37 protein-coding genes, 1 tRNA gene and 3 pseudogenes are annotated in these 42,338 nt (G+C 68.4%); 18 read left to right on the forward strand and 23 right to left on the reverse strand.

Features of this window, described 5'->3' with window-relative positions:
* Positions 1–88: 88 nt before the first annotated feature.
* Positions 89–259, reverse strand: a complete 171-nt coding sequence (locus ACFY5C_RS07475; RefSeq protein ID WP_389441587.1) for a hypothetical protein — start codon at positions 257–259, stop codon at positions 89–91.
* A gap of 306 nt (positions 260–565) precedes the next feature.
* Here ACFY5C_RS07475 and ACFY5C_RS07480 point away from each other — a divergent pair, with 306 nt between their 5' ends.
* Together ACFY5C_RS07480 and ACFY5C_RS07485 are read left to right on the forward strand one after the other, a co-directional pair.
* Positions 566–1,063 (forward strand): lamin tail domain-containing protein, encoded by a 498-nt coding sequence (locus tag ACFY5C_RS07480; RefSeq protein ID WP_389441590.1) that lies wholly within the window; start codon positions 566–568, stop codon positions 1,061–1,063.
* Between the two features lie 395 nt (positions 1,064–1,458).
* Positions 1,459–2,745, forward strand: coding sequence for a peptidase (locus ACFY5C_RS07485; protein WP_389441592.1), 1,287 nt, complete (start codon positions 1,459–1,461; stop codon positions 2,743–2,745).
* A gap of 110 nt (positions 2,746–2,855) precedes the next feature.
* Here ACFY5C_RS07485 and ACFY5C_RS07490 read toward each other — a convergent pair.
* The 4 genes and pseudogenes from ACFY5C_RS07490 to ACFY5C_RS07505 form a co-directional block, all read right to left on the reverse strand.
* A pseudogene (locus ACFY5C_RS07490) lies at positions 2,856–3,011 on the reverse strand (LuxR C-terminal-related transcriptional regulator); the annotation flags it as partial.
* Between the two features lie 164 nt (positions 3,012–3,175).
* Entirely contained in the window at positions 3,176–3,889 is a 714-nt protein-coding gene (locus tag ACFY5C_RS07495) for a hypothetical protein (RefSeq protein WP_389441595.1), read from the reverse strand.
* Entirely contained in the window at positions 3,886–5,169 is a 1,284-nt protein-coding gene (locus tag ACFY5C_RS07500; RefSeq protein WP_389441597.1) for a putative T7SS-secreted protein, read from the reverse strand. The genes ACFY5C_RS07495 and ACFY5C_RS07500 overlap by 4 nt, the downstream gene beginning before the upstream one ends.
* The gene (locus tag ACFY5C_RS07505) at positions 5,169–5,726 is read right to left on the reverse strand and encodes a WXG100 family type VII secretion target (RefSeq protein ID WP_389441600.1); all 558 of its coding nucleotides are present in this window, start codon (positions 5,724–5,726) and stop codon (positions 5,169–5,171) included. Before ACFY5C_RS07505 ends, ACFY5C_RS07500 begins: the two co-directional genes overlap by 1 nt.
* 1,059 nt (positions 5,727–6,785) lie before the next feature.
* On the opposite strand from ACFY5C_RS07505, the gene ACFY5C_RS07510 reads away from it, so the two are divergent.
* Positions 6,786–7,127 carry a hypothetical protein gene (locus tag ACFY5C_RS07510; RefSeq protein WP_389441602.1) on the forward strand — a complete coding sequence of 114 codons (342 nt, stop codon included), beginning with the start codon at positions 6,786–6,788 and terminating at the stop codon, positions 7,125–7,127.
* An 80-nt stretch (positions 7,128–7,207) separates the two neighbouring features.
* On the opposite strand, the gene ACFY5C_RS07515 is transcribed toward ACFY5C_RS07510, so the two are convergent.
* Entirely contained in the window at positions 7,208–10,270 is a 3,063-nt protein-coding gene (locus ACFY5C_RS07515; RefSeq protein WP_389441604.1) for an FG-GAP repeat domain-containing protein, read from the reverse strand.
* Between the two features lie 509 nt (positions 10,271–10,779).
* Positions 10,780–11,133 (reverse strand): hypothetical protein, encoded by a 354-nt coding sequence (locus ACFY5C_RS07520; protein WP_389441607.1) that lies wholly within the window; start codon positions 11,131–11,133, stop codon positions 10,780–10,782.
* A gap of 267 nt (positions 11,134–11,400) precedes the next feature.
* On the opposite strand from ACFY5C_RS07520, the gene ACFY5C_RS07525 reads away from it, so the two are divergent.
* Positions 11,401–12,099: a hypothetical protein gene (locus ACFY5C_RS07525; RefSeq protein WP_389441609.1), complete on the forward strand. Its 699-nt coding sequence runs from the start codon at positions 11,401–11,403 to the stop codon at positions 12,097–12,099.
* Positions 12,100–12,453: 354 nt separating this feature from the next.
* Here the strand turns inward: ACFY5C_RS07525 and ACFY5C_RS07530 are convergent, their stop codons facing one another.
* Complete coding sequence (locus ACFY5C_RS07530; RefSeq protein ID WP_389441612.1) at positions 12,454–13,203, reverse strand: hypothetical protein; 750 nt, start codon at positions 13,201–13,203, stop codon at positions 12,454–12,456.
* A gap of 793 nt (positions 13,204–13,996) precedes the next feature.
* Here ACFY5C_RS07530 and ACFY5C_RS07535 point away from each other — a divergent pair.
* Positions 13,997–14,725, forward strand: coding sequence for a hypothetical protein (locus ACFY5C_RS07535; RefSeq protein ID WP_389441615.1), 729 nt, complete (start codon positions 13,997–13,999; stop codon positions 14,723–14,725).
* Between the two features lie 66 nt (positions 14,726–14,791).
* On the opposite strand, the gene ACFY5C_RS07540 is transcribed toward ACFY5C_RS07535, so the two are convergent.
* The 4 genes from ACFY5C_RS07540 to ACFY5C_RS07555 form a co-directional block, all read right to left on the reverse strand.
* Positions 14,792–15,394 (reverse strand): HEPN domain-containing protein, encoded by a 603-nt coding sequence (locus tag ACFY5C_RS07540; protein WP_389441618.1) that lies wholly within the window; start codon positions 15,392–15,394, stop codon positions 14,792–14,794.
* Positions 15,395–15,435: 41 nt separating this feature from the next.
* Positions 15,436–16,254 carry a hypothetical protein gene (locus ACFY5C_RS07545; protein ID WP_389441621.1) on the reverse strand — a complete coding sequence of 273 codons (819 nt, stop codon included), beginning with the start codon at positions 16,252–16,254 and terminating at the stop codon, positions 15,436–15,438.
* Between the two features lie 436 nt (positions 16,255–16,690).
* Entirely contained in the window at positions 16,691–17,284 is a 594-nt protein-coding gene (locus ACFY5C_RS07550) for a hypothetical protein (protein WP_389441623.1), read from the reverse strand.
* Positions 17,285–17,428: 144 nt separating this feature from the next.
* Positions 17,429–18,460: a DUF1152 domain-containing protein gene (locus ACFY5C_RS07555; protein WP_389442202.1), complete on the reverse strand. Its 1,032-nt coding sequence runs from the start codon at positions 18,458–18,460 to the stop codon at positions 17,429–17,431.
* A gap of 116 nt (positions 18,461–18,576) precedes the next feature.
* Between ACFY5C_RS07555 and ACFY5C_RS07560 the strand changes: the two are divergent.
* Positions 18,577–19,629, forward strand: a pseudogene (locus ACFY5C_RS07560) (tyrosine-type recombinase/integrase); the annotation flags it as partial.
* Positions 19,630–19,708: 79 nt separating this feature from the next.
* Here ACFY5C_RS07560 and ACFY5C_RS07565 read toward each other — a convergent pair.
* Positions 19,709–19,782: transfer RNA gene (locus ACFY5C_RS07565), tRNA-Gly, on the reverse strand.
* A gap of 585 nt (positions 19,783–20,367) precedes the next feature.
* Between ACFY5C_RS07565 and dcd the strand changes: the two genes are divergently transcribed.
* Together dcd and ACFY5C_RS07575 are read left to right on the forward strand one after the other, a co-directional pair.
* Positions 20,368–20,943, forward strand: coding sequence for a dCTP deaminase (dcd, locus tag ACFY5C_RS07570; RefSeq protein ID WP_328880338.1), 576 nt, complete (start codon positions 20,368–20,370; stop codon positions 20,941–20,943).
* A gap of 8 nt (positions 20,944–20,951) precedes the next feature.
* Positions 20,952–21,467, forward strand: a complete 516-nt coding sequence (locus tag ACFY5C_RS07575) for a phosphoribosyltransferase (protein WP_389441626.1) — start codon at positions 20,952–20,954, stop codon at positions 21,465–21,467.
* A gap of 170 nt (positions 21,468–21,637) precedes the next feature.
* Here ACFY5C_RS07575 and ACFY5C_RS07580 read toward each other — a convergent pair whose 3' ends face one another.
* The 7 genes from ACFY5C_RS07580 to ACFY5C_RS07610 all read right to left on the reverse strand — a co-directional run bounded on the left by ACFY5C_RS07580 (position 21,638) and on the right by ACFY5C_RS07610 (position 31,446).
* The gene (locus ACFY5C_RS07580; RefSeq protein WP_389441629.1) at positions 21,638–23,671 is read right to left on the reverse strand and encodes a cell wall-binding repeat-containing protein; all 2,034 of its coding nucleotides are present in this window, start codon (positions 23,669–23,671) and stop codon (positions 21,638–21,640) included.
* A gap of 259 nt (positions 23,672–23,930) precedes the next feature.
* Complete coding sequence (locus ACFY5C_RS07585; RefSeq protein ID WP_389441632.1) at positions 23,931–24,248, reverse strand: hypothetical protein; 318 nt, start codon at positions 24,246–24,248, stop codon at positions 23,931–23,933.
* Between the two features lie 91 nt (positions 24,249–24,339).
* The gene (locus ACFY5C_RS07590) at positions 24,340–25,278 is read right to left on the reverse strand and encodes a Yip1 family protein (RefSeq protein WP_389441635.1); all 939 of its coding nucleotides are present in this window, start codon (positions 25,276–25,278) and stop codon (positions 24,340–24,342) included.
* A 104-nt stretch (positions 25,279–25,382) separates the two neighbouring features.
* Positions 25,383–26,828, reverse strand: a complete 1,446-nt coding sequence (locus ACFY5C_RS07595; protein ID WP_389441638.1) for an FG-GAP repeat domain-containing protein — start codon at positions 26,826–26,828, stop codon at positions 25,383–25,385.
* Positions 26,829–26,959: 131 nt separating this feature from the next.
* The gene (locus ACFY5C_RS07600; protein ID WP_389441640.1) at positions 26,960–28,390 is read right to left on the reverse strand and encodes a hypothetical protein; all 1,431 of its coding nucleotides are present in this window, start codon (positions 28,388–28,390) and stop codon (positions 26,960–26,962) included.
* A gap of 35 nt (positions 28,391–28,425) precedes the next feature.
* Positions 28,426–29,838 carry an FG-GAP repeat protein gene (locus ACFY5C_RS07605; protein WP_389441642.1) on the reverse strand — a complete coding sequence of 471 codons (1,413 nt, stop codon included), beginning with the start codon at positions 29,836–29,838 and terminating at the stop codon, positions 28,426–28,428.
* A gap of 120 nt (positions 29,839–29,958) precedes the next feature.
* Positions 29,959–31,446, reverse strand: coding sequence for an FG-GAP and VCBS repeat-containing protein (locus ACFY5C_RS07610; RefSeq protein WP_389441644.1), 1,488 nt, complete (start codon positions 31,444–31,446; stop codon positions 29,959–29,961).
* Between the two features lie 350 nt (positions 31,447–31,796).
* Here ACFY5C_RS07610 and ACFY5C_RS07615 point away from each other — a divergent pair, with 350 nt between their 5' ends.
* The 4 genes from ACFY5C_RS07615 to ACFY5C_RS07630 are packed head-to-tail and all read left to right on the forward strand — an operon-like array spanning position 31,797 to position 34,791.
* Entirely contained in the window at positions 31,797–32,102 is a 306-nt protein-coding gene (locus ACFY5C_RS07615; protein ID WP_389441647.1) for a hypothetical protein, read from the forward strand.
* A gap of 9 nt (positions 32,103–32,111) precedes the next feature.
* On the forward strand, positions 32,112–33,419 hold the full coding sequence (locus ACFY5C_RS07620) for a hypothetical protein (protein ID WP_389441650.1): 1,308 nt from the start codon (positions 32,112–32,114) through the stop codon (positions 33,417–33,419).
* Positions 33,416–34,153 (forward strand): hypothetical protein, encoded by a 738-nt coding sequence (locus ACFY5C_RS07625; protein WP_389441654.1) that lies wholly within the window; start codon positions 33,416–33,418, stop codon positions 34,151–34,153. The genes ACFY5C_RS07620 and ACFY5C_RS07625 overlap by 4 nt, the downstream gene beginning before the upstream one ends.
* Before the next feature lie 5 nt (positions 34,154–34,158).
* Complete coding sequence (locus tag ACFY5C_RS07630) at positions 34,159–34,791, forward strand: hypothetical protein (protein WP_389441656.1); 633 nt, start codon at positions 34,159–34,161, stop codon at positions 34,789–34,791.
* Between the two features lie 13 nt (positions 34,792–34,804).
* Here ACFY5C_RS07630 and ACFY5C_RS07635 read toward each other — a convergent pair whose 3' ends face one another.
* Positions 34,805–36,091, reverse strand: coding sequence for an FG-GAP repeat domain-containing protein (locus ACFY5C_RS07635; RefSeq protein WP_389441659.1), 1,287 nt, complete (start codon positions 36,089–36,091; stop codon positions 34,805–34,807).
* A gap of 276 nt (positions 36,092–36,367) precedes the next feature.
* Between ACFY5C_RS07635 and ACFY5C_RS07640 the strand changes: the two genes are divergently transcribed.
* Positions 36,368–37,060 (forward strand): DUF5701 family protein, encoded by a 693-nt coding sequence (locus ACFY5C_RS07640; protein WP_389441662.1) that lies wholly within the window; start codon positions 36,368–36,370, stop codon positions 37,058–37,060.
* Positions 37,061–37,117: 57 nt separating this feature from the next.
* Positions 37,118–37,603 (forward strand): MarR family winged helix-turn-helix transcriptional regulator, encoded by a 486-nt coding sequence (locus tag ACFY5C_RS07645; RefSeq protein WP_389441664.1) that lies wholly within the window; start codon positions 37,118–37,120, stop codon positions 37,601–37,603.
* 207 nt (positions 37,604–37,810) lie between these two features.
* Here the strand turns inward: ACFY5C_RS07645 and ACFY5C_RS07650 are convergent, their stop codons facing one another.
* Positions 37,811–38,461: an FMN-dependent NADH-azoreductase gene (locus ACFY5C_RS07650; protein ID WP_389441667.1), complete on the reverse strand. Its 651-nt coding sequence runs from the start codon at positions 38,459–38,461 to the stop codon at positions 37,811–37,813.
* A 153-nt stretch (positions 38,462–38,614) separates the two neighbouring features.
* Between ACFY5C_RS07650 and ACFY5C_RS07655 the strand changes: the two genes are divergently transcribed.
* Complete coding sequence (locus ACFY5C_RS07655) at positions 38,615–39,280, forward strand: nitroreductase (RefSeq protein ID WP_389441670.1); 666 nt, start codon at positions 38,615–38,617, stop codon at positions 39,278–39,280.
* Positions 39,281–39,379: 99 nt separating this feature from the next.
* Positions 39,380–40,108 (forward strand): SDR family oxidoreductase, encoded by a 729-nt coding sequence (locus ACFY5C_RS07660; RefSeq protein WP_389441672.1) that lies wholly within the window; start codon positions 39,380–39,382, stop codon positions 40,106–40,108.
* On the opposite strand, the gene ACFY5C_RS07665 is transcribed toward ACFY5C_RS07660, so the two are convergent.
* The gene (locus tag ACFY5C_RS07665; protein WP_389441674.1) at positions 40,087–40,590 is read right to left on the reverse strand and encodes a GNAT family N-acetyltransferase; all 504 of its coding nucleotides are present in this window, start codon (positions 40,588–40,590) and stop codon (positions 40,087–40,089) included. The two genes, ACFY5C_RS07660 and ACFY5C_RS07665, sit on opposite strands and share 22 nt — an antisense overlap.
* Positions 40,591–40,655: 65 nt before the next feature.
* Between ACFY5C_RS07665 and ACFY5C_RS07670 the strand changes: the two are divergent.
* Positions 40,656–40,871, forward strand: a pseudogene (locus ACFY5C_RS07670) (Chromate resistance protein ChrB); the annotation flags it as partial.
* A 61-nt stretch (positions 40,872–40,932) separates the two neighbouring features.
* Positions 40,933–42,147 carry an MFS transporter gene (locus ACFY5C_RS07675; RefSeq protein ID WP_389441676.1) on the forward strand — a complete coding sequence of 405 codons (1,215 nt, stop codon included), beginning with the start codon at positions 40,933–40,935 and terminating at the stop codon, positions 42,145–42,147.
* Positions 42,148–42,338: the final 191 nt, after the last annotated feature.

Here is a 42,338-nt window from a genome sequence, read left to right on the forward strand (position 1 = left end):
CCCGCGCCTGCCTACCTCACGGGGATCAGCGTAGGGCCTGCCGCCGCGAAGGCGGAGTCGCGCCCTACCACGGCGCGGTGTCCCTGTGTCACTTCACCACGCGGTACTTCAGGTGGGTGGCGAGCAGCGTGGCGACCACCCTCACCGGCTCGATGGTCCGCCGCCCGGCGCCCTGGCCGCACATCATCCGGCCCATGACCACCGAAGAGCGGCTCGGCGCCGTCACCTCCACTGCCGGCAGGAACCTGCTGTTACTCACTTTCGGGTGATGACCCGATCCTTTGCGGGGCGGCGCACCGTGGCGGGGCGACGTCACAACCCAACGCCCGCAAGGCCTCCCGGCCTGTCAACACGTCAATAACCAGCCATAGACGGCATACATGGATGTTGCATCCGAGAGTCATAGAAATATGGGCAACAGGTAACAGAGGTGACGCCTTCTCCTGAAGTTCTCCACGACGTGGACAAAGTGTGCGTGCGGCCGGCCGGCCGCCAACACACCGCACCGACTCCCGGCAGCCCGTAACGGCCTCTCGGGGAAGGTGTCCGCACCCTGGGAGACCCCTTGTCCGCATCCGCTTCTGTCAGCGCCCGCCGTCTCGCCGCCGCCGCGCTCGCCGCCGGCGCTCTGGTCTCGGTCGTCACACTGCCGGCGTCCGCCGCCGACCACTCCCGTCACGAGCGGCCGAAGGTGAAGATCTCGGACGTCCAGTACGACTCACCGGGCCGTGACGACCGCTCCAACCGCTCCCTGAACCGGGAGTGGGTGGAGATCACCAACACCACCCGCCGCACCGTCAACCTCGAAGGCTGGACCCTCGAGGACGAGGACGGTCGCACCTACACCTTCGACCACTACCGCCTGGAAGGCCGCGCCACGGTCCGCATCCACACCGGAATCGGCCGCGACACCGACAGCGACCTGTACCAGGACCGCCGCCACTACGTCTGGGACAACCGCTCCGACACCGCCACCCTCCGCAACGACCGCGGACGCTTCATCGACAGCGCGTCCTGGGGCCACGACCGCCACCACGGCGGCCACGGCGGCTACCACCACTGACCCCCACACCACGTGCGTGAACTGAACAAGTTCCCCACGCAGCGGTAACCCACGGGTGCGCCCGGCCTTCCCACGGCCGGGCGCGCCTCGCGTACGGGACGGCGTTCAGGCATGTGCCGAGCCCGGCGGCGCCGGCACTCCTGCCCTCCTGGTGTCGCCGTCGGCCGGCCTCGGGCGCTGAGTGATGGATCACAGAAAAAGTGCGGCCTACGCAGGCAACTGTGCCCGTAAGCGCCATTTGTGCGTGCGCTGTGAAGGCTTTTCCGGCGGAGGCGTGAGAAACCGCCTGCGGCCTTGTTCAGGCAGGTCATACGATCGCGGCGACGTCGCCCCGCGTGAGCTGTCCGCAAGCGCGACGCCCACGCACCTTTTCGCCACCCGACCAGGGGTCCCTTGTGAAGATTCGCCGTGTTCTCGCGACCGCCGTCGCCGCCGCCGTGACCGCCCCGGTCGTCCTCCTCTCGACCGCACCCGCCTTCGCCGACGAGAAGCCTGCCGCGCAGACGCAGAAGGCGAAGCCGACGATCGAAGAGCTCGAGCAGGCCGTCGACCTCGCGCAGAAGGAGTACGACGCCGCCGTCATCGCGGTGAACGACGCCATCAAGTTCCTCGAGGAGGGTCTGGAGGCGGAGACCTACCCGACCAAGGCCGCGGTCATCGAGACCAAGAAGGCCGCTGAGGCCGCCGCCAAGGCCAAGACCGAGGCCGATCAGGCCGTCGTGGACGCCCAGGCCAAGCTGGACGCCGCCACCACCGACGAGGAGAAGGCCGCGGCGCAGACGGTGCTGGACGAGGCCGAGAAGGCCGCCCAGGACGCCGCGGCGGCCAAGACGGCCGCTGACACCAAAGCCACCGAGGCGAGGACCGCCCACGACGACGCCCGCGTCGCCCAGGCCCGGAAGATCAACCTCCTTCAGAAGACGAGGGACGAGGCCAAGAAGAAGCTGGACGACGCGAAGAAGGCGCTCGCGGACGCCGAGGCCGAGGAGGGTGAGGAGCCGGGCGGCGAGTGCGTCCCCGAGCCCAAGCTCACCGCTGTCGTCAGCGGGCTGCCGGACAAGGTCGTCGGCGGAACCACCAAGACGTTCACGCTGCGCGTCACCAACGGCACCGGCAGGACGATGGACGCGCTGTACCCGTACGCAGCCGTCCACGCCTTCGACGACAAGGGCCTCGAGGAACTCGACTCCTACCTCGACCTGGAGTGGTCCATCGCCGGGAACCCGAACTGGCGCGACGTCGACCTGCTGAACGGATCGTCCGTCGGCCCCCTCAAGGCGAAGGCCTCGGTCGACGTCAAGCTGCGCCTGAAGGCCGACGCGGACATCCCGGCCGGGCAGGGCGCCCTCTTCGTGTCGGCCGACTACGTCAACGCCGACGGTTCCTGCGGCGGTTACCCGGACCTCGACCACCACGAGTTCCAGATCCTGGCCAAGGCCGCCGACCCGGGCAAGGGTGAGGACACCGAGGGCAAGCCCGGCGGGAGCAGCAACACCACCGAGCAGGGCGGCTCCTCCACCACTCCGGTGAACGGAACCGGCGGCAGCGGCAGCGGCTCGCTCGCCGAGACCGGCTCGAGCGACGTTCTGCCGAAGGTCGCCCTGTCGGGCGGCGCGGCGCTGATGCTCGGCGCCGGCGCGGTGGTCGTCGCCCGTCGCCGCAAGGCGGGCGTCAACGCCTGACCGGCAGAGTGAGACGCGACCGGGCCCGCTCCCCGAGGGGAGACGGGCCCGGCCTGCACCTCGAGCGACTTGGTCTCACGCGAAGTGCGTGGCGCCGTCATCCCGGCGCATCACGGCGAGCCGTCCGTACCGGAAGCCCTCCGCAGCAGTCCTCTTTCCATCGCCACCACCACTGCTCGCGTCCCGTCGTTCACGTCGAACTTGGCGAACAGGCGCAGCAGGTGGGTCTTCACCGTCGCTTCGGCGATGACGAGTCGCCGCCCGATCCGATGTCCGCGTCGGTGTCGTACGTCGTCAGGATCAGCACGCGGGTACGGGGGAAACGCGCCACGAGGGGGGAGCAGATAGTCGGTGCGCGTCACGAAGATCTGCAACCACATGAGCCCGAAGACCGATGCCCGTCGGCGATCCTTTCCTGCCTTTTCCGTGATCACCCGAAGTCGGACTGCATGGCTTGCGCCGCGGAACCGGGAATCCCCTGCCGGGGCCCTTGGTCCGCTTCGGCCGTCGGATCCTTGAAGGTCAGCGTTCGGGCGGTGCCGAGCAGCACCGAGCGGTAGTCGTCGGCGAGTTCGACGGCCGAGGTCACCAGTTGCACGGTGATGATCGACGACGTGCGGGGCTCCGGTACCGCCACTGTTCCCTGCCAGACCGAACCCTCCAAGGGCCCCTCCTGCCCTTCGGGCGGGGCGCCCGGAGCCACCGTCCTACGCACCTGCTCCATCAGGAACCCGACGCCCACCGGCAGTTCGATGGGCTGCATGCCGTTGTTCGCGTTCCCTCCCGAATTGCCGCCCACCATGCCTGCGAGGACGCGCATGGGGTTCACCCCTCCGGAGGGAAAGGCCGAGATCGTGAGGACCGACAGCGAGGCCTGTCCGTTCCCGTCTGGGTGCATGCCGAGTGCGTAGACAGCCACCGGCTGTTTCTGCAGGAGCATCGCGGTCATGGCGTACAGACGGAATGCCTGATCGGCCCGGTCGCGGGCTTCCTCGGGAAGTCCGCTGATCTGTCGGGCCAGTTCCGCGACTCCCTCCTCCGTCGGGTTGAAGTCCAATTCGAGATACCCGTGGGGGAGCCCGTACCAGAAATTCGGCTTCGGCGTGGTGGCCGTTGCCGCCGTACTGCCGCGTTGGTCGTTCACAGCCGGATACTCCCCGCGAGTTCAACGATGTCCGTGCCGAAGGTCCCGAGCGTGCCCGCCGCGCCGGACAGAGCCACGCTCGCCTTGGTGGCCTCAGTGGAGTCATGGCCGATGCCGTCTTCCGGCAGCAGTCCGGCAGTCTCCGCCGAGGAGACCACGTTCGCGGTCGCGTTGACACCGTTGAGGGCCCAGTCGCGCAGCTTGCTGGGGGCGGTGGCGACATCAACGGCCCTGTCCCAGTTGACGGCCTTCACCTCGCTGGCGAAGGCAGTGGCCTTCGAACCCAGCGACATGGCCTCGCCGCCCTCCCTGGCGACCGCCGCCGCCAGCCCCACCTCGCTTCCCGCCCGCGCGAGGATACCGACCCCGGGTACGACGCCCAGGGTGTCGCCGACGACGGAACCCCATGCGGTCAGACCCGCTTTCCACCCGTGCTCACCCATAAGCGAGTCCCTGAAGTCCTCGCTCGCGAGATTCTTGCTCAGCGCGGCGGCGCTGGCCACGATGGCGATGGCGGCGAACGCGGGGGCGAGGGGGGTCGGGAAGAGCGCGAGGAGGCCGGCGATGGCGCCGATGGTTCCGGCGTGGTCCAGTAGGAACTGTCCCACCGCCTTGAGGGCCTCCCCGATGGCCTCAAGGGTCTTGCCGAACCACCCCGGTTCCTTGGGCGCCAGCTTGTCGTCCGCCTCGTCGAGTTTCTTGGCGACGGCTTCGGCCTTCTCCTTGTTATCGCTCTCGAGGGTGCGGGCCTTGGTGAGGACATCCTCGTACGCCTGGTTGGCGTTGTTGAGCTGGGTGGTCGCCTCGTTCAGCGAGCGCTCGGCCGCACGCAGGCGCGCTGTCGCGGCGTCGGCCTCCTGCTGACTGGGAAACTCCTTGCCGACCAGTTGGAGGTCGGGGTTCTTGGCGGCCTCGTCATGGTGCTGCTTCGCCTTCTCGGCGGCGGACTTTTTATCGCCGGCTTCCTCGTCGTACTTCTTCGCGAGGTCGCGGTGGGAAGAGAGGTCGCCGTTCCAGCCGTCCAGCGACGCCGCGGCCTTGTCGAGCGAACGCGCCGCGTCCTTCATGTACTTCGGCAGTTCGCCGTCGAGTGCATCCCGGAAGGCGTCCGCCGCGTCACCCTCCCAGTGCGCGCTCTCCCCCAGGAGTCTTTCGATCTGGCGGTGGGAACTGTCCAGCGCGTTCGCCGCGGCCTTCACCTTCTGCTGCAGCGCGGCGACCTCAGAAGGGATGCCGGGGACCGGATTCCAGCCGAGATTCGGATAGGGGTTCGTAGCCATCAGTTCTTTCCCCCGCCACCCGAAGTAGCCGAATCTGCCATCTGCTTCAGGGTTTTCTCGAGGTTTTCCTCGAATTCCTGATAGCTCAGCTTGTTGGATTTCACGCCCTCGCTGATGCTGCCGATGAGCTCGCTCAACTGCTCGGACCCGTACTTCCATCTCTCCTGGAACGTGTCGCAGGCCTCGTCCAGTCGGGCAGTGCCGATCTCGGCGCTGCGGACGTGCGAAAGCGCCTTACGAGCCTCGTCAAGCTCCTTCGTCGCCTGCTGAAGCGACTTGACGAATCGGTCCAACTGATCGATGTCGACCTTGAAGTGGTCCCCCACCTGACACCCCCATAGCGGCGGAAGAAGGGAATTGCGGGCAATATGGACAGACGGGCTTCCTTTGCGCCGCCCGCCCGGGCGGCAGCTTATATACCAGTAGAGTGGTGTGTCGATCGCGGTCTCCTGGGCTTTCGAATCCACATACGAGGAGAAATTGTGAAAGACAGCGGTGCGGGCCTTCCCTTCGACAAGCTCGGCACGCAGGCCGATGGAGGCCCTGCCGATGCGCACGCCTCTCTGCATAAATGTGCTTTCGACCACCCTGAGACCCGGGCGGCGTGGGAGCGAGCCCGGAAGAAAGCGAAGAGAGGGCGCTGGATTTGGCACTTCTTGTATGCCCTCTCCTGGGTCGCGTACTTCGTGCTCTTTGGGAATCTCTCAAGCGAAAATGGCAGGGAGCGGGCTGCGGGCGGCATCGTTCTGGTGTCATTCGTCTATCTGACTCTTCTCTACCTGCGCCGCGACGTAATGGGGTCCTTGAAGCGCATCCGGCGTGTGCTCGAGCAGCATCCGTGGCAGCCGATCTCCGCGGCGCACAGGCCTGACGGAGTCAAGGACGTCATGGGCGTGCCCGTCCAACTGCGATACCGCGAAGGCGAGGAGTTGACCGGTCTCATGTCCGCGCGGAATCCGCTTCGCCGACGTCACTGGCCCGAGGGACTTGAGCACGGTGCTTGGTACGCCGGTCAGGTCTGGCAGGCAGGAGGCGCCAGGACGCGTGGATTCGGTGTCCTCGCCGCCCCGGGTGGCGGGGAGCTCATGGAGGTGTCGCGAGAGACGGCGGTGCGCCGGTAAGCGTTCGCCGGTTTGGTCGCCCGTCCCGCCGACTGCCGCGCCGAGGGCGACAACAATCACGGTCGGTACAGCGCAGAAACGAGTACCTGACCAGTCAGTCTGTCGGCTCCGACCCACGCAGCCCGTTCTTTGATCCGGAATCGGACATTCCAGGATCCGGAATCCGCCACCAGGAACGCGACGTTCGAATGGACTCTCTTGATCTGCGGGCTGGCCCGCCCAGTCAGCCGTGATCAAGGGGGTTTCATGCGCATTGCGCATCACAGACGTGTCCTCGCCGGAGCCGCGCTCTCAGCCACAGCTGCGATGTTTGTGCTCACCAGCACTCCGGCAGGCGACCAAGCTGCCTCTCCGGCGGCGGTTTCGTCGGCGAACGTCGACACCGCCCGTCTTACTCAGCTGGCTGAGAGCTACCTGCAGCAGCGGGCCGAGATGCTGACGACGAGTCGACCGACCGCCAGAGCCGCGATCGCCCGCGTCCAAGCCACGCGTTCCATGACTGCGGAGGTGCAGGACGATCTCGCCGCCCTGGCGGAAAAGGGCAAGCGCTACAAGGAAGTCGACGGCGGCTACACCAAGGCGCAGGTCGACGTGGAGGTGACCGACACCTCCATCGCCGGCCAGTCGGCAAAGCTCCAGCTCACGGAGCGCACGCGCCTCTATCTGCCGTTCACCCCGCAGGAGGTAGCGGAGGGTGCCCCGGAGTACGAGGAACTGTCCGTCCCGCACACCGTGAAGTTCACCCAAGGCTCCGATGGCGCCTGGCTCCTGTCGTCCGACAAGGCCGACACGGAGGGTGGTCCCACGCCGACCACGCAGGTGGGTGGCCGCCGCTGACGGCCCGGCTGACGGGGGTGGCGCGCAGCACGGGCGCCGGGCAGGCTGGAGCGGGTCGCGCTCTCACCTGTCACGGGCGGTCAGTACAGGGCCTTGTAGCCCTGCCACCCAGTGGCGATCCCGGTGCGAGGACCGAAGGTGCCGTTGCCGTCGCCGTTGTTGCGCCACAGCTTGCCGGAGGTGTCGCGGGAGACGATGTCCGCCCGCCCGTCCCCCGTGATGTCGCCGGCGCCCACCACGACGTTGTAGGAGGCACCCCAGTTGTCGGCCACCTTGACCCGCGCCCTGAAGCCGCCGGTCGCCGTGCCCGCGTACCGCCACAACTCGTTCGACGTGTCCTGCGCCAACAGGTCTCCGTACCCGTCACCGTTGAGGTCGCCGACGCCGATGATCTTCTTGTAACCGGACCACTTGGAGAAGATCTTCACCCGTGCCGAGAGCGTTCCGCTGCTCGTGGCCTTGTACAGGTAGATGTCACCGGTGGACGCCTGGCGGGCGATCAGGTCCGCCCGGCCGTCACCGGTGATGTCGCCCGGTGAGGTCAGCACGTTGTACTGGGACCAGCCCGACGTGCCCAGTGTGGTGTACGACGTGGAGGTCGTCAGGGCCTTGCCGCACCCCGGGCGGTACGCCCGCAGCGCACCGCTGCCGAACCGCACGAGCACGTCATTGCAGCGGTCACCGTTCAGGTCGCCGAACGGCACCACCGTGATCGAGGCCGGCCATCCCGAAGCCGAGGTCCTCGTCGTGAACTTCCCGGCGCCGTCGCCCCGATGGAAGGAGAGCGTGCCTTGGGAGGTGAGCGTGAGCAGGTCACTGATGCCGTCGGATCCGACATAGTCGCGTCTCACCGCGGCACCGCCGGTCAGCTTCAGTGTGCCGGACGCCGTCGCCGACGCACCGTGCTTGTCGGCCGGGGCCACCGTCAGAGTCCAGCCGTACGTGCCGTTCGGCACATACGCGCCCGTCGACGTCCTGCCGTTCCAGGACGTACGGACCGCGTCGTGCGCGGCGCCACCGGACAGTGTGCGCACGGTGGCCCCGGTCGCCTTGTTCCTGAGCACCAGCGTCCACGACGCGGCCGGCTTCGACAGCCACCACGTGCCGTCCCACGAGGACGACGAGTCCACCAGACTGACCGACGGTTCCGTCCTCGCTCCCAGGACCGCGATGTCCGTGGTGGGGACGCCACTCCGGAGGACGTGGATGTCCTGGGAGGCCGGGTCCACGTAGCCGACCAGGCCGGTGTACGGATCGACGTCCCACTTTCCGGACTTGGCGGCCAGGGTCCGGTTCCTCGCGGAGCCGCTCGTGACGTCCGTGAGGGTCAGTGCTCCGGACGTGGGGTCACGCGTGATCAGGAAGCCGTCGCCCAGGTGCGTCTCTCCGTCGGTGGGCACCGCGATGAGCGTCTTCCTACGGGTGTCGTACACGAAGGCCTTCCACACGCTGCCCTGGGCAGACTCGCACGAGCCGGACCAGTACACCCAGCGTCCCACCGCCTGGAAGCCGCCCACCGTGCAGCCGCTGCCGACCACCCGGAACGACGTGATCGTGTTGCCCGAACGCACCTCCGTGGCCGTGACGGTGCCGTCCCCGGCCGCCGTCCACAGTGCCTCCCCCCACAGCGCGGAGGAGACCGCACCGGCCGCGCCCGTACGGGTGAGCACGACCTTCCGGGTGTCCAGATCCGCCACCGCCAGGCCCTCTCCCGCGGGCGTGGGCCCATACCAGGCCGCATACCGGTCCGCGACGTCCACGAGGCCATGGTGGTCCTGGAGGCCGGAGGTCACCACGGTGCCGGGAAGAGGCTGACCCCGGTCCAGGACGGACACGTCCCCGGCCGTGTTCCTCATGACCGCCCGGCCGTCGCCCGTTCCCATCAGGTCGGGACAGCTCCCGTAGTCCCCGGCCATGACCCCGCACCTCGGGGTGGCCCCCCGGTCCGTGCGCGTGCCCACCGTCAGAGCGTCCGCCGTGGTCAGCGAGCGGCTGTACAGGTGCGTCGCCCCGTCGCCGGACTCGTAGGTCATCAGCTCACCGCCGCTCAGATCGAGCGACTCGATCCCGCTGGGCACGGGCGGAAGGTCCACGATCCGCCGAACCAGGGGCAGACCTTCGGCCCCCGCCTGGACCTTGGCGATGCCGTAGTCCAGCGAGGACTCTCCGCCGGCGAGGACCAGGCCACCGTCGGGGGTCGTGACGGCAGCGGGATCGGCCCTCTTGAACAGGGGCAGCTCCGCGGAGCCGTCGAAGGGCAGCGCTGACACACTCCAGACGGAGGAGTCGCTGCGCCGCGCGACCACGAGTGCGTCACCGACGACGCCGAGGATCTTGTTGTCAGAGGTGCGGGGGAACGCAACCTCGTGAGTGGGCGCGTCGTAGGCACCCTGGGCGTACACCCGCACCCGGGACGTGCCGTACCAGCTGACCAGGTAGTCGGATCCCACCACGGTGTCCGTGCCCGCCACCAGCGGTGGCAGCATCGTGGCGGCACCGGTCTCCGCGTCCACCCAGGCGTACTGGAGAACCCGGTCCGGGCCGTAGTAGTTGACGAGGATGCCGGAGGCCGAACCCCTGGGAAAGAAGGGGAAGACCACCCCGTCCGGGAGTCCGGTGACAGGCTTCTGCACCGTGCTGCCGTTCTCGTCGCGCAGCAGGAACAGCCCAGTTCGTTCCCCACCTGTCGACATGCCGGTCAGGACAGTACGTCCGTACGTCTGCAGATAGCTCTGGCCCGCCGGGATGGCCACGGTCTCCGTCGTACCGGTTCCCATGTCCCGGAGCAGGACTTGCCCACCACTGCTCTGGGACGGGCGAAGGGCGACGACATCCGAACCGGTGCCGTACGCACCCGCGGTGCGCGGCCCGAGTCGCTCGCCACCTTCCACCGGCTTCCGACTGCCGTCGTAGCTGGTCCACCAGAGGCCGGACCCCTCGGCGGTGGAGCGGTACTCAAGGAAGCCGGAAGCCCCCGCGCTCTGCAGATACGCCGTACGCGGAGTCGTGCGCATGGTGGCCGGAACGATGATCTCCGGTGCGGTCTCCGCGTGCGCGGGCACCACCAGCGGGACGGCGGACACAGAGAGCGCCAACCCGATGAGCGTGACAAGGGAGCCACGCATGAAGGTACGACGAGCCACTTGCTTCCCCTCCCCGACGGAGGGCCCCATCCCCCCGAACAAGCGGGCGGATCTTAACATCGGTTCAAGACGAATGACCTTGCCGAGCCGGTTGGCCGGCCCGTGTACGGACGGCGCAGCGCCCACGCGTACCAGCCGCGGAAGATCCCCGCACGCAGACTCGGCGATCGCGGCGTGTCCGCACGTCGCACTCGCTGGGGACCTGACCGCTACGGGTCCGTGAGCGGTAGGTGGGCCGAGGCTGCGACAGAGAACCCGAGTTGCACGCTGGGGCGTTGCATGTACGGCTGCCGTCCGGAACCGGCGCCCTCCACGTGCCCGATCTTCGTGCGCCTGACGGGCCGGAACTTGCTGGACAACCTTCGGGAAAACACAAACCCCAGGCCATGGACCTGGGGTTTCACTCTGGAGCGGGTGACGAGAATCGAACTCGCGCTCTCAGCTTGGGAAGCTGCGGGCATTTGCGGCGGGTAGGGCTGCTGAACTGGGCGTTCACCTGGCACCGGGTCTCATCGCCCTCGGTCGCTTTCACCGTGGTTCCCCGCTGTTCCCCGCTCGATCTGGTGCGCTTGTGGTGCGTCGGTCATGTCCTGGCCCGGCGCCGTCGACTCGTCGGCTCCGCCGTACAGATCGGCGCGGAGACGCTCCTTGGCTGCTTCAAGGCGCGGGCCGTAGTCGGGCATGAAGATCTCGCTCAGCGTCTTGTCCAGCGTTCCGGAGATCGCGTAGATCGGCGACCAGACGGCTCGGTCGTGCACGATCCCCTCCAGGTCGTCGGACTGGAACATGACTTGGTAGAGCCAGTCCGACAGCACGAACGCTTGATCGCGCGTGAGCCTGATGGTGATCGCTTCCTCGTCCACGCCCTCAACCTAGCTGCCGCCACTGGCAGTGTCGTGGGCTGGCGCTGCCGTGAAGACCAACACGCTTTCCAACAGTGGTGGTGGGGTGGTGGGCGTCGTTCCCGGGCGTTCACCTGCGTTCATGGGCGGTCAGCCATCGGGGCGGGGACGGTTCTGGGTCTCGTCTGAACGACCGTGAACGGCGCTGAATGAGACGGGAACTGAGACGGAGCGGTCGCCGGGCCCTCATGCCCTGGTGGTGTCGGTCCCTCGTGCCATCATCCTCGCGTGTTGAAGATCCCCGGATATGAAGGTGGCCCTCTGGTCGAGGGTGGCGCCTACCTTGACGATCCGTTGTTCTGGCCTGTGCACCTCGGCACCTGTTTGCGCGGCGAGGACGCGCAGCGAGCCGCGTTCGGAGCTGACTGGGACGCGGCCATGGAGCTTTACCGCGTGCTCTCCGCCGAGCAGGAGTGGCCGATGTTCAGTGTGCCCCTCCGCTCCGGCCACATCATCTACGTCGTCTATCGCAACTTCGACGGAGAGCGAGGGGTGGACTATCTGATCCATCACCCGACTTGGCCGGCAGCGGAAACCCTCGCTGTGGATGACGGTCACTTCATGGGCCCCGGCATGGCCTGGCCGGAGTTGCTGTCCGCTGCCCGACAGTCGTCAACAAAGGGCGTTGACGACGCCGACGCCCGTCTCTTGCTGCTCTTCCCCACACTCGGCGACGCGCGACTTCCCGACGACGCAACCGTTGCCCTCACTACCGCGCTCAGCGCTCTCACCTTGATCGAGCAGCCCGCCGACGTGGCGAGCATGCTCCTTGAGAACCAGGGCCAATGGGCTCCCGTTTGCTGGGCGCTGGCAGACGGTGTCTGGATCAACGATGGTGGACACTCCTACCGAAACCCCAGCAACGCTTTCGCTCTGCCTGAGGGACGCCTTCTGGAGATCAGTAGCGCGCTGCACGACGGGAGCTGAGCACCGCTTTAGGAGTTCGATCCCGGCCAACTCCGGCTGCTGTTGTCGACTGATGCGACGGCCGGACAGAGACGCGGGGGTCTGTCCCCGTCCGGCGTCGTTGATGTCAGCCGTCGATGTCAGAAGCCTTCTGATCCGTAGCTCTAGAGAGATCGGTCAGCAGCGGCCATCCCGGCTGATACGAGACGCCGAAGGAGCGCTACCGGACAGGGACGGTCACCGTGGTTGCGGTACCGCGCTGCTGCCCGCCCGCCTCTGGGCGCTCCAGGGCTGCTTGGTTTCTTCGGTGCCACCGCACTGCTGCAACCATGGCGAGCGCTCCGACAATCAAGGCAGCAACAGGCACGTCCCAGGTCACGGAATTTCATCCACCCGAGCAGCTAACCGACTTCGCTGATCGGCAGGAATACGTTCGGCCTCAGGGTCGAGAAAATTGATCAAATCAATCAAGCTGGACTGTAATGCGATCAGCCGGGGACGCCCTGCCATTGCCTCGATATCCTCCGACAGACCTTTCGTCCACTTAATGAATTCGGGATTTGTTTCGAGTTGCCTGCAGAACTCGACGTAACCGAGGCATGAATCTGCATCCCCGCGACTGTCGATCATGATCTCCCCAATGGCTCGCTGTTCACTACGCCAAACGCGGTAGCGGCGATCCCGGTAGTAGCCTGTGTTGAACACTCTGGCAATCTCCGACAAGAGTCTGATCAGCTCGCGATTGTCCTCCCTGCTGCCGAGGTCCAAGAACCGGATCCTGCGCCGCAGTATCTCGACCCAGCCCAGATAGTCACAGAAGACAAACAAGGTGCTGGTTTTTGCATACTCCCTTTCTCGCGCCACTTTGGAATCCCGACAGCGACGAAGGAAGTGCTGCGCCACGATGTTATATAGCCGCGACTGTAGGTCGAAGGCGGCCCACAGTAAAGGGTCCCGAAAGCGGCTCATGACGTCATGTCGCTCTGCCTCTCGGGCGATCTTGGTCGATTGGCGCGCAAGCTCTGCCGACAGAATGGATTGCCGCCTGGTAGCTATGGAGCTGAATATCACGCTTATCAGGGCGACAGCGGCTGAAATTGCGGCTACCGTAAGCTCGATGCCCATGTCGCGATTCTGACCCATCGACTTGCCACCTGCATCTCGGGATGACGTGAGTGTCCAGTCGGCGATGAGCTGTTAGCTTCCATCGCAGAGATCAGGACGAGCCCCGAGCTTGGGAAGCTTGGGCTTCTTGGCGGCGGCTGCTGCGCTGACCTGGGCGGAGTGGGGTTGGATCCTTGGTCGCACCCAGGGCAAGTCACCGCTGTTCCCCGTGGTTCCCCGCAGGATCTGGCACGCGAATGGCACGGTCCCTGTGCCTCGCGGTCCCTGGGCGGAGTTCGGCCGCCCCGGGGTGTCTGAGTCTCAACCGACGACAGTCAGCCACAGTGGAGGGTCAGACGACCGTGCAGGCGCGCGTGTGCCTCGTTGTACCCCCGCCGGCCTGAGCCATGCTGTCGGCCGTCGACCAGAGCAAGTCCCGGTGGCGGAAGCGTATGGGTGGCACCTTGCGCGATGACTTCTTCGTCCCGAAGCAACTTGGGTGGGGGTGCTGCCTTGGACTGGTGTGCCGTCACCTGCGCTGATGGTCTGCAGACGTCCGCGCTTGTCCGCCGTTGTTCGTCGGCGTTGTCACGCAGATAGACACTTACTGCTGCTGAGTGCTTGTGGCGGAGCAGCATCTGATCCGTAGCTCTAGCCGGATTGGTCGAGAGCGGTCATTTCGGCCGCGCTGAGCTCCCGAAGGGACACTATCCGGACTCGGTCGATTGCCGAGGTTGCGGTACGCCGCTCCTGTGCTGCAACTGGTGGCCCACAGCTGCATACGAGGAAGTTGCGGCTCACTAGCATTACCCGCATGGGCTACGAATCAGGTGATGGGAAGGCAGGATCGTCAGCCGAGGCTGGCGTCAAGGCGTCAACTGGTGTGATCGTCGCGACAGTTGGGATATTCAATCCCGTAGCTGGCATGGCGCTTGGGGCCCTTAAGGAGTACGTCGACGCCCCGATCCTGCAACTCATCGAGAGAGAGCGCGCGCGTCGCGAGGAGCGAGCAGCACAAGCGCTCCAAGCAGGCTCAGAGGAGGCCCAGAGGCCTCTAGACCGGCTTGTTCAGACAATCGAGACCAGCCCAGACCTGCTGGCTTTGATGTCGGAGACCGTTCAGGCCGCTATGGAGACACCCCTCACAGAGAAGATCATTGCGCTCGGCAGATGCTTGGGACGAGGGGTGCGCGACGAGGCTTCAGTCGACGCGGAGCGTCTCCGCGTGCGTGGCCTCGCAGGAATCGAGGCCCCCGAGGTCAAGCTCCTCGAAGTCCTTGCCAAGGAGACGCACCCGACGCCGGAAGGTTGGTACCAAGAGCGGTTCCCCGGGTGGAGGCATCCAGAGATCCTCACCGAACTTCCTGGGTTCGCCAAGGTGCTGGACGCCTCGATCGCTCGTCTCGCCGCGGAGGGAATCGTCAGGGACGACGGCCTAGGCAGAGTGGCTATGAGTGATGACGATCCACGCGAGATGTGGGTCCTCACGGCCTTCGGAAGCGATTGCCTTTCCCTGCTCCGGGCGGTCTCCGAGGGAGAGTAGTACCCACTGGAGCGGTGCCAGAAGAGTCGATTTCAGGGCCCGGCATATTCTTCACCTTTCAAGTTGCTACTCTGTCACCCCTAGCTGAGCCTTGAAGCGTCGACTCACTCCATCTATGCGTTGATCCTGAACGGCCTTCCTCTGTGCTTCTTCGCTTATGCCGAGCTCGGCCATCAGAACGAGGCAAAGCAGGGCGTACGTGACTTCGAGAAGTAGATAGGCCGGTGAAGGGTCAGAGTCCTGAGAAGAGCGTTCATTGGCATGCGCCAAATCATTGCGTGCGTTCTTGAGCATTTTTGCCCACCCCTCCCTGTCGCCCAACAGGGTGTCCACTGCTTCAGTGTTGGGGATGGAAGCGAGCTCCAGCATTCGGTCGTTGTAAGACGGATTGTTTCGCAATCCCATCTTTACGAATTCTTGGAGCTCTTCAGGCTCGTCCGTTATGGCCGACATGATCTTTCGCTTGAGGTGCCTGTATTCCGCCTTAGCTAGAGGTGTACTCGTTGATCGCAGCGATCGATGGATGTTTTCTGCCGCAGTGGCAACGCCTAGCAATCGGGTGCCGACGTAGCCTTTTTCGATGTAGCGCAGACCGAACAAAATGTTGCACCCCAAGCGGGCCTTGCTTTTCAAAGAGAGCCATCTCGGGATGAGTTCGGTGAACTCCATGTCAGCGAGACTAAAGATGAACTCGTGAGGCCTCGGGCTTTTCATCCCCGTTTGCGAGCGATAAATTTGCCGCCCCATGACTTCGACCTCATTCGGGTGTCGATCAGATCCCGGGTGAGTATCAGATGTCTCAAAGACGATGGACCTTTCGAGAGCCCCACATGGCGCATAGGAGGATAGCGTAAGGAGATCCTGCAGATCCTTCTCGATTTCGTCAAATGCCTTACACGAAACTGGCATGGTGGACTAATCGTAAGAGTGGCCCATTCTCGGGATTCCAAGTTTCTACTGTTGTCGATGACCCTGTGTTTGTAGTCGAAAAGCGTCGATTGCAGTCGAAGTGAAACTTTCACATCTCCGCAATCTGCGACTACTGGTTCTACCGGTCTCGTGCCCACCTTCCCATCCCTCATTGACTTTCCTTCTTCGAGAATTCTTTCAAGTTCGAACGTTGATCGGGCAGACCAATGTAGAAGCCGTTCGAGCTGCAGGTGTGCTCGATTGAAGATCGGCTCGCTTAGATCTTGAACGTGGACGCCACGAAGAGCTCGTATAGAGGTCCAGTCTTGTTTGGCTATGGAACCTCGAAACATTCCGAAGCCGCTTGTATGAGTGGCATTGTTGTCGAGGAGAGTAAATTCCTCGTTGCTGCACAAGCCGTGAATGATCGACACTTCACGAGTTTCGTACTTGATGGAGTATCCGTTTCCCTCGGGGAGGGGTTCGCGGATCGTAATATCGAACCCGCCGATCAGCTCCAGTCGAAGGCGTCCGTCCTCCGCGTAGTGCAGAGTTCCTGGGCAGGAGTATTCCTGCTCTCCTGCCACCCACCATTCCCCACGCCATTGCCGCTCTGCCATGGCGGTATGGTAGTGCTCACTGATGCGACTCCACTGCCGGTTATGACGAGAGGTCGGCGGAGCGGCTTTGGGGTGGCGCTGCTTTGGCGCGAGTGATCATGGCCCCGTAAGCTTCCGGCGCGTCGGGCAGTCTGTGGACCTGCCCGTTAAAGCACGACGTTGGGGCCATGATCTTCGAGGCTCGCGCCAAAGTGGCTCCGTAAAGCCGTGGAGCCGACCGCCCCAGCCCCGACGTACCCCTTTCTTTGTCATCAGGCGGCTGCATGCTTTGAGCGCGGCACGGGCGTCGGCCGGGCTGGAGCGGGACGGAGGCAGGAGCGCAGGCCCGGCCGGGGGCCGGGCCGCGCGCGGCGAGCGTAGCGAGCCGACTTGAACCCGTGAAGAAGGTTGTAACTCAGTCAGGCGTGTGAGCTCAGTGGTGTTGGCGCACACCGCTTCAGGTGTTCGGCTCCGACGTGGAGTCTGGATCGTGGTCGCGGTGAGCACGCTGGAGTCTGGCGTCGAACTGCCTGAGCTCGACGGAGAATGGGCTCTCTCGTACGTTGGCAAGTCCCAGGTCACGCCGGGCTGAGTTGATGAAGGCGCGCTCCGCCATGAACAGGCTCTCGTTGAGATCTTCAGGGACTTGCCCCGCGCCATGTACGGCTCGTGCGACGGCGACACGGCGAGCAATGCTGGTCAGGAAGTACGCGTGGTCGATGGTCTCTTGGTCTCGCGCCATGAGCTGCACGTTCACGAAGGCAGCTTCCATCCCTTCCTGAAACCTGGCTCCGTCTGCGCCAATGCCGGGTATCAGGCGGTGGTTGGTGCGGTTGGTCCAAACTTCGATTTCGGCGTGAGGTCCCATCACGTAGGTTCTGTACTGCCGTACGGCGGCAACGAGGCCTCCGTAGGTGGCGCGTCGCGCCTCCCGCCAAATGCGAGCTTCTTCGCGTTGCCAGGCTCGATCTTGGGCGCGCGATGACAGCATGCCGCCGAACCAGACACCTGCCAGAGCAGTCAACCCAGTCAACCAGACTGCAACGTCCATGAGCACTCCAGAAGTGAGTGAGCTGTGGGCCCCGGACGCTTGGTGCAGTTTGCGGCGCTGGGCATCGTGCACCTGCCGCATCGCGGCACAGTCGGCGTCACTGAAGGTTGAGCTTGCTGGACAACCCGGGTGGGTCTCCATGACTCACGGGATCTTCCACAGAGGAGCTTCGTACTGATCCGGGAGGCTGTTGATGAGCAGCCGGCGCAGGGCATCGCGTTGAGAGCCGTTGAGGTTCAGCGCCTCGGTGATGTGGCGGAACGTTGTGTGGGTGACTCCGCGGCTTCGGGCCTCCGCCTCGAACCGGTCGAGACGGGGCAGCACACTCTCAGCGTCAAGCTCTGTGGGCGGCTGCTCCTTCAGCCATGCGGCCTTGTTGCGCTCGTAGTCGATCTCGGAGAATCCGCAGACTTCGCGGCTGTACGCCTCGGCCTCGTCCAACGTGGCGGTGGCCATGACGGCCCGAGCCAGCCTGCTGCGGCCCAGGGCATCGTCCAGGTCGACCTCATGGACCGTCGGCCCTTCGTCGGTGAGGGCGACAGGAAGTCCGGCGTCCCGAACTTCGCAAGCGCCCCGGGCTCCTAGGGCGGTTGCCGCGAGCATCGCGGTGGCCTCGGAGGGGTGCCACTCCAGGACCGTGCTGATTGGCTCTACGTCCTTAGCCGCGAGTGTGTGAGCGAGGCTGCCGAAAGTGGGCCGTAGGTCATCCGGCGAAAGTTCGCCGTCCAGGCCGGGGCCTGCGACCAACAGTCGGATAGGTGCGTTCACCTGGCAGGAGGCGGCGAGGGTGAGGGCATCTGCCAGAGGGCTCTTCAGCGTCGGCTCGTCGCCCTGCGCGAGGATGTCACCGCCCACGTCCAGGAGATCGATCGACTCCGGCTCCAAGTGGCTGACCAGCTCTTCCAGTTGGCGCGTGATGCCCTCGGCGCCGTGGTGCGGGTCGATCAGGGCGAAGGTGTGCGGCAGTTCTGCGGCGAGTCGGGGCAGTGTCGACCCTGCTGGAGCGATCGGACGCGCCGTGGCCGGCATTGACCAGACGGTGGGCGTGAGGGGTTCAAGGCCGGTGAAGTCGGCCACTCCTCTTGGGCCCGGCAGCGGGTCGACCAGGAGGCGATCCCACGCGTACGTGAAGATCACCGCCCGGTCATCGTCGCCGTACAGGGCGGCGTCAAGCATTGCGGCGGCGACTGCGTCGCCCCCTCCTCCTGCTGCGACGATCAACCGCGTCATGCGGGACAGCGTACGGGTTCGAATACTGGCCACTCACCCTATAGTGGCTAGAGGCCATAGCCACGTTCGAGACCAAGAAGGACGCGGAAGTCTGGCTGTCCCAGGTGGAAGCGGACCTCACCCGAGGGGACTGGCGCGCTCCCGACGCCGGGGCGGTCAACTTTCGCGTCTACGCCGAGAAGTGGGTCGAGGAACGGGAGCTGGCCGTTCGTACGGACGACCTCTACAAGCACCTCCTCCGGCTGTACATCCTCCCGACCTTCGGCGCGCTGGACCTGGACGAGATCACGGCTCCGCGAGTGCGCGAGTGGCGAGCTGAACGCCTCCGCACCACCAAGGCCAAGACAACCGTGGCCAAGGCGTACCGCCTCCTCAAGGGCATCATGGAGACCGCCGTTGACGACGACCTGATCAGCCGCAACCCGTGCCGTATCAAGGGCGCGGGCAAGGAGTCAGCCGCCGAACGTCGTATCGCCACAGTCGCCCAGGTCGACGCCCTCGCCGAAGCAGTCGGCATCCGCTGGCGCCTCATGGTCTACCTCGGCGCGTACGGCCCCATGCGCCCCGAGGAACTGGCGGGCCTCCGTCGCCGGGACGTCGATGTCGACAACCTGGTGCTCCGTGTCCGTGTCGCCGAGCCTGAGCGGACCAACGGAAAGCGGGCTCCCGGTGAGACCAAGTCCGACGCGGGCGTCCGGGCTGTCGTTCTCCCGGCCTTCCTCCACAAGGAGGTGAAGCAGCACGTCGCTTGGTTCGCTGAGAAGGGACCCGACGGTCTGGTGTTCGTGGGGGAGAAGGGAGCTCCGTTCCGCCGGACCTCCTTCGGCCGGAAGTGGCGGCGGGCTCGCGCTGCCGTAGGACTCCCGGACGGCTTCCGCTTCTACGACCTTCGTCACACCGGACACACACTCTCGACCCGATCGGGCGCCACCCTCAAGGACACGATGGTTCGCGCCGGACAGTCATCCGAGAAGGCCGCCCTGATCTACCAGCACTCCGACGAGGAGCGGCAGCGCGACGTAGCGGCCGGTCTCGACGACATGGTCCGCGCCGAGCGTGCGAAGCGCCACAAGGACAACCCTGTGCACCACAGTGAGGAGGCCGCCGAAGGCTAATGGTGCGGTTGTGGTGCGCGCCCCGCCCACCGGTCTAGACAACAAAGAACCCCCGGGCCTCTGGCCTGGGGGTTTCGCATGGAGCGGGTGACGAGAATCGAACTCGCGCTCTCAGCTTGGGAAGCTGATGTTCTACCATTAAACTACACCCGCGTAAGACGCCCGCCGAGAAGATCCGAGAGGATCCGGAGGCGGTGTCCGATCGCCTGGTCACTGTACCTCATCACCGGCCCCCGGCGCTGACGCCGTGGGGCCTGAGTGCGTTTCAGGGGGCGGGATCCGGGTGCAGGGGGCTGGAGTTGGGGCGTACGGTGGAGGGGGCGGAGAGGGTCCGGGAGGGGTCGGAGTGCCGCCTGGAGAGCCGTCCCTTTGATCCCGTAATGTGGCCTCCCGTCGTCAGGCAGGCAGCAGCCAGACGCGGCTCTTGGGGAAGGGACTCTTGGACTTGATGGAGCGCACCGTCGTCCGTTGTGCCGATGGGCACGTGTTCAGCACCGCTTCGTTCCCGATGCAGCAGGCCGATCGCCTCGGCCCCGGGCGGCTCCTCCGGTGTCCCCGGTGTGCCCGGCTTCGCAGCGTGGTGCCGGTGACGCTGGAGAAGCGGTAGCGGTAGCGGGACAGCGGCATGCAGTAGGCAGGTAGCAGTAACAGGAGTATCAGCAGTCACTGCAGGGGTAGCGCCGGGCGCGGGGGCGGCACGATTGTGGCCGTTCCGCGCGCCTTGCGTATCCTCGGGGCGTGCTTCTCTCAGACAAGGACATCCGGGCCGAGATCGACGCCGGGCGGGTACGGATCGATCCCTACGACCAGACCATGGTGCAGCCGTCCAGCATCGACGTACGGCTGGACCGGTACTTCCGGGTGTTCGAGAACCACCGGTACCCGCACATCGACCCCTCGATCGAGCAGGCGGATCTGACGAGGCTCGTGGAGCCGGAGGGGGACGAGCCGTTCATCCTGCATCCCGGGGAGTTCGTGCTCGCTTCGACGTACGAGGTCATCTCGCTGCCCGACGATCTTGCCTCGCGGCTCGAGGGGAAGAGCTCACTCGGGCGGCTCGGGCTCGTCACCCACTCCACCGCCGGGTTCATCGACCCGGGGTTCAGCGGGCACGTCACCCTTGAGCTGTCCAACCTCGCCACGCTCCCCATCAAGCTCTGGCCGGGCATGAAGATCGGGCAGCTGTGCATGTTCCGGCTCAGCTCGCCCGCCGAGTTCCCGTATGGGAGCGAGCGGTACGGGTCCCGGTACCAGGGGCAGCGCGGGCCGACCGCCTCCCGGTCCTTCCAGAACTTCCATCGGACTCAGGTGTGAGCGGCGGGATGGGCGAAGAGCTGCATCGCGAGAATCTGACCTACGAGCGGTTCGGCACCGCCGTCCGTGAACTCGCGCAGACCATCGCCGACGACGGCTACGAGCCGGACATCGTGCTCAGCATCGCCCGTGGTGGGGTCTTCGTCGCCGGCGGGCTCGCCTACGCGCTCGACTGCAAGAACCTCCATCTGGTGAACGTGGAGTTCTATACGGGTGTGGGGACGACCCTCGACATGCCCGTCATGCTCGCTCCCGTCCCCAACGCGATCGACTTCACCGACAAGAAGGTCCTGATCGCCGACGACGTCGCCGACACCGGCAAGACGCTGAAGCTCGTGCACGACTTCTGCGTCGAGCATGTCGCCGAGGTGCGCTCCGCGGTCGTCTATGAGAAGTCGCACTCCCTCGTGAAGTGCGAGTACGTGTGGAAGCGCACCGACGAGTGGATCAACTTCCCGTGGAGTGTCCTGCCTCCGGTACGCAAGTCGGGAGAGCCGGTCACGCCGTCGAAGGAAGCGCTCTGACCCGGTGTTGCTCCAGGTAGTCGAAAGGGCCCCTCAGATATTCGTCTGAGGGGCCTTGGCGCACACTTCCGCGCACACCGGCCCGACCGGCCCGCGCTCGCGAGATGTCCCCGGCCGATCCGCCGGTGGTCCGGGCCGCCCTCTGGGAGGAAGGCGGCCCGGACAGGGGGTCACTTCGAGACTGTCACCTTGAGCGGGGCCAGATCCGGGCTCGGAACGGGCTTGCCGGTGCCCGCGCTGCTCGCGGACAGCGGCTGGGAGGCCGGGCTCTGCGGGATGTCACCCTTGTAGTACGGGGTGTACGCGTAGGTGCTGTCCACGCCGATTGCCCTGCCGATCAACGGGACCACCTTCGCGTCGACGGAGCCGTTGCCGCCGAACACGGCCACGTGGTTCAGGCTCGCCGACGTGCGCATCATGTACCACTTGGTGTCGTACGTGAGCGAGGTGACGTCGGTCCACAGCAGCGGGCCGAACGTGGTCATCGCCGACGACGCGGAGACGCCGCCCCTCCAGCTGTTCACCGAGGCCACCGCGGCGTCCGACGGCGACGACCACCAGAACTCGGCGAGCCTCGCGGCGACCGGCGCCGGACTGCCGCCGAAGCGGTAGTAGCTGTACTTGCTGGGCCAGTTCGGCAGCTTGCCGGAGTTGTACGCCTTGGCCAGCGCCGACTCGGCGTCGGTCCCGACCGTGATGATCTTCGTCGTGCTCGGGCTGTACTTGTTCAGGTAGCCGTACACGGACGGGGTCATGGTCGAGCCCTCGGTCAGCAGTACGACCGCGGTGCCCGAGGTGCCCATGGCGCCGGCGGCGGAACTGGCCGCGAGGGCGTTGTGGTAGTCGGTGCCGGTCGCCAGGAACACGTACTTCGGCGCACTGGTGATCGTCTTGGCCACGGCCACCGAGGTGGAGTAGCGCGAGACGTCGGACAGCCGCTTGGCGACGTATCCGAGCGAGGTCACCTTGGACGCCACCGAGCTGCTGAGGATGCTGGTGCCGCCGACCAGGTAGACGGTCTTGCCCTTGGGCAGCATGCGCTTCAGCTCGGTCTGGACGGAGGAGTCCAGGCCCGTGCGGGAGGTCATCAGGACAGGTCCGTGCTTCTTGCCGGCCAGCGAGGTCGCGGTGGTGGCGTACGCGGAGTCCGACTTGCTGATCAGGACGGCCGAGCTCGCGTTCATCAGGCCCGGCACGCTCTTGCCGAGGGTGTTCCACGTCCACCTGGACGACGCGATGTTGGTGTCGTAGGTGTCGGAGCCGTAGACCCGGGAGATCGCGTTCTTCCGGAGCGGCTGCCAGGCCACGTCGGTCCCGTCGGCCATGGGCACACGCGTCTCCGTGCCCGTGCCGAGGTCGTGGATCCAGATCTGCGAACCGCTGGGGCCGGTGTCCGGGCTGCCGGTGAAGTAGGTGTCGTACGCGATCCGGTCGCCCTTCGGTGACCAGGCGGGACGGTTGTGGTCGGCAGGGTCCGTGGTGACCTGGGTCAGCCCGGTGCCGTCGACCTTGACCGTGAAGAGCTGTTTGTGTCCGGCGACGGGCCGGGTGAAGACCAGCGACTGCCCGTCAGGGGACATGCTCGGCTCGTCCGCGTTGGCGGCCACCTTGGTGAACGTCTTGGTGGGGCCGTTGTAGACCCATACGGCCGGAGTGCCGGTGGTCGAGCAACTCGTGCCGGTGCGCACGAAGGCCAGTTTGCCGTTCACGGCGCCGCTGGCCTTGGAGTCGCAGCCGTCGACGTCGGTGCCGAACAGGGCCTGAGGAGCGCGGGCGCTATTGGCCACGGCCACCCGCAGTCGGCCTCCGGCGGTGAAGACGATGTCGCCCCCGCCGTACCAGAACGTCGGATCGGTCGGATGCCAGCCACTGCCCGCCGGCATGACGATGTCGTTGCCCGATATCGACTCCTGGGCGTACGTCTTCGTGCGGAGACGGCCGTCGGCGGAGCCCACGTAGGCGATCTGGCTGCCGTCGGCTGACCAGGCCGCCTGATTCGCGGTCTCGTAGAACTGGGCGCTCTTGGTCCCGTCGGGGTTGATGTACCGCAGCGAGCCGAGTTCGTTGTACAGCAGCCTGCCGTCCGTGGCCGGCCAGCCGGCGGTGTCGGCGGTCGCCTGGCCCGGGAGCCCGGCGACGAGACCGGCCGCGAGTGCGGCGACGGTCGTGAGCGCCGCGAATCCGCGACGCGCAGAGATGTTCAATGTGCCCCCACAGGTGAATGGATGGCTGCGTTGCCCCTCCCCCGGAGCGAACGGACGGCATCGTGTTCGTCGTCCGTACGGCAGCGGCGAAACTTTAGCGACGTGCCACGGCATCTGTGGAGGCAGGGGCACCCGGTGCCGACGTGCCCCGTGGACAAGTCGCGGGAGACGATGCTGAAGCGACTCTGGCCCGGAGGTACGCAACTCGGGAGAGCCGGTCACGCCGTCGAAGGAAGCGCTCTGATCTGAGCTGTACGCGTCACTTCCTGCGGACGGACGCGAGGGCGATCACCATGCCGGCGAGCAGGACGAACACCCCGAGCGAGGTGTAGAACAGCGCCTCGATCCAGCCGGCGTTCGCACCGGTGAGCGTGCCGTCCGCGGACGCGCATGCCACCTCCGGCGGAAAGCTCTGGCGACGCACGTCGCCGCAGGTGTTCGGCAGGTCGTCATGCATGACGTACGCGTTCACCCAGCACAGCGCCCAGGTGACGAGGAAGACGCCCAGGGAGGCCAGGCAGACGCCCCACAACCCGGTCGGGCGGACCGTCCCGGAGCGCGTCGTAGATGCCGTCATAGCGGGGAGCGTACCGAGGTGCGGAGATGAGGAGGGCCCCCGGCGTCAGTGCCGGGGGCCCTCCTCGTACGTGCTCGGCCCACCGCGGCGCCTAGAACGTGCCCAGCTTCACGATCGACAGCAGCGCGACCAGCTGGATCGCGCTCGCGCCGAGGGCCTTCGGCCAGGGGAGGTCGTGGGACTTGGAGACCATCAGGGTGAGGAGGGCGCCGGCTGCGATCCAGGTGGCCCAGCCGAGGGCCTGGACGAAGGTCGCGTCGCCGCCGGCGAACATGGCGAAGACCAGGCGGGGGGCGTCCGTGAGGGACATGATCAGCATGGAGAGACCCACCGTGGGCTGCCAGGCGCCGTCACCGCCGAGCTGGCGGGCCAGGGTGTGGGTGACCACGCCCAGGACGAAGGCCGACAGGACCATCGCGACGGCGGTCGTCAGGACGATGGGGACCGCGCTCGAGAGGGTCGCGTTGATCGCGTCCTTCCTCGCGCCGTCGAAGCCGAAGACGGCCAGCAGGCCGTAGAGGAAGCTCACGACGAGGGCGGTGCCCCACATCGAGTGGTCCCGCATCTGCAGGAACGTCTGCGAGGGGGACAGGACGATGCCGCGCAGCAGCTGCTTCCAGTGCAGGCGGGGGCCGACCGGGGCGGCGGGGGCCCCGCCCGCCCGGTAGGTGCCGCCCTGGTTGTAGGGGTCCTCGTCGACCGAGAACGCCTGGGTGTGGCCCGGGTTGTTCGCCGCGTACGGGTCCGGGGCACCGCCGCCGGGGCCGTGCGGGTAGCCGCCGTCGCCGAAGTACTCAGGCTCGCCGTGGCCGCCCTGGCCACCGGCGCCGTAACCGCCGTAGCCGCCACCGCCGTTCCCCTGCGGCCAGCCGCCTGCGCCGCCGCCCGGGCCGCCGTACGGCTGCTGCGGCGGCGGGGGATAGCCGTACGACTGTCCCTGGGGCGCCTGCTGCCCGTACGGAGGTTGTTGGGGGCGCGTTTGCGGGCTGCCGTTGTTCCGGCTTCCGCGTCCGATCCTGAATCCAGCCACGTCTTCGAACGTACCTGGTCCTGGAGAATCGCGTGCCGGGCCCAGCGGTCAGGGCCCGGCTTTGCTGCCGAGCTGTGACATCCCCTAGGGGGAGCCACTAGGTCCTAGCGCAGCATCACCTGTCCCAGCCTCAGGTAGCCGGACGGCAGGCCCAGCGAGCCCGGGCCGAAGCTGATCGCCTTGCCGGTGGTCACGCCCGAGGCCGTGCCGCGCAGGTGGTAGAGGGAGCCCGCGGGGTGGTTCTCGCCGTCGGCGCCGACGGACAGGTCGGCCTTGCCGTCGCCGGTGAGGTCGCGGAGGCGTACGGACGCGCCGAACCGGTCGGCGGACTCGGCGGTGCCGGGGACGCCGGCGGTGTTCTGGGTGAAGGACTGTGCGCCGGTCGCGGTCAGGCCGGTGGCCGAGCCGCGCAGCACGGTCACGCTGCCGGCGATCTTGGCGGTGCCGATGGTCTCGTGGATCGTGCCGACGGCCACCTCGGCCCTGCCGTCGCCGGTGACGTCGGCCACAGAGAGCGCGTTGCCGAACCAGTCGCCTTCCTCGTCCGAACCGGGGACGCCGGGGGTGTCCTGGGTGATCGTGGTCTGCGCCTGCGTGCGGACGCCGGCCGAGCTGCCGAGGTAGGCGCTGACGGAGCCGCCGAGGCTCGTGCGGCCCTCGTCACCGTACGTCGCCGTGACCACGTCCGCGTAGCCGTCGCCGTTGAGGTCGCCGACGGCCGCCAGCTCGTAGGCGCCGTCCTTCAGGAACGTCTGGCGGGTAAGGCCGGAGGCCGAACCCAGGTAGACGAAGGCGCCGGCGTCGTACGTCTCCGTCTGGGTGCCGCTGACGACCAGGTCGGCGGTGCCGTCGCCGTTCACGTCGCCGGCGGCCAGGCTCTGGGCGCCGTGGATGCTGTAGCCGGTGCTGTACAGGTCGGTGGCCAGCTCGTATCGGGACGCGGCGCCCGTGGCCTTGGTGAAGCCGCCCTTGTGGATCCAGATGTCGCTGCCGGTGCTGCCGACGGCGAGGTCTGCCCGGCCGTCCCCGCTGAAGTCGCCGACGGCCAGGGACATGCCGTACTCGTTGTGGTCCGCCGGGGCGGGGTCGGGGACGACCTGCCCGCCGGAGAGGCCGCTCCTGGCACCCCAGACGATCACGACGGCGCCGGACTCGGCGTTCTCGCCCGTGCTGCCGATCACGAGGTCTGCGTACCCGTCCCGGTTCAGGTCGCCGGAGGCGAGGGCCTGGCCGAACTCGTCGCCCTTCTCGGCGGTACCGGGGACGCCGGCCGTGTTCTGGGTGATGATCGTGCGGCGCGAGGCGCTGATGCCGTTCGCGGAGCCGTAGTTCACGACGACGGCGCCGGCTTCGGTCTTGCCGCCGACCGGGGTGTACGGCGCGGCGGTGGCGAGGTCGCGGTAGCCGTCGCCGTTGAAGTCGTCGGCGTACTCGGCGGGGGCTGCCGCGGCCGGGGCGGCGGTGAGCAGCGGGGCGGCCGTCAGCGCGGCGGCGACGGTGGCCGTGGCCAGGGCCAGGGCGGGGAGTCGGCCGTGGTGGTGCCGGAGCATGTGGGGTCCTCCTGCGGTGGGGTGGGTGGTCGGAAGGGGGGCCGATCCCGCGCGGTGACGCGGACGCGCGGGTCGGCCCGGGTGGGGCGGTCAGCCCGTCAGTACGTCGCCGATGAAGTCCCTTGCCAGGCTCAGGAGTTGAGGGCCGTGCCGTAGCCGGGGCTGCCCGTCGTGGACACGCCCGTCGTGGCCGGGCCGAAGCTCGTCGCGCCCCCGGTCGTCACGCCGGTCGTCGCGCCGCGCAGGGACCAGACGGCGCCGTCGCCGTTCTCGCCGGTCGCGGCGACGGTGAGTTCGGCGCGCCGGTCGCCGGAGTGGTCGGTGAGCAGGACGCGGTCGCCGAAGCGGTCGTTCGACTCGGACGTGCCGGGTACGCCCGCGGTGTTCTGCGTGAGGGACTGCGCGCCGGTCGTCCTGAGGCCGGAGGCCGAGCCGTACAGGACGGTCACCGCGCCCGCACCGGAGTTCTCGCCGGACGCGCCGACGGCCAGGTCGGCGTAGCCGTCGCCGTTGATGTCGCCGAGGGAGACGTCGCTGCCGAAGCGGTCGCCGGACTCGGAGGCGCCGGGTACGCCGGCGGTGTCCTGAGTGAGGACGAGCGGGGCGCGGGAGCTGTCCGTGCCACCGGGGCCGCCGTAGACCACCGTGACCTTGCCGCCCTTGGCGCCGGCCGGGTCGGCGGAGGTCTCGCGCTCGTTGCCGATGGCGATGTCCGCGTGCCCGTCCTTGTCGATGTCGCCGATCGCGGAGACGTAGCCGGACGGCAGCTCCTGCATCCAGTCGGCGAAGTTGCCGATGGACGGGTCGGTCACCAGGTGGGTGACCGCGTCGTCGGTGCCCGTCCTGCGGCCGTGCACGACCACGTTGGTGTGCCAGGAGGCGGTGACGGGTCCGACGGCCAGGGACGTGATGCCGTACGAGGACGAGTACGGCTGAGGGAAGCCGGAGCCGGATCCGCCCTGGAAGGAACTGGTCCGGGTGAAGGGGCCGTTGACGAAGGCGAGGGTGAACAGCCCGTTCGCGCCGACCAGGATGTCCAGGTCGCCGTCGTCGTCGACGTCTCCCACCGCCACGGACTGCCCGTAACGGTCCACGTCCCTGTGGTTGGAGTTGGGAACCGTGCGCGCCCCGGACAGACCCGACTGGGCGCCCCAGATGACCACGACCGAGCCGTCGTTGGTGTCCCCGTTCACGTCCTCGCCGGGCGTGCCGATCAGCAGGTCCGCGTATCCGTCGGTATCGAGGTCGGCGGAGGCGACGGCGGATCCGAAGGCGTCGTCGGCCTCCGCGGCGCCGGGCACACCGGCGGTGTTCTGGGTGATCAGGGTGCGCGTCGAGGTCTTCAGCCCACTTGAGCTGCCGTAGACCACGGAGACGGCGCCCGCCTTGGCCTTGCCGCCCACCGTGGCACCCGGCGCGCCGATCGCGAGGTCGGCACGGCCGTCGCCGTTGAAGTCGTACGGCAAGGCGGCCGGCGCGGCGTGGGCAGCCGGGGCGGACAGGGTGAGCGCGAGCGGGGTCAGGGCCGTCGCGAGGAGGGCGGCGGCGATGCGGTGGCGCATGGTACGGCTCGCCGTGCGAGGGAGGTGATGGCGGGTCACTGTGCGATCACCGAACCGAGGTTGTTGCCGGCCTTGAGGGCGATACCGGCGACGGTCAGGCCCTTGGCGCCCGAGGTCGTCAGGCCGCCGGACGTGCCGCGCAGGGTCCACACGCCGCCGGAGCCGTTCTCGCCGTCCACGCCGATCGTGAGGTCGGCCTTGCCGTCCTTGGTCACGTCGGTCAGGTCGACGGCGGAGCCGAACTCGTCCCACGTCTCGGCGTCGCCGGGGACGCCGGCCGTGTTCTGGGTGTAGGACTTCGCGCCCTTGGTGGTCAGACCGGAGGCCGAGCCGAACAGGACGGTCACCGAGCCCGCTTCCTTCGCCGAGCCGATGTCCTCGCCCCAGGCACCGACCACGACGTCCGCGAACCCGTCGCCGTTGATGTCGCCGGCGCTCAGGGCCGAGCCGAACGCGTCGTCGGCCTCGCCCGAGCCGGGCACACCGGTGGAGTCCTGGTGGACGACGGTCGGCTGCTGCGCGGGGGCGGGGCCGTTCGGGCCGCCGTACCAGACGGTTATCTGGCCGCCCTTGTGGCCGCCGGGCTTGTCGGTGTTGGGGTCCGAGGAGTCCCCGAGGACGAGGTCCCCGTAGCCGTCGCCGTTGATGTCGGCGACGGAGCCCGCGAAGCCGTCGGCGTTCACCAGCTCGGAGAACTTGTACCCGGTGGCGGTGTGGCGGTAGTAGAGGATCTGGCCGCCGGAGTCGCCGTCCACGCTGAACGGGTAGACGCGCTCGGCCGCGCCGTCGCCGCTCATGTCGCCGGCGATCACCTCGTAGGTGGAGCCGAGCTCGCCGACGCCGTTGTGGCTCAAGGGGCCGCCCGCACGGGTGAAGGGACCCAGGTACAGACGGGTGTGGTTCTGTCCCGTGAGCGTGACGTCCAGGTCTCCGTCGCCGTCGAAGTCACCGGTCGCGGCGCCGTGCGAGAAGCCGCCCCACTCGGCGATCGTGGACGGCTGCGGCAGCCCCTTGCCGCCGGACAGTCCGGACTTGGAGCCCCACAGCACGGTGCCGGAGCCGACGCCGTCCCGGTCGCCGATGCTCTCGCCCGACGAACCGACGACGAGGTCGGAGTAGCCGTCGCGGTCCAGGTCGCCGGAGGCGAGGGAGGACCCGAACAGGTCGCCCGACTCGGCGGTGCCGGGCACGCCGGCGGAGTTCTGGGTGATGACGGCCTTCCTCGTCGCGGAGACGCCCGACGACGAGCCGTACAGCACGACGACGGCACCGGCGCAGGACGCGGAGCCGACGTCGGTGCACACGGCGCTGACGGCCACATCGCGGTAGCCGTCGCCGTTGAAGTCGCCGGCCAGGCCCGCGGGGGCGGCGGAGGCGGTGGCGGCGGGCAGCGCGGTGAGCAGGCCCGTGGTGAGGGTGGCGGCGAGGAGAAGGGGGCGCTTGCGCAAGTGGGTGCTCCTGGGAAGAGGGCCGGGCCCGCGGGGGACGGGCCCGGCCGTTCAGGGGGTACGACGGCCGGGTGCCGCCGTACGAAGGTGCAGGCCGGACAACGGCACGGCCTGCCGTACTCAGTCCGCGAAGACCGCGCCGAACTGCGGGGTTCCGGTCGTCGACAGGCCCGAGTCGCTCGGGGCGATGCTGCGCGAGCCGGACGTGGTGATCTTCGTGCCGTTGGAGGGCAGGTAGGTCAGGCCGCCGTTGCCCTCGTTCTCGTACGAGCCGAGGACGAGGTCGGCCCTGCCGTCGCCGGTGACGTCGTCGAGCTTGACGTCCGCGCCGAACAGGTCGTTCTTCTCGTCGTTGCCGGGGACGCCCGCCGTGCTCTGGGCGAGGCCCTGGACGCCGGAGACGGTGTCGATGCCGCTCGCGGAGCCGTACAGCACCGTGACCTGGCCGGTGTTGGCGACGCCGGCGATGTCCTCGTTCGGGGAGGCGACGACGAGGTCCTGGTATCCGTCGCCGTTGACGTCACCGAGGTCCAGGTCCCAGCCGAAGCCGTCGCCCTTCTCCGAACTGCCGGGGACGTTGCCGGAGTTCTGGGTGATGCCCGAGGTGGCGGCGGGCCCGGAGGCGGCGCCGTAGGTGATGTTGACCTTGCCGCCGTTGGCGGCGTCCGGGATGGGGGTGCCGTCGGTGGTGGTGCTGTCCCAGCCGGCGCCGCTGACGATGTCGCCGTAGCCGTCGGCGTTGATGTCGCCGATGGCGGTGATGATGCCGGGCTTGAGGACCTCGGCGGAGGCGACGCTCAGGCCGCTCGCGGTGCCGGGCACGAAGTAGTTCTGGTTCCACCCGTAGTCGCTCTGGGTCTCGTACCCGTCGACGATCAGGTCCGTGCGCTTGTCGCCGTTGACGTCTCCGGCGGTGAGGCTCAGCGGGCCGTAGGGGAAGTCGTTGGTGCCGGTGTGGATGGGCGGCTTGATGGTGTAGCGCCCGCCGGGGGTTCCGGTGGCGTTGAAGCCGCCCTTGAAGACGTGGATGGTGCTGGACGAGTTGCCGACGGCCAGGTCGGCCTTGCCGTCGCCGTCGAAGTCCCCCGCGGCCAGGTCCTTGCCCCAGAAGTCGTGCGAGGAGGGGGCCGGGTCCGTGACGGTGACGCCCGTGCCGGTGAGGCCGCTCGCGGAGCCCCACAGGATGGCGACGCCGCCGCCGTTGGTGTCGGTGCCGACCTTCTCCCACGGGGAGGAGACGGCCAGGTCGTCGTATCCGTCGGCGTTGAAGTCGGCGTAGGCGGACTCGGCGCCGAAGCCGTCGCCCGTCTCGGCCGTGCCGGGAGAGCCGGCGGTGTTCTGGCTGATCGTCGTGCGCTTCGCGGACGATACGCCGGTGCTGGTGCCGTAGAGCACGACGACCTGCCCGGCGCCCGCGCGGCCGCCGACGTAGGAGCCGTGCGCGGAGGCCACGACGTCGCCCCGGCCGTCACCGTTGAAGTCGGCGGCGGACACGTGCGCGGAGTCGGCGGCGGTCGCCGAGGTGGCCGTCGCGAGTGTGAGCAGACCGCCCGTCACCGCGGCCGCGGTGGCCGTCGCGAGGGCGAGTCTGAGGTGGTGCTTGTGCATGCGGGTTCTCCTGCTGCATGCGGGGATGCCTGGCGGGCATCGCAGTCAATGGGGTGCGACCGCTCGTGTTCTCCGGGAGTTGGCCTCGGGTTCACTGGGTGGTCGGCGATCAGGAGACTCGCGGTGGGGCGTGAGGGTTGTACGTGAGTTCGGGAAACTTTTGGGGTCCCGGATGCGGCACGCGCGCCCGCGCTCCCGGCCTCACCCGTGCGTTTGCCGAGGTAGGGCGTTTCGTGTGGATTCCGTGACCCGATGGGGTCCCTTCAGGCGTCCATGGCATCATCGGGCCCATTCGGCCACCGGCTGTTGTTTGCCGATGCGACCGCGAAGCGCGAACGGGGAGAGACTGCGTGGGGGACCACTTCAAGACCGATATCGATCAGCTCGCCGCCTTCACCGAGGACCTCAACGGCGCCAACGAGTCCCTTGAGCAGGTGCGCACCGCGCTGCAGCATGTGCGGTCCGACCAGATCGGGACGCCGGAGCTGGACGAGGCGTGCGACACGTTCCAGGAACGCTGGAAGTACGGCAACGAGCAGATCCGTGAGCGCATCGGCAAGCTCACCGAGGGGCTCCAGAAGAACACGGACAACTACCGCGAAGTGGAGACCTCCCTCGAGGAGAGCTTCAAGCGGGCCGCAGCCGCGGGGAAGTGACTGATCGCAATGGCACAGAATCCTTACGTCCACCTCGGCTGGAACCCTGTGCCGGGGCAGCCCGGCGAGGTCGAGAAGCTCCGCACCCAGCTCGTGAACTCGGCGAGCGCGCTGCAGACGGCGTACGAGAAGATCGACAAGCTGCTCGGCGAGTCCAGCTTCTGGGAGGGCGACGCCGCTGTCGGCTTCCGTGAGGCCCTCGACGGCGATCTGCCGAAGTACATGAAGGATGCCCACAAGTCGCTGACCCTGGCCGCCGGGCACCTCGGCTCGTGGCACGGCGGGCTGACGAGCCGTATGGAGCTGGCGCACAAGTACGACATCGAGGCGGGCGACCACAAGGGCGACCTGAAGACCGCCAACGCGCGGCACGACACGGCCAAGCAGGACCCCGACCTGAAGCTGGCGGGGCAGACCTTCGAAGAGGGCCCCGAGCTCCGGTCCGCCCAGGCCCGCCTGAACGCGGCCAACACCCGGCTCAACGACGCCGTCACGGCCGTCAACAAGGCGCAGGGCGCCCTCGACGGGGTGATGCGCAAGGCCCGGGAGCTGGAGGGGACCCACGAGGACGAGGCACGGGACCTCGCGAAGAAGCTGAAGGACGCCACGAAGGATCTGGCGCCCGAGGAGCCGGGGTGGCTGAGCAAGGCGCTGAGCTGGATCGGGGACAACCTCACCAATATTTTGAGTGTGTTGGCGGCGGTGGCGGGGTTGCTGGCGTTGCTGTGTACGGGGCCGTTCGGGGTTGCGATGCTGCTCGTGGCGGCCGGAGCCAGTCTCGCCACCGCGGCGTCCCGGCTCGCCAAGCCCGAGGTGCGGGCTTCCCTCGCAGATGGCTTCACCAAGGGCGAGTTCGATGCCGACTTCTGGGAGAACGCTGTGGGCCTCGCGGGGGACGCGGCAGGCGCGGTGCCGGGCCTCGGGGCTGTCACGCGCGGAGCCAACGGTGCCATCAGATCGGCGATCCACGGGGGTGAAGCCGCGGGCGGAGCGCTGCAGTTCTTCAAACACTTCGGGGACAACACGTTCACTGCCGCCACCCGGATCTCGACCGCAGGTGCCTTCAACCCCGTCGGGGACTGGGTGGCTCACGCTGCGGGCGGCAGCCAAGCCGTCAGGGCGGGGATGGACTACCTCTCGCCTGTGGCCGGTGTCGGCACATCCGGGTTCGGGCTCGCCGCCGACAATATCGACGCACTGGAAGGTGACGCGGGGAAGAACACCACCACCGGAGTCGACGGCGCGCGCTGGGGTCTCTTCGACGGCCCCGGTGCCTTCTCCACGGCAATGGACACCATCAGGGTGGTGGCCCGGTGACTGGGGAATCCAGCCCGTCCCCGCGGCTGCTCATCGACGACTCGGCCCGGGATCCGAGTTCCAAGATCTGGTATGCGCTGCCCGGCGGCTACTTCGACATACCGCTTGACGCCCTTGACGCCGAGCCTGGAACGGAGCAGGAGGAGCGGCTGGAGCACCTCATGGCACTCGTCGCCGACTGTGCTCCCGAGACGGAGCGCGACCGCTATGCCCAGACGGTGCACGACGTACGGCACATGGTGCGGTACATGCGAAGCGAAGGCATCATCGGCTGCTCGCTCGGTATGCACTACGCCGATGACGGCTCTTGTGCGGTCTCGGTCATCACCGTGGCACTGAGGGACATCGAATGGGCCCCGCCCAAGCTCACGGCTGTACGGGCGGTTTCGTGGCGTGAATGCCCGGAAAACATCGGGCTGTTGACGCTTCCGGGAGGCCGCCCTGGCTCGGTGTCGGACACCCTGGTCACCGCGCCCGCTGTGGCCGGAATAGCCGCGCAGGAGCTCTATCAGTGCAACCTCTACGTGCCTGCTCCGTCGGGTGTGCAGCTCGCTGTCCTGACACTGAGTACGGTGGCTGTGAACTCCCGTAGGCACTACCGCGACTTGATGGAAAGCATCGCGCACACTGTGACCTTCCAGGATCCCATGCCCGAGATCGAGCGTGCCGCACGAGGCGAAGGGGCCGGCAGCGGCGGGAGCATCAGGGACGACATCGCCGGCGACTTCGGGTGATCGCAATGAGACTGAGCAAGAACGCCGGGGGCTTCGACGGCCCTGTTGCCTGGGAGACCCCCGGAACCCGAGCTGCACTGTGCCGCTGGGCGGCACGGCTTGTTGCCAAGATGCTCGGTTGGGCGGCGGTCTGGCTGGCCTGGCTCTACGGCGTGGTGATCGCGATCTTTTCGGGAGGCGCGGCAGCCGTGGCGGCCCTGCCTCTGGCGGTGATCGCCTACCTCGTGAGTGCGCAGGTTTCCGGACTCTTCAAGCTCTGGCGCATGTACCGGATCCTCAAGGTCTATCCCTGGCGGCAGCAGCCCGACGGTGTGCACCCTGACCAGCGGCGGTCCAGGGTGGTGAGGGCGGTGTTCGTCCTGCCGAATCCGGACCAGCCGGAGAAGACGGAGTCGCCAAAGGAGTACGGAGGGTTCTTCCGAATCTGGGACCGCGTCGTCCGCCGCGGGTTCCAGGACGAGTTGTGGTACGCCGGAGACCCGCGCTTCGCCTGTGTGGTCGCCAGGCCTGGGCCGAAGACGCTGAGCTACGTCGCCCAGTCCACCGCATACGACCACCGCACCTCCCCTCGCCGCAAAGGCCTCAGCCCCGAAGCCCGCGCCCGTGCCCGTGCCATCGGCGCCCGCGTGGCCGACTGACGGACCGCGCCCCCTACGACGCCAGGAACTCCGAGCTGGAGAACCTCACCGACGGCTCCGCCGCCACGAGCCCCTTCTTCGCGCCCGGATACACCGCCACCGTGTCCTTGGTCTCGCCCACGTACGTCCGCACCACCAGGTCCGCCCGCCCGTCCCCGTCGAAGTCGGCGGCCGTCACGACGCGCGTGGTGCCCCGGGCGGGCGGCTTCACCGTGACCATGCCCGCCGCCGTGAGTCCTGCCGTACGGCCTCGGAGGATCCGCAACTCGGTGCCGCTGGAGAGGAGTTCGCTCAGGCCGTCGCCGTCGAAGTCGGCGGCGTCGAGTACCGAGCCAGGGGTGGCGAGGCTGCCGCGGGCGGTGGCTGCGGGCAGGTCGTAGCGCAGGGACGTGCCGTCCATCGTGCCGATCGCCGCGTCGAGGGCGGCCCTGCCCTTGCCGAAGGTGCCGAGGGCCACGTCGATGCCGGAGGGGAGGGTGGCGCCGGTGCGGGTCGGTCCGTTCGGGCCGCCGAGGACGAGTGATGACTTGCCCGCGCCCTCCGTCGTACGGACCACCAGGTCGTCGTACCCGTCGTCGTTCACGTCGGCCGCCGGGCCCGTGGGGGCGTTGCCGGGGGCCGCGATGGGGGCGCCCGCCGCGCGCGGGGCGCCCTTGCGGGTGAACGGGCCTCGCAGGAAGCTCAGTCGGCCGCCGGACGCGTGGACGACGAGGTCCTGCGCGTCGTCGCCGTCGAAGTCGCCGCACACGGGCTGGTCGGGCCAGTCGGCGCCGGCCCGGGCGCGGGCCGGGATCGTGAGCTTGACGGCCTTGCCAGTGAGGCCGTTCGGGGAGCCGTAGAGGATCTGCAACGGCACCGGCGGCTGCCCCTGACCGTCGTAGGGCGGATCGGTGGAGACGACCAGGTCCGTGAAGCCGTCGCCGTCCAGGTCGCAGGTCGCCTCCGCGTCGAAGGCGGCCGGGAGCCGGCCCTTGGTCGGGGCCGCCTGGCGCCTGGGGCTGAGCAACTGCCGTGCGCCCGGGACCAGTCCGCGCTCGCCGCCGTAGACGATGCCGATGCCCGCGTCGTCGGCGTGGGCCTGCGCCTTGACCAGGTCGTTGAGGACCAGATCCCGGTGGCCGTCGCCGTTGAAGTCGGCGGGCGTCTTGCTGCCCTTGCCGTGCGGGATGGGGAGTTGGGCGGGGGCATCCGCCACCTGGACGGGGGTGTGGCGGGCCGGCTCGGCTCTGTCGTGGGGGGTGGGGCCGCAGGCGGTGAGGGGGAGGGTGAGGGCGCAGAGGGTGGCGATCGTGCCGGTCACGGCCGTTCTGCACTTCCCGGTTCTTCGCGCGCGCACCGCTCACCTCGTCAGCACCTGGGGCAACAACTGGGTAATGATGCACGCGTTCGAGTTGGGGCGACAGACCTGTGCGGGGGCGGGGTGCGGGGGATGCGCGGTCTGGCTGAAAGTGTCCGCAGGGCGGGCAGGCGCGCAGGGAACGTTTCCGGGGGGCCGTGGCGTTGACCTCAGGCCTGCTGCGAACGGCGAACCGCGAACCGCGAACTGCCAATCGCAAACCGCCGACCTAGGAGGACCATGCCCGATACCTCGTCCGACGCCATCGTGACCTCCCTTCCGCCGCTCGCCGACCAGGCGGCACGTTTGATCGAGCTCGGGGTGCCTGAGCTCGCGGGGATACCGGCCGACGAGCTGCGCACCTTCGCGGCGAACGCTGCCGGTGCCGGCACCGGCAGCACAGAGGGCGATGCCCTGCTCGCCATCCACCCGGACCGCGCCCCCGCGTCCGCCCTCGCCCCGTTGCTCCGCCGTGACGGCAAGCCCGGCTTCGTCGTCGTCGACATGCCCGACGTCGATGACTTCGCCCCCGACACCGTCGACCTGCCCGACGCACCGCTCTATGTGGTCACCGGCGTCGACCGCGGCGACCGCATGGCCAACTGGAGCCCGGAGGAGGCGCTGCCGGCCCTGACCGAGGAGGGGCGCAGTCCGCTGCTGCTCCACGAGGGCATCCACTGGGTGCTCCAGCAGCCGCCGATTCTCGAGCGCAACCGGTGCTTCATGACCATCGGGTCCCGGCTGCGCAAGCCGAACGGCACACTGGACGCCCGTACTCCGGCGATCTGGATCAGCAACGGCACGGGACGCGACGGCCGCGAGCGGCGCAATGCCCCGAAGGTCGGCTGGTGCTGGTGGGGCAACCGCCACACATGGCTGGGGTTCGCATCGGCGACGGGCCGTGGAAGCGGGGTCCGACGGCAGGAGCCGTAGCCGCATTCGTTTCAGTCGATACCGTTTCGAGTGAATCGGCGGTTGTACTGTGGCCTCATGCCCGCCGACGTCCCCGCTGTACCAGCCGCCTCGGGTGCGACCGACCGGCCCGGTGACGGGTCGCCGTTTGCTCTCGGTCTGCTGCTGCGCCGGGCGCACTGGCGCGCACAGACGGTGATGACGGAGGCGCTCCGGCCGCTCGGCATCGAGTTGCGGCACTTCGCCGTGCTGATCGTGCTGGTGGACCGCGGGCCCACGGTGCAGCGGGACCTGGCGACGGCCACCGGGACGGACAAGGCCGGAATCATGCGGGTCGTGGACGACCTGGAGCGCAAGGGGCTGGCCGTACGCAAGGCCGTGCACGGGGACCGGCGGGTGCGGGCGGTGGAGATCACGCCGCAGGGCATCGAGCTCTTCGACGCGGCCCATGTGGCGGCGGAGCCGCGGGCCGAGCGCCTGGTCGCCGGACTGCGGCCGGGCGAGGCCGAACAGTTGCGGGATCTGCTGACCCGGTTCGCCTATCCGGCGGACGACGAGGCGTAAGCGCACCGCCGCACCGCCGCACCGCCGCGCCGCCGCGCCGCCGCACCGCCGCGCCGCCGCACCGCCGCACCGCCGCGCCGCCGCACTGCCGCGCCGCCGCGCCGCCGCGCCGGCCAGGCGGGCGGACGGGCCCCGCAGCGCGCCCGTCCGCCCGCCGGTCATCCCTCGCACTCCCCTGGCACTCGCCTGGCGCTCACGCGGCGGCACTCACGCCGCGACGCGCTCCGCGACTTCCTTGGCCTTGGCGGCCGCGTCCGCGAAGGCGCGCGTGCGGGAGGCCTCGTAGAGGGGGACCAGTTCGGACATGGCCGGGTTGCGGGGGGCCATGGTGAGCTCCGGGACGATGAAGTCGAGGTCCAGGGCGAGCGTGCGCTTCAGGACGACTTCCAGGTAGTTCTGCACGAACTCGAAGCCCTCGCGCGGGGTGCCCGGCGCGTACGAGCCGCCGCGACTGGCGATGACGGTGACCGGGGTGCCCTGGGCGGAAGGGTTCTCGCCCGCGGTGCGGCCGAGGAGGAGCACGTTGTCCAGCCATGCCTTGAGGGTCGACGGGATCGAGAAGTTGTGCATCGGAGCGCCGATCAGTACGGCGTCCGCCTCCTCCAGTTCCTCGATGAGCTTCACCCGCTCGGCGAACGCGGCGGCCTGCTCCGCGGTGCGCTCGGACGGGGCGGCGTAGCCGGCGGACCAGGCGGTGGCCGTGATGTGCGGGACGGGGGCGGCGGCGAGGTCGCGGTAGATCACCGCCCCCTGCGGGTGCTGCTCCTCCCAGGCCGTACGGAAGGCGGCCGCCACCGAACGGGACGAGGACGCCTCGCCGGGGAGCACGGACGAGTCGATGTGCAGCAGCGTGGCCATGGGCTTTCTCCAAGGGTGGCGCCCGAGGCGGGGATACCAGGGGCTGACGGGCATGGCTTGAGACCGACCATAGTAAACACGAGACAGTATCGAATGATACCGTCGCGACTGCAACGGAGACGGACGCACCGAGCAAAGAGGAGGCAGGCGACCTTGGACGTCTACGAGGCGGTCACGAGTCGACGGGCAGTGCGCGGGTTCACCGAGCGGCAGGTCCCGAGGGAGGTGCTGGCCCGCGTGCTGACCGCCGCGGCCTGGACCCCGTCGGCGTCGAACGTCCAGCCGTGGCACGTCTATGTGCTGACCGGCGGACCGCTGGCCGAGCTCAAGAAGCGCGCCGGCGAACGCGTGGTTTCGGGCGACCCCTGGGACGAGCCGGAGTACCAGCAGTACCCGCCCGATCTGAAGTCTCCGTACCGCGAACGCCGAATGGCCTTCGGCGAGCAGCGCTACGGCGGCCTCGGCATCCCTCGTGAGGACCTGGAGGCGCGCCAGCGGGCCGCTGCCGCGAACTGGCACTGCTTCGGCGCGCCCGCGGCCCTGTTCTGCTACATCGACCGCGACATGGGGCCGGCGCAGTGGTCCGACGTCGGTATGTATCTGCAGACCGTGATGCTCCTGCTGCGCGCCGAGGGGCTGCACAGCTGCGCGCAGATGGCGTGGGCGAAGTATCGCAAGACCGTCGCGGAGGTACTGGCGCCGCCGGCTGAGCTCATCCTCTTCTGCGGCATGTCCATCGGATTCGAGGACGTCAACCGGCGGGACTCCCGCACGGGCCGGGCGCCGCTGGAGGAGACCGTCACCTTCGCCGACTGCTGACAGCGGCTGTGCTCAGCCGGTCGGGCGGCGCTTTCTTGCCATGCCCACATAGTGCTGCATATGCCACATTGCAAAGACGTTCGCGACGAAAGGCATCTCATGAAGTTCGCGGTCATCGGCGGTACGGGCCTGATCGGGTCGCAGGTCGTCAGCAATCTGAACGCCGTCGGACACGAGGCGGTGCCGCACTCGAAGTCCACCGGCGTCGACGTCATCACCGGTCAGGGACTGGACGAGGCGGTGGCCGGGGTCGACGTCGTCGTCAACCTGACGAACTCCCCGACCTTCGACGAGGCCTCCCCGGCCTTCTTCCAGACCTCGATGGACAACCTGCTGGCCGCGGCCCGAAAGGGCGGCGCCGGCCACTTCGTCATCCTCTCGATCGTCGGCGTGGACCAGGTGCCCGAGCTGGACTACTACCGGGCCAAGTCCCTCCAGGAGACCGTCCTCGCGGCCGGGCCGATCCCCTACTCGATCGTGCGGGCCACGCAGTTCATGGAGTTCATCGACGCCGTCATGTCCTGGACGGCCGACGGCGACACCGTCCGGTTGCCCGCCACGCCGATCCAGCCGATCGCCGCCAAGGACGTGGCGCGGGCAGTGACGGACGTTGCCGTGGGCGCCCCGCTGAACGGCATTCGCAACATCGGCGGCCCCGAGGTCTTCACCCTGGACGAGCTGGGCCGTACGACTCTGTCCCTCAAGGGAGACAGCCGTACGGTCGTCACCGATCCCACCGCCGGCATGTTCGCCGCCGTCAAGGGCGACGTCCTCACCGACAAGGAAGCCCACCTCGCCCCCACCCGCTACAGCGACTGGCTCTCCTGACCGCTCGCACCGGGCGCCCTGTTCGGCTCGCGCACCATGAAAACGTCCACCGCATCCTCGGTCCCGACGGTGAACCCGTGCCGCTCGTACAGCCGTCGGGCCGGACTGCCCTGCAGGACGTTCAGCCGGACGAGGACGCCCTCGCGGTCACACCGCTCCAGCAGTTCGCGCAACACGTCCGAACCGATACCCCGGCCCTGAAGCTGCGGGACCAGGTAGAAGTGCTCAAGCCATCGCTCCTGCCACCGCTGCGGCCGCCGCCTGTCCTCGGCCGGTCGCAGCGCCACGCAGCCGGCGAAAGCGTCGCCCGCCTCGATCACCCAGGTGTGCGCCGGATCGAACCCGTCTCGCAGCCGCTGCCGCACCCGCCGCTCGTCGTACCGCCCGAGCCGCTCAAGATCCGCCCGGAGCACCACGGCACGCAATGCGGCAACCGCCTCGACGTCGTACGCCGATGCCGGCCGAAGCCCCCAGTCCGCCATGACCGGCACGCTATCGCGCAGGGCTCCGGCCGGTGTCAGGGCTCCGCCCGGCCGGCGTCACGTCGATGTCGACGACGATCGGCAACAGAGCCGCGAACGATGTTCACAGCTGCCCGGTCCGTGCTGCCTGGTCCCTGCTGCCCGGTCCGTGCTGCCTGGTCCGCCGACTGGGCATCGCCAAGTTCACGCCGGCCGAACCGGGGGAAGAGGGACACTCGTTGGAGCGGCCGCGCCGCTGCCACCGGGACCTGACGGTCCGGGACGTGTTCGCCTGCGAGGAGAACGCCGAGCGCGTCCTCGCCGCCCTGCACCGGGCGCCGGTGTTCGAGGAGGGACAGGGGCATGACCGCGACACCGGCGCCGGCCCGGCAAGCCGCCCCCGCCGCCCGGATGTGGCCCCTCTACGCCGTCGGCTTCACCACCGCCTTCGGCGCGCACGGCATCGCCGCCAGCCTCGGCGGCCACTCCGACGACGCGGTGACCTCCCTGCTCGTCCTGGGCGGCCTGCTCGCGCTGTACGACGGCGCCGAGGTGGTCCTCAAGCCGCTGTTCGGCACGCTCGCGGACCGGGTCGGAGCCCGCCCGGTGCTGCTCGGCGGCCTCGTCGCGTTCGCGCTCGCCTCCGCCACCTACGTCGCCGCCGACAGCCCCGGCTGGCTGTGGGCCGCCCGCCTCGGTCAGGGTGCCGCGGCGTCCGCGTTCTCGCCGTCCGCGTCCGCGCTGGTCGCCCGGCTGAACCCGGTCGCCAAACACGGGCGGGCATTTGGCAGTTACGGCTTCTACAAGTCCATCGGCTACACGCTGGGCCCGCTCCTCGGCGGTGTCCTGGTGTGGGTCGGCGGTCTGCGGCTGCTGTTCGCCGTCCTCGCGGTGCTCGGCGCGGCGGTCGCGCTGTGGGCGGCGGTCGCCGTCCCGCACGTACCGCCGTTGCCCAAGCAGCGGCAGACGGTGCTGGACCTGGGCCGGCGCCTGGCCGACCCGGCCTTCCTGCGACCGACGGCCGCCCTGGCTGCCGCGACCGCCGCACTCTCCGTGGGCGTCGGTTTCCTGCCGGTCTCCGGCGCCGCCGCCGGGCTCGGCGCGGTCGCGACCGGCGCGGCGGTCTCGGTGCTCGCGGCCTGCGCGGCCGTCGTACAGCCGAAGGCCGGGCGAGCCCTGGACGAGGGCCGGCTCACCGTCCGCACCGGGCTCACCGCCGGGCTGCTGATCACGGCCGCGGGGCTGGCCTGCGCCATGCTGCCCGGCCTGGCCGGCGTCCTCGCCGCAGCCGCCCTCATCGGCACCGGCACCGGCCTGATCACCCCACTCGGCTTCGCCGCACTGGCCGCGTCCACCCCTGCCGAACGGCTCGGCCAGACCATGGGCTCCGCCGAACTCGGCCGCGAACTCGGCGACGCGGGCGGCCCCCTCCTGGTCGCGGCCGCCGCCTCCCTGGCCGGCCTCACCTACGGCTACGCGACCCTGGCCCTCCTCCTGGCCATCGCCCCCGCCCTCACCCTCGTGACCCGGCGACGGGCCATACGTGGAGTCGCGCGGGAGCCGTCCGGCGGGGGGTGAGCCGGTGCTGCGGGCGAGTGGCCCTGAGAGGAGGGTGCCCGAGAGGCTGAGCGCGGCGTGAAGCTCCGAGAGGGACCCGCGGCGTCGGCGCAACCCCGTCGGCCGACCATGCCCGACCTCCCACGCAGGCCGCCGCCATGCCCGGCCACCCACCCAGTCGGCCGACCATGCCCGGCCACCCACGCAGGCCG

Source organism: Streptomyces sp. NPDC012935 (genome assembly GCF_042900345.1).
Lineage (GTDB): Bacteria > Actinomycetota > Actinomycetes > Streptomycetales > Streptomycetaceae > Streptomyces.

Bases quoted from the DNA above. Each gene is read 5' to 3' on its own strand.
- ACFY5C_RS07500 (WP_389441597.1), bottom strand. From the start codon at position 5,169: ATGGCTACGAACCCCTATCCGAATCTCGGCTGGAATCCGGTCCCCGGC.
- ACFY5C_RS07510 (WP_389441602.1), top strand. From the start codon at position 6,786: ATGACTGCGGAGGTGCAGGACGATCTCGCCGCCCTGGCGGAAAAGGGC.
- ACFY5C_RS07530 (WP_389441612.1), bottom strand. From the start codon at position 13,203: ATGGGCATCGAGCTTACGGTAGCCGCAATTTCAGCCGCTGTCGCCCTG.
- ACFY5C_RS07535 (WP_389441615.1), top strand. From the start codon at position 13,997: ATGGGCTACGAATCAGGTGATGGGAAGGCAGGATCGTCAGCCGAGGCT.
- ACFY5C_RS07540 (WP_389441618.1), bottom strand. From the start codon at position 15,394: ATGGAGTTCACCGAACTCATCCCGAGATGGCTCTCTTTGAAAAGCAAG.
- ACFY5C_RS07545 (WP_389441621.1), bottom strand. From the start codon at position 16,254: ATGGCAGAGCGGCAATGGCGTGGGGAATGGTGGGTGGCAGGAGAGCAG.
- ACFY5C_RS07550 (WP_389441623.1), bottom strand. From the start codon at position 17,284: ATGGACGTTGCAGTCTGGTTGACTGGGTTGACTGCTCTGGCAGGTGTC.
- ACFY5C_RS07555 (WP_389442202.1), bottom strand. From the start codon at position 18,460: ATGCTTGACGCCGCCCTGTACGGCGACGATGACCGGGCGGTGATCTTC.
- ACFY5C_RS07575 (WP_389441626.1), top strand. From the start codon at position 20,952: ATGGGCGAAGAGCTGCATCGCGAGAATCTGACCTACGAGCGGTTCGGC.
- ACFY5C_RS07585 (WP_389441632.1), bottom strand. From the start codon at position 24,248: ATGACGGCATCTACGACGCGCTCCGGGACGGTCCGCCCGACCGGGTTG.
- ACFY5C_RS07595 (WP_389441638.1), bottom strand. From the start codon at position 26,828: ATGCTCCGGCACCACCACGGCCGACTCCCCGCCCTGGCCCTGGCCACG.
- ACFY5C_RS07600 (WP_389441640.1), bottom strand. From the start codon at position 28,390: ATGCGCCACCGCATCGCCGCCGCCCTCCTCGCGACGGCCCTGACCCCG.
- ACFY5C_RS07610 (WP_389441644.1), bottom strand. From the start codon at position 31,446: ATGCACAAGCACCACCTCAGACTCGCCCTCGCGACGGCCACCGCGGCC.
- ACFY5C_RS07620 (WP_389441650.1), top strand. From the start codon at position 32,112: ATGGCACAGAATCCTTACGTCCACCTCGGCTGGAACCCTGTGCCGGGG.
- ACFY5C_RS07630 (WP_389441656.1), top strand. From the start codon at position 34,159: ATGAGACTGAGCAAGAACGCCGGGGGCTTCGACGGCCCTGTTGCCTGG.
- ACFY5C_RS07640 (WP_389441662.1), top strand. From the start codon at position 36,368: ATGCCCGATACCTCGTCCGACGCCATCGTGACCTCCCTTCCGCCGCTC.
- ACFY5C_RS07645 (WP_389441664.1), top strand. From the start codon at position 37,118: ATGCCCGCCGACGTCCCCGCTGTACCAGCCGCCTCGGGTGCGACCGAC.
- ACFY5C_RS07650 (WP_389441667.1), bottom strand. From the start codon at position 38,461: ATGGCCACGCTGCTGCACATCGACTCGTCCGTGCTCCCCGGCGAGGCG.
- ACFY5C_RS07660 (WP_389441672.1), top strand. From the start codon at position 39,380: ATGAAGTTCGCGGTCATCGGCGGTACGGGCCTGATCGGGTCGCAGGTC.
- ACFY5C_RS07665 (WP_389441674.1), bottom strand. From the start codon at position 40,590: ATGGCGGACTGGGGGCTTCGGCCGGCATCGGCGTACGACGTCGAGGCG.
- ACFY5C_RS07675 (WP_389441676.1), top strand. From the start codon at position 40,933: ATGACCGCGACACCGGCGCCGGCCCGGCAAGCCGCCCCCGCCGCCCGG.